At 57.6% G+C, this 57,671-nt stretch carries 42 protein-coding genes, 1 other RNA gene and 1 pseudogene (2 of these 44 only partly in view); 37 read left to right on the forward strand and 7 right to left on the reverse strand.

Annotated elements, in window-relative coordinates:
* The 5 genes and pseudogenes from hisH to PT275_RS00800 all read left to right on the forward strand — a co-directional run.
* Positions 1 to 641 carry the 3' portion of an imidazole glycerol phosphate synthase subunit HisH gene (gene hisH / locus PT275_RS00775; protein WP_277151405.1) on the forward strand. 58 nt of this gene lie to the left of the window's left edge, so only the last 641 of its 699 coding nucleotides appear in the window; its start codon lies off the left edge, out of view; it ends in the stop codon at positions 639 to 641.
* A gap of 112 nt (positions 642 to 753) precedes the next feature.
* Positions 754 to 1,485, forward strand: a complete 732-nt coding sequence (priA, locus tag PT275_RS00780; protein WP_277151407.1) for a bifunctional 1-(5-phosphoribosyl)-5-((5-phosphoribosylamino)methylideneamino)imidazole-4-carboxamide isomerase/phosphoribosylanthranilate isomerase PriA — start codon at positions 754 to 756, stop codon at positions 1,483 to 1,485.
* Between the two features lie 169 nt (positions 1,486 to 1,654).
* A complete protein-coding gene (pgmB, locus tag PT275_RS00785) occupies positions 1,655 to 2,311 on the forward strand; it encodes a beta-phosphoglucomutase (RefSeq protein WP_277151409.1) in 657 nt (218 codons plus the stop codon).
* Positions 2,312 to 2,629: 318 nt separating this feature from the next.
* Positions 2,630 to 3,967: a glutamine synthetase family protein gene (locus tag PT275_RS00790; protein ID WP_277151411.1), complete on the forward strand. Its 1,338-nt coding sequence runs from the start codon at positions 2,630 to 2,632 to the stop codon at positions 3,965 to 3,967.
* 281 nt (positions 3,968 to 4,248) lie between these two features.
* A pseudogene (locus tag PT275_RS00800) lies at positions 4,249 to 5,476 on the forward strand (MFS transporter).
* A gap of 129 nt (positions 5,477 to 5,605) precedes the next feature.
* Here the strand turns inward: PT275_RS00800 and PT275_RS00805 are convergent.
* Both PT275_RS00805 and PT275_RS00810 read right to left on the reverse strand, forming a co-directional pair.
* A complete protein-coding gene (locus tag PT275_RS00805) occupies positions 5,606 to 6,379 on the reverse strand; it encodes a hemagglutinin (protein WP_277153601.1) in 774 nt (257 codons plus the stop codon).
* A gap of 402 nt (positions 6,380 to 6,781) precedes the next feature.
* Positions 6,782 to 6,937 carry a DUF3418 domain-containing protein gene (locus PT275_RS00810; RefSeq protein WP_277151418.1) on the reverse strand — a complete coding sequence of 52 codons (156 nt, stop codon included), beginning with the start codon at positions 6,935 to 6,937 and terminating at the stop codon, positions 6,782 to 6,784.
* A gap of 70 nt (positions 6,938 to 7,007) precedes the next feature.
* Between PT275_RS00810 and PT275_RS00815 the strand changes: the two genes are divergently transcribed.
* Both PT275_RS00815 and PT275_RS00820 read left to right on the forward strand, forming a co-directional pair.
* A complete protein-coding gene (locus PT275_RS00815; protein WP_277151420.1) occupies positions 7,008 to 8,297 on the forward strand; it encodes an ATP-binding protein in 1,290 nt (429 codons plus the stop codon).
* Positions 8,278 to 8,898, forward strand: a complete 621-nt coding sequence (locus tag PT275_RS00820; RefSeq protein WP_277151423.1) for a hypothetical protein — start codon at positions 8,278 to 8,280, stop codon at positions 8,896 to 8,898. Before PT275_RS00815 ends, PT275_RS00820 begins: the two co-directional genes overlap by 20 nt.
* A gap of 134 nt (positions 8,899 to 9,032) precedes the next feature.
* On the opposite strand, the gene PT275_RS00825 is transcribed toward PT275_RS00820, so the two are convergent.
* Both PT275_RS00825 and PT275_RS00830 read right to left on the reverse strand, forming a co-directional pair.
* A complete protein-coding gene (locus tag PT275_RS00825; protein ID WP_277151425.1) occupies positions 9,033 to 13,247 on the reverse strand; it encodes a DUF3418 domain-containing protein in 4,215 nt (1,404 codons plus the stop codon).
* Positions 13,244 to 13,906 (reverse strand): methyltransferase, encoded by a 663-nt coding sequence (locus PT275_RS00830; RefSeq protein WP_277151427.1) that lies wholly within the window; start codon positions 13,904 to 13,906, stop codon positions 13,244 to 13,246. Before PT275_RS00830 ends, PT275_RS00825 begins: the two co-directional genes overlap by 4 nt.
* 209 nt (positions 13,907 to 14,115) lie before the next feature.
* Between PT275_RS00830 and hflX the strand changes: the two genes are divergently transcribed.
* The 9 genes from hflX (at position 14,116) to PT275_RS00875 (ending at position 24,167) form a co-directional block, all read left to right on the forward strand.
* Positions 14,116 to 15,552 (forward strand): GTPase HflX, encoded by a 1,437-nt coding sequence (gene hflX / locus PT275_RS00835; protein WP_277153602.1) that lies wholly within the window; start codon positions 14,116 to 14,118, stop codon positions 15,550 to 15,552.
* Between the two features lie 247 nt (positions 15,553 to 15,799).
* Positions 15,800 to 16,879 (forward strand): hydroxyacid dehydrogenase, encoded by a 1,080-nt coding sequence (locus PT275_RS00840; RefSeq protein ID WP_277151429.1) that lies wholly within the window; start codon positions 15,800 to 15,802, stop codon positions 16,877 to 16,879.
* Entirely contained in the window at positions 16,876 to 17,769 is an 894-nt protein-coding gene (locus PT275_RS00845) for a sugar phosphate isomerase/epimerase family protein (RefSeq protein ID WP_277151431.1), read from the forward strand. The genes PT275_RS00840 and PT275_RS00845 overlap by 4 nt, the downstream gene beginning before the upstream one ends.
* Before the next feature lie 34 nt (positions 17,770 to 17,803).
* The gene (locus PT275_RS00850; protein WP_277151433.1) at positions 17,804 to 18,955 is read left to right on the forward strand and encodes a Gfo/Idh/MocA family oxidoreductase; all 1,152 of its coding nucleotides are present in this window, start codon (positions 17,804 to 17,806) and stop codon (positions 18,953 to 18,955) included.
* A 75-nt stretch (positions 18,956 to 19,030) separates the two neighbouring features.
* The gene (locus PT275_RS00855) at positions 19,031 to 20,281 is read left to right on the forward strand and encodes a DUF993 family protein (RefSeq protein WP_277151435.1); all 1,251 of its coding nucleotides are present in this window, start codon (positions 19,031 to 19,033) and stop codon (positions 20,279 to 20,281) included.
* A gap of 124 nt (positions 20,282 to 20,405) precedes the next feature.
* Positions 20,406 to 21,251, forward strand: coding sequence for a sugar phosphate isomerase/epimerase family protein (locus tag PT275_RS00860; protein WP_277151437.1), 846 nt, complete (start codon positions 20,406 to 20,408; stop codon positions 21,249 to 21,251).
* A 61-nt stretch (positions 21,252 to 21,312) separates the two neighbouring features.
* Positions 21,313 to 21,495, forward strand: coding sequence for a hypothetical protein (locus tag PT275_RS00865; RefSeq protein WP_277151439.1), 183 nt, complete (start codon positions 21,313 to 21,315; stop codon positions 21,493 to 21,495).
* A 271-nt stretch (positions 21,496 to 21,766) separates the two neighbouring features.
* Entirely contained in the window at positions 21,767 to 22,726 is a 960-nt protein-coding gene (locus tag PT275_RS00870) for an L-lactate dehydrogenase (RefSeq protein ID WP_277151442.1), read from the forward strand.
* 499 nt (positions 22,727 to 23,225) lie between these two features.
* Positions 23,226 to 24,167 carry a cation diffusion facilitator family transporter gene (locus PT275_RS00875; RefSeq protein ID WP_277153603.1) on the forward strand — a complete coding sequence of 314 codons (942 nt, stop codon included), beginning with the start codon at positions 23,226 to 23,228 and terminating at the stop codon, positions 24,165 to 24,167.
* A 293-nt stretch (positions 24,168 to 24,460) separates the two neighbouring features.
* Here the strand turns inward: PT275_RS00875 and lexA are convergent, their stop codons facing one another.
* A complete protein-coding gene (gene lexA, locus PT275_RS00880; RefSeq protein ID WP_277153604.1) occupies positions 24,461 to 25,126 on the reverse strand; it encodes a transcriptional repressor LexA in 666 nt (221 codons plus the stop codon).
* Between the two features lie 206 nt (positions 25,127 to 25,332).
* Here lexA and PT275_RS00885 point away from each other — a divergent pair, with 206 nt between their 5' ends.
* Together PT275_RS00885 and nrdR are read left to right on the forward strand one after the other, a co-directional pair.
* On the forward strand, positions 25,333 to 25,665 hold the full coding sequence (locus PT275_RS00885) for a LysM peptidoglycan-binding domain-containing protein (protein WP_277151444.1): 333 nt from the start codon (positions 25,333 to 25,335) through the stop codon (positions 25,663 to 25,665).
* Positions 25,666 to 25,792: 127 nt separating this feature from the next.
* Positions 25,793 to 26,254: a transcriptional regulator NrdR gene (gene nrdR / locus PT275_RS00890; protein ID WP_277151446.1), complete on the forward strand. Its 462-nt coding sequence runs from the start codon at positions 25,793 to 25,795 to the stop codon at positions 26,252 to 26,254.
* A 43-nt stretch (positions 26,255 to 26,297) separates the two neighbouring features.
* On the opposite strand, the gene PT275_RS00895 is transcribed toward nrdR, so the two are convergent.
* Positions 26,298 to 28,631 (reverse strand): AAA family ATPase, encoded by a 2,334-nt coding sequence (locus PT275_RS00895; RefSeq protein WP_277151447.1) that lies wholly within the window; start codon positions 28,629 to 28,631, stop codon positions 26,298 to 26,300.
* A gap of 546 nt (positions 28,632 to 29,177) precedes the next feature.
* Here PT275_RS00895 and mraZ point away from each other — a divergent pair.
* From mraZ to PT275_RS00955, 12 genes are all read left to right on the forward strand, one after another.
* A complete protein-coding gene (mraZ, locus tag PT275_RS00900) occupies positions 29,178 to 29,669 on the forward strand; it encodes a division/cell wall cluster transcriptional repressor MraZ (RefSeq protein ID WP_277153605.1) in 492 nt (163 codons plus the stop codon).
* A complete protein-coding gene (gene rsmH, locus PT275_RS00905; protein ID WP_277151449.1) occupies positions 29,669 to 30,754 on the forward strand; it encodes a 16S rRNA (cytosine(1402)-N(4))-methyltransferase RsmH in 1,086 nt (361 codons plus the stop codon). Before mraZ ends, rsmH begins: the two co-directional genes overlap by 1 nt.
* Positions 30,754 to 31,200: a hypothetical protein gene (locus PT275_RS00910; RefSeq protein WP_277151451.1), complete on the forward strand. Its 447-nt coding sequence runs from the start codon at positions 30,754 to 30,756 to the stop codon at positions 31,198 to 31,200. The genes rsmH and PT275_RS00910 overlap by 1 nt, the downstream gene beginning before the upstream one ends.
* 1 nt (position 31,201) lies before the next feature.
* A complete protein-coding gene (locus PT275_RS00915; RefSeq protein ID WP_277151453.1) occupies positions 31,202 to 33,016 on the forward strand; it encodes a penicillin-binding protein 2 in 1,815 nt (604 codons plus the stop codon).
* Positions 33,017 to 33,078: 62 nt separating this feature from the next.
* A complete protein-coding gene (locus PT275_RS00920) occupies positions 33,079 to 33,966 on the forward strand; it encodes a UDP-N-acetylmuramyl peptide synthase (protein ID WP_277151455.1) in 888 nt (295 codons plus the stop codon).
* Positions 33,967 to 34,111: 145 nt separating this feature from the next.
* A complete protein-coding gene (gene murF, locus PT275_RS00925) occupies positions 34,112 to 35,698 on the forward strand; it encodes a UDP-N-acetylmuramoyl-tripeptide--D-alanyl-D-alanine ligase (RefSeq protein WP_277153606.1) in 1,587 nt (528 codons plus the stop codon).
* Entirely contained in the window at positions 35,695 to 36,798 is a 1,104-nt protein-coding gene (gene mraY / locus PT275_RS00930) for a phospho-N-acetylmuramoyl-pentapeptide-transferase (RefSeq protein WP_277151457.1), read from the forward strand. The genes murF and mraY overlap by 4 nt, the downstream gene beginning before the upstream one ends.
* A 149-nt stretch (positions 36,799 to 36,947) precedes the next feature.
* Positions 36,948 to 38,360, forward strand: a complete 1,413-nt coding sequence (gene murD, locus PT275_RS00935; RefSeq protein ID WP_277153607.1) for a UDP-N-acetylmuramoyl-L-alanine--D-glutamate ligase — start codon at positions 36,948 to 36,950, stop codon at positions 38,358 to 38,360.
* A 169-nt stretch (positions 38,361 to 38,529) separates the two neighbouring features.
* A complete protein-coding gene (locus PT275_RS00940) occupies positions 38,530 to 39,759 on the forward strand; it encodes a putative peptidoglycan glycosyltransferase FtsW (RefSeq protein WP_277153608.1) in 1,230 nt (409 codons plus the stop codon).
* Between the two features lie 42 nt (positions 39,760 to 39,801).
* On the forward strand, positions 39,802 to 40,971 hold the full coding sequence (locus PT275_RS00945) for a UDP-N-acetylglucosamine--N-acetylmuramyl-(pentapeptide) pyrophosphoryl-undecaprenol N-acetylglucosamine transferase (protein WP_277151459.1): 1,170 nt from the start codon (positions 39,802 to 39,804) through the stop codon (positions 40,969 to 40,971).
* Between the two features lie 168 nt (positions 40,972 to 41,139).
* A complete protein-coding gene (locus PT275_RS00950) occupies positions 41,140 to 42,861 on the forward strand; it encodes a Mur ligase domain-containing protein (RefSeq protein ID WP_277151461.1) in 1,722 nt (573 codons plus the stop codon).
* Complete coding sequence (locus PT275_RS00955; protein ID WP_277151464.1) at positions 42,858 to 44,252, forward strand: FtsQ-type POTRA domain-containing protein; 1,395 nt, start codon at positions 42,858 to 42,860, stop codon at positions 44,250 to 44,252. Before PT275_RS00950 ends, PT275_RS00955 begins: the two co-directional genes overlap by 4 nt.
* Positions 44,253 to 44,349: 97 nt before the next feature.
* Here the strand turns inward: PT275_RS00955 and dtd are convergent, their stop codons facing one another.
* Positions 44,350 to 44,835: a D-aminoacyl-tRNA deacylase gene (gene dtd, locus PT275_RS00960; protein WP_277151466.1), complete on the reverse strand. Its 486-nt coding sequence runs from the start codon at positions 44,833 to 44,835 to the stop codon at positions 44,350 to 44,352.
* Positions 44,836 to 45,129: 294 nt separating this feature from the next.
* Here dtd and ssrA point away from each other — a divergent pair.
* The 7 genes from ssrA to PT275_RS00995 form a co-directional block, all read left to right on the forward strand.
* Positions 45,130 to 45,524, forward strand: a transfer-messenger RNA (tmRNA) gene (gene ssrA, locus PT275_RS00965).
* A gap of 610 nt (positions 45,525 to 46,134) precedes the next feature.
* A complete protein-coding gene (locus PT275_RS00970; RefSeq protein ID WP_277151468.1) occupies positions 46,135 to 47,214 on the forward strand; it encodes an aminoglycoside phosphotransferase family protein in 1,080 nt (359 codons plus the stop codon).
* The gene (locus PT275_RS00975) at positions 47,211 to 48,758 is read left to right on the forward strand and encodes a galactose-1-phosphate uridylyltransferase (protein ID WP_277151470.1); all 1,548 of its coding nucleotides are present in this window, start codon (positions 47,211 to 47,213) and stop codon (positions 48,756 to 48,758) included. Before PT275_RS00970 ends, PT275_RS00975 begins: the two co-directional genes overlap by 4 nt.
* 46 nt (positions 48,759 to 48,804) lie before the next feature.
* The gene (locus PT275_RS00980; protein ID WP_277151471.1) at positions 48,805 to 49,593 is read left to right on the forward strand and encodes a copper homeostasis protein CutC; all 789 of its coding nucleotides are present in this window, start codon (positions 48,805 to 48,807) and stop codon (positions 49,591 to 49,593) included.
* 172 nt (positions 49,594 to 49,765) lie between these two features.
* Positions 49,766 to 52,915, forward strand: a complete 3,150-nt coding sequence (locus tag PT275_RS00985) for an alpha-mannosidase (protein ID WP_277151473.1) — start codon at positions 49,766 to 49,768, stop codon at positions 52,913 to 52,915.
* A gap of 117 nt (positions 52,916 to 53,032) precedes the next feature.
* Positions 53,033 to 56,356: an alpha-mannosidase gene (locus PT275_RS00990; RefSeq protein WP_277151475.1), complete on the forward strand. Its 3,324-nt coding sequence runs from the start codon at positions 53,033 to 53,035 to the stop codon at positions 56,354 to 56,356.
* 257 nt (positions 56,357 to 56,613) lie between these two features.
* Positions 56,614 to 57,671 carry the 5' portion of a sugar ABC transporter substrate-binding protein gene (locus PT275_RS00995; protein ID WP_277151477.1) on the forward strand. It continues 217 nt past the right edge of the window, so only the first 1,058 of its 1,275 coding nucleotides appear in the window; it begins with the start codon at positions 56,614 to 56,616; the stop codon falls past the right edge of the window.

A 57,671-nucleotide genomic window follows, 5' to 3' on the forward strand; every position in this document is an offset into this window, starting at 1 on the left:
CGCTCGCCCATATCGGGCTTGAGCCTACGTTGACCAGCAACCGCGGGCAGGCGCTTGAGGCCGATGGCCTGGTGGTACCTGGTGTTGGCGCGTTCGCAGCGTGCATGGACGGGCTCAAAGCAGTGGGTGGTGATCAGGTCATCCTCGGCAGACTTGCCGCAGGACGTCCGGTACTCGGTGTGTGCGTCGGGCTGCAGATCATGTTCACGCAAGGCACGGAAGGCGGAACGGCGTGTGAAGGTCTTGGTGTCATCGATGGCAGCGTGGATTTTCTCGATGCGGACGTAGTGCCGCACATGGGCTGGGACACGATCAGCGTCCCCGATGATTCGGTGATTCTGCATGGGATTGAAAACGAACGTTTCTATTTTGTGCATTCATACGCATCCATGAGTGCGAATATTTCCAAAAACCGTCTCGTCTCCGTTGATCCGAGTGTCTCCGGGTTTGATGGCTGTCGTGGTCATGCACAAGTCCCAATTGATGATGTCAAAAATCAAAAAGTGGGATGGTGTGATTACGGGCGTAGCCATTTCGTGGCTTCCTATGAACGCGGTCCGCTTTCGGCCACCCAGTTTCACCCTGAGAAGTCTGGCGAAGCTGGCGCCCAGTTGCTCAAAAACTGGGCCGCAATGTTGTAACACGAAAAATGTGCAATATGGTTGCGTTGCGTTTCAAAGCGCGTAAGACCTGCAAACCATATCGCCTAATGTATGTTTGTGAACGAATACCATTTGACTCAAAGGAGACAACATGTTGACATTGCTTCCGGCCGTTGATGTCCGAGGTGGCAAGGCCGTGCGGCTTCGCCAAGGCAAGTCCGGTTCCGAGACTGATTATGGCAGTCCCTATCAGGCGGCGCAAACCTGGGCCGATGAAGGGGCGAACTGGATTCATCTGGTTGATCTCGATGCTGCGTTCGGCACCGGCGACAACCGTTCGAAGCTACGCGAAATCGGTGAAAGACTGGGCGACAAAGTCCATATCGAAATGAGCGGCGGCATTCGTGACGATGCAAGCATCGAGGCGGTTTTCGAAGCGGGGGCGTCCCGCGTTAATATCGGCACGGCAGCGCTGGAAAATCCGGAGTGGACCGCAAAAGTCATCAAGACATATGGCGACAAAGTAGCCATCAGCCTTGACGTCAAAGGCCATACGCTGGCCGGTCGTGGTTGGACCAGTAAGGGTGGCGACCTGTTCGAGACGATGAAGATGCTCGATGAAGCTGGCTGCCAACGGTATGTCGTCACTGACGTAGCCCATGACGGCATGATGGACGGGCCGAACCTTGGTCTGTTGCGTGAGGTGGCCGAACGCACGCCGGCCCATGTCACCGCTTCCGGTGGCATTTCGAGTCTTGAGGATATCCGGGCGGTCTCGAAGCTGGAAAGCGTGGGCGTGGACGCGGCCATTCTCGGCAAGTCCCTTTATGCTCATGCCTTCACACTCCGTCAGGCTCTTGAAATGGCACGTGAGAATCGATAATGAGCGTTTCGTAATCGATATTCAATTCTCACAGTATTTTTAAGAGCGTAAATAGCAAATAACACGCCGGTTTTATTTGCACGAGACTAGAATGCGTTGATGCACATAGGCGATGTCACGCTGGATGCGATATCGCATGGATGTGACTTGAGTATAAAGGGGAAAGGGAATGAAGGGCGCACTTTTTGATTTGGACGGCGTGATCGCCGATACCGCTGTTTATCACTTCCAGGCGTGGCGTAAACTGGTCAAGGACCATTTCGACCGCGAACTGCCTGATGAGCTGGAAGAGAAAACCAAAGGCGTCAGCCGTGCTGACTCGCTTAAGGTGATCTTGAATTATCTCGGAATCATGGTGACGCAGGCGCAGTTCGACGCGTTGGCCGCCGAAAAGAACGAGGCCTATCGCGGACTGCTGTCCGGTTTGACGTCGTCCGATATCCTTCCGGGCATCCCCGAACTGATCGAGCAGATGAAACGGCATGGTGTAAAGCTTTCGTTGGCTTCCGCGAGCATGAACGGGCCATTCATCCTTGAGAAGCTGGGGCTTTCCGATACCTTCGACGCCATAGCCGATCCGAGCAAGGTGGCCGCAGGCAAGCCTGCTCCGGACATCTTCCTGGAGGCGGCTTCCGAGATTGGTGAAAAACCCGAAGATTGCGTCGGACTTGAGGATTCGGTCGCCGGAATCACCGCCATCAACGCCGCAGGTTCGTTTTCGGTGGGTGTGGGTAGCCCAAATGAACTTGGGCATGCCAAGTTGCTGGTGCCCGATACCGCCGCGCTTAGCTATGACGATATCGAGAAGGCGTGGGAACACCGATAATTTCGCAATATTAGAGGCAGGATGACCAACGGCAGACTAGGAATGGCGGAATGACGCAGATTCCAAATTGTTGTCCGCCGGCCTTTTTGTTTGTTTCAATGAACTGAAGTAGGGAATATCATATCTGTTTGCACTACAAAAGTGGAGGAGTGTCGTAACTGTTTGCACAACTTTAAATAGAGAATATCGTAACTTTCCCCACGTTCTGAAATGAGAATGTGATGGTTTGTCTGGAACGACAGGCCCAAAACAGCGAAACATTTACTGCGATTCTCAATTTTAACTGGAATGTAATAATGCCGTGAGACCATAGTGACTATGGATAAACAGCAGGAATTCGCCTTGCGCACCGTCGAGGAACGCGATGTGCGATTTATTCGTTTGTGGTTCACCGACGTGCTGGGGACGCTGAAGTCCGTGGCCATTGCACCGGCCGAACTCGAGGACGCCTTCGAGGAAGGCCTCGGCTTCGACGGCTCGGCGATTGAGGGCATGACCCGTGTTTCCGAAGACGATATGATCGTCAAGCCGGATCCGTCCACCTTCCAATTGTTGCCGTGGCGTGACGGCCCGCAAGGCACCGCCCGCATGTTCTGCAACATCCTCACCCCCGACGGCGAGCCCTCGCTCGGCGACCCGCGCCACGTACTGGAGCAGGAGCTTCAAAAGGCCAAGGAGAAGGGCTTCACCTTCTACGTCCATCCAGAAATCGAATTCTATCTCTTCGAGCAGCAGGACGATTGGGGCAAGCCGCCCACGCCCGTCGACTACGGCACCTACTTCGATCACGTGCCGCGCAGCCCGGGGATGGACTTCCGCCGTGCCGCCGTCAATATGTTGGAGCAGATGGGCATCTCCGTCGAATACTCGCACCACGAGGTCGGCCCGGGCCAGAACGAGATCGATCTGCGTTACGCCGACGCGATGGCGACCAGCGACAACATCATGACCTTCCGTACCGTGGTCAAGGAGATTTCGCTGGAACGCGGCATCCATGCCAGCTTCATGCCCAAGCCTCTGACCGACCAGCCCGGCAGCGGTATGCACACCCATCTGAGTCTTTTCGAGGGTGATTCCAACGCCTTCTACGAGGCCGGCCAGGAATTCAATATGTCGCTGATCGCCCGCCAGTTCGCCGCCGGCATCCTTTACCATGCGCGCGAAATCAGCGCAATCACCAACCAGTACGTCAATTCCTACAAGCGTCTGTGGGGCGGCAATGAGGCCCCGAGCTACGTGTGCTGGGGCCACAACAACCGCTCCGCGCTGCTGCGCATCCCGCAGTACAAGCCTGGCAAGGGCAATTCGGCGCGCATGGAATATCGTGCGCTCGACCCGGTGGCCAATCCGTATCTCGCGTTCTCGGTGCTCTTGGCCAGCGGTCTCGACGGCATCGAGCAGAAGATGACGCTTTGCGAACCCACCAGCGACGCGGTTTGGGACCTGACCGACGCCGAACGCAAGGCCATGGGCATCGAGCCGTTGCCGGAAAGCCTTGACGAGGCGCTCAAGGTGATGGAGAAATCCGATTTCGTCGCCGGCGTCCTGGGTGAGCACGTTTTCGAGTACTTCCTGCGCAACAAGCGCCAGGAGTGGGAGGATTACCGCCGCCAGGTCACGCGCTACGAGCTCGAGGAGTTTTTGCCCAAGCTCTAAACCTCTCTTCTCCTAACACGGGGTATAGAGCGGAAACAATAAACTGTCCGAGAGCCTGCATGCCGATACCAGAGTGTGGGCTTTCGGATTTTATATGCGATTGACATTGTTTTTCCACTTTCCGAAGGTGGGAGTTCGGGCGTGTTTGCGCACTTTTTGACATGTCCCGTTCGTACTATTCGATGATGAAGGCGTTGCGACAGTAATGGGAACGTGGCGCATCAAGAGCTGCAAGGTTGGGAAAAATGGCGCAGGCGAGTGTATACGCAGACGGCAAAGGAATGCACGGCAGCGCCCAAACAGGCAGTGAACAAAACACCTCACCATCTGACGGGAAAACCCGTTTTTGGAACCTTCCGGTGTTCACTCTTGTTGCCATGAGCTTCATGCTGGGAATGAGCGAATTCATCGTCGTCGGTATCCTCCCTGATGTGGCGCGCGGGCTTTCCGTTTCCGAAGTCGCTGTGGGCAATCTGGTATCGATATTCGCTTTCGTCTATGCACCGGCTACACCCATCGGCTCGGCCGTTGAGCGGTAGCTTTCCGCGTTTTCCCACGCATCTGACGCTTACCGCCGTGTTTATTTTGGGCAACGTTTTATGTGCCGTGGCGACGAATTTTGCGTTTCTTGTGGTGGCCCGCATGGTCATCGCGTTGGTTTCCGGCACGTTGGTGGCGATGTCAATGACGTATTCCGGCGAGGTCACCGATCCGCAGCATCGCACGAAATTCATTGCGTGGGTGTTCTCCGGATTTTCGCTGGCGTCCGTGGCGGGTGTGCCGGTGGGAACGTGGCTTGCCGTTGTGTGTGGCTGGCGCTGGACGTTTTGGCTGATCGTGGCCCTGAGCGTGGTGCTGATGATCCTCATGATTGCGGTGCTGCCTCGCAGCGGCCAGATGCAGCACATCGGCTTCCTCGCACAATTCAAGCTCTTCTTCGACCCGCGTATTGATCTTGGCGTTGCCGCTGTGCTTTGTGGGGCTGCGGCAAGCTATGTGTTCTATACGTATCTGACGCCCATCATGCGCGATGAAATTCATGTCCCGACTCAATATCTGAGCGCCGGGCTGGTTGTTTTCGGTCTGGCCTGCCTGTGGAGCAACCTTTACGGCGGAAAGTTGGCGGATCGGGGCAGGGGTGTCGAACCGTTGGCGCGGATTCGTCCCATCTACCTTACCCAGATGGTTTGCCTTTGCACATTGCCACTCGTCCATTTACTGCCGTGGCTTGGCGTGCCATTGCTCATTGCCCTTGGCATGTTGATGTACCTGCAGAACTCAGCCTCGCAAGTGCTCTACATGGATGTTGCGGAAGCCTCCCACCCCGGCTGCCTCAACCTGGCCTCATCGCTAAACTCGATGTCGTTCAATATCGGCATTGCGCTGGGTTCGGCCGTCGGTGGCTTGGTCAACAGTGTGTTCGGCCTGACTTGGCTCGGTCTGTTCGGCGCGATTTTCGCCCTGTTGGCCATAGTCGTAACGACATTGTTGCGCCGGTATATCAAATAGGTCGGAGAAATCCTTATCCAATCTTATGAATGCTCAAATAGGTAAAGACAAGAAACAAGCGGATGTCCTGATTGACCGATTGCAACGATAAACAGGAATGAATGGTATTTGGATGATATTCAATTCCGACTATTTGCGCGGGTCGCCGAACCAGTTGTTGTAGATCAGGGCGAAGTTGCGGTTGCCATAACTGGAACACGAATCGCCTTCGTTGAACCCGGCCTTGAGCGAGGCGGTGTTGGGCTGGTAAGGCGTGTAGACGTAGAGCAAGGCCGTGGCCTGGTTGCGGATATAGACTTGGGTGCCGCCGCAGCTTTTGTTCGGATGATATTGCACGTAATTGAGCGTGTTGACGTGGTAGCCGTATTTGTCTTCGTGGGTCTGATAGTACTTGAACCGTTTTGCCGATCCGTAGACCTGGTTGAAGAACCCGGCGTATTGCGGGTCGCAGTCGGCATCATCCGGGCAGCTCAGGCCCATGGCCGCTTTGTACTGAAAATCAGTGGGGTTGGCCGAGCCGATGAGGTGTTGTTCCTTTTGCATTACGGTGAGCAGGACTTTTTCGCTGATGCCGCAGGCTTGCGAGGACTTGTAGATGATGGCGCTTGCAGACTCGGCTTTGGCGCCTTTGTAGGCTTTGCACTGTGCGTTGGCGGACACGTCTTGGGTGTCGAAGGTTTTGAGAGGCAGGCAATTGGCCGAGGTGCAGTTCGGGCCGTGCTTGATGATGAAGGCCTGCACCTCCGCCTGACTCATGGCATCGGCGTTGAAGAATTGCGCGTCGGAGATGATGTTGCCGGGGTCGAAATCGTATTTCTGCACCATCTCTTCCTGCCGTTTTTGTGCGTTGGTGACCTCAATATGCCACTGGACCATGCGAATCAGCCCCATTATCAGGGCCATCACGCAAATCACCGCGACGATGCCGCCAAGTACCGCCCCCACCTTGGCAGGCACGCCGGCCTTGCGCCACTTGCGTTTGCAGGTCGCGACAAACTTGGTGAGGAAGTGGGAACGGTTGCGAGACTTGGAAGAAGAAGATGCCACGTTAGCCATGCTATCGTCTGCCCCTTAAAAGTTTACCGGCAGAAAAGTCGTGGTTACGGGAATCGCTATTCAACAATTCCGATTTGTCGGGTGGCAGTCGTCGAAATCGGGCAAAGTCAATCAAAACAGGTCAGGTCAGGTCAAGCAAGTCAAGTTGAATAAACCAATTGCAAAACAAACGGATTTCCGTCGGCTGCCGCGTGCGGCGAGATCCACCAGTTGATGAAACAGCGGTGTGGCAAACGGAGGGTATGTCGATTAAGACAGTATTTTTCTTATGCGCTTGAGGCTGGCGGGGGGTTTCGTGCCCAGTTCCTGCGCCCACAGGGAAACGTAGAATTCCTCGAGCTTCGAACGGTCTTGTTCCACCTGCTTGCCGAATGCCTCGCGGCGCTGAAAACGAAACTTATCCAAAAGGGGAATGTTATCTCCTTTGGTATGCTATAAACATATAATTTGTTTATAGCATACCAAAGGAGGGCAAATGCGACTGCTTCATGTTGCTCTGACAGGTGTTAAGCCTTTTAAAAATAAAACTTTGGATTTGGATTTTTTTGCCGAAAAACCCGTTAAACCTTATGGTCCTAAGTCTGGTGTTATCCGTCTCGGACCTAAAAATAGCGCTGTCTATTCCCAGAATGTTGTATGTTTCACGGGGGTCAATGCCACAGGAAAGACGACTGCGTTGCAGGCGCTGTTTTTTGTGCTTGATGCTCTGACGGGCACCACTAGTTTGGGTGTGTTGTCTTCGTGCGATGATTCGTTGATGCTACGGGCCATTTTTGAAGCTCAGGATAAGTTTTATCTTCTTGAGTCCGAATTGCAGCGTTCCGTTAATGCCGGGGAAAATGCTGATGGGTCAGACGACGGTGCTTTCGAATTTGTCAGGGAGTCCTTATATCAGTTCCATGGACAGCGTTTCCCGACCAAAGCCCAGCTTAAGGATTTTTTGCTTTTCAAAGGCAAGGCGATTCTTGTTAAACAGCGTGAAACGGGTGGACAGAACGGGGGCAAGCAATCGGATCGGCACACGTACCTGACTGCGGAAGCGATGAGCTATCTTTCGCCTTTTTCGAGCATTGCATTACCTTTTGCGACCCAGAGAAACGGCGCGCAAATGGGGGCAGCTCAAAGAGGGGAAAGACAACTTAATGCTTATATGTCTTATTCTCCAAATCCATTTATGAGAATCAGTTCGATAGCGGGACCGATTTTGCATGTCTTCGACGACAGTGTGGAATATTTTCAAGTCGACGAGGAAAGAAAGACGCATATTCGGTTCGTCAATGAAGAGAGTGAACATGTCTTGGGACAAAACGCTGTTCAAGGCTTGCTTTCGTCGGGTACGCAACGTGGCTCCAGAATGATTTCGATGGCTATACGTGTGCTGAAAACGGGTGGTTATTTTCTCATCGATGAGATTGAAAACAGCATGAACAAGGAACTCGTGCGGGTCATCATCAATCTTTTCGTAGCTCGGAAAACAAACCCGTACGGAGCCACACTGGTATTTACGACGCATTATCCAGAATTGCTCGATTTGGTTAATCGGACTGATAACATCTACATCTTCCGTCGGTCTCAGGACCGCGATGATCAGGTGGAAACCGTCAAATATTCTTCGAAGGTCAAGCGCGGTGAGCTGAAACGCAGCGAGGTCTTCATTTCGAACTATATCGGTGGTACGGCACCTAAGGCAGCTAATCTCAAGGCGGTGCGAGATTATGTTGCTCAACAAGTGAGGGGTGACAGCAATGCCGAACAAGATAAATAAACTACAAAGAATTATCGGTAACGGCTTGGTGTTGTTCTCTTGTGAAGGAGTGGCCGAAGGTGTCATCGTCACCAAGCTAATCGAGCACGATCTGACGTTTCTCGATCGAGCGCAGATTGTACAAGATGACAGTGCAGATGAAGATGAAACTGACGTTCACTGGTTTACCAACGAACGCCATGAAAGACGGATAGAAGACGCTTTCCTCAATGAGGACTATGGAAACGACGTATTTGTGCTGAGTGTCAAAGATCAACAGAAGCATGGCCTGAAATTCAGAGAGACATACACCACGCGTTTACATCCTGTTCATGCAATCAACATCATCACTCATCCTGAAATCGAGATGCTTGTGCTCTACCGGGAAGGCCAAGATCAGCAGTTTCGCAAGTGGTATGAAAGAAACAAGCGCAGCCTTGGCAAAAATGCCAAGCCAAGCAAATTTTGCACCACAGAACTCCGCATGGCGGATGTAAAGGAATATAGTTTCCTTAAACCTTATTGGGACGACGAAACGGAACTGGTTGGCGCGCTGAATGCTTACCGGCAACACACCGTGAATGAGCCCGGAGATTTCATGCTGGCCGATTTGCTGAAATGACGGCTGTCTCGTGTAAGCAGATTCTTGTGTAAGTCCTTTTAGCTGTTCTTGTTGTCTTGTTATTAAAAGTGGTCTTCCGTATTCCGAGAAGTGGGGAGAGATTTTTCGATTTTCTTTCTATCTCGTCCAGCGGCTCACCCCACCAGCTTGCGGATGCGCTTGAGGCTGGCGGGGGACTTCGTGCCCAGTTCCTGCGCCCACAGGGAAACGTAGAATTCCTCGAGCATCCAGCGGGCCTGTTCCACCTGCTTGCCGAATGCTTCGCGGTGTGGGCCGGCGGGTTCGGCCTTGAGCTTTTCCTGGGCTCTGGTGATCAGATTCTTGGCCTCGTCGGCCTCCCAGGCCCAGCGGACGTCGCGGTTCTTGTCGGCTTTGGCTTTTTCCAGACGCATCAGGTCGGCGTGCAGATAGCGTTCGATGTTGGGCAGCGCCTGCGGCGGGGTCTTGCCGATAAAGCCCGGATAGACGAGGGTTGCGATATGCTCGCGCACGGATTGTAATACAGCAAGCATGGTCAGATCGGCCTTGCCGCCCACCGCCGAGTCGACCGCAGCGTAGCGTTTGAGGATGGCGATGACATCGTGGGCCACGGCGTAGACCGTGTCCTCGAAGGTTTCGGACACCCCGCTGACGGCCTCGGCCAGTGCGGTGTCGTCGGCAAGCTTGTCGATATGGGGGAGCAGGCGCTTGACCGCCGCCAGCTCAAGGTCGTCGACCAGAAGTTTCGTGGACTTGTAGGGTGCGCTTGCCAGCATGAGCGCCTCACTGCCGAGCCAACGAGACGAAATGCGGTCTTCGGGAAGTTTCAGCTTCTCGTATGCCGCCTGCCAAAGCATTTCGGCTCGCGAAACCGTGGTGGCGCCGGCTTTGTTCAGAAGGTTCGCCTGCGCGACCACCTTGCCTTGCGATTTGGCCTTGCTGGCCTGACGTTCCACGGTTTTGCGGGCGCTGGCTTGCGCCTGGCGGGCGAACTTGCGCTGGAGCTCGACCAGCGATTTGCCGGTTCCGAGCACCCGGTAACGTCGGGTTTTGCCGTGGCGTTGGGCGCGGAACGTCGCGTCGTCGATGATCGTTGGATTGCCGGCGGTATTGGCCTGTTCTTGCCTGTTTTTATTATGACTTTTGTTGCCGTGACGACTTTTCCCGGGTGCCGGTGGCAGCGGTTCCTCGACGCTGAACGTGACCCGAAGATACGGCGAAAGTTTGTCGAGCTGGTCGCTGTTGAAATCCTCAGGATGGATGGTGGCGTTAACGCTGGTGATGGCGGCGTAAGTGAAAGCGTGCGCGAAATCAGGCCAGCGTGCGGTGCCGGTCGCCTCGTCCACTGGCGGCAGGTTCGGCTTACCTTCTGAGCCGGAGCCAGGCAGGTCGGGGTAGCGCTCGTCAATGGCGGCACGGATGGTGCGGGCCGTGTCTGGTGCTGGGACAAACTGGACACGCAGCGACTTCGGCAGCGACTTGATATAGCCCAGAATAAGCTCGTCCAGAAGTCCCGGCACGTTCCATGTGAACTGCTCGGGAGTCAAACGGGACAAGGCCTTGATGGGGATATGTACCGTCACGCCGTCGGCCGGATCGCTGGGGTTGTAGATATAGCTCAGGCGCAGGTCGATGGGGGTGCCGTCGGTGCCAAGCGTGTGCCACTGGTCGGGATAATCGCGCAAATCCACGGATTCGTGCGATTGCAAACGTTCGACCTTGTCCGGGTCGAAGTCGAGCAGATGTGGCTGCGCTTCGTGGATGGATTTGACCCACTTGCCGAGGTCGGCCACGCTGGTGACATCAGCCGGAATGACGGCGTTGTAGAAGTCGAAGAGGTCCTCGTCGCTGACGGAATCGGAGATCTGGCGGGTGCGGTTGGTATCATCCACTGCGTCCTGCAAAATGTCGCGGTTGGCTTCGACAAAATCGTCGTAGGAGAAACGCTGCTGGATATCACCCTCGACCAAACCTTGACGAATCAGAAAATCGCGGGCCTCTGGAGGGTTGATACGACCCCATTGCACCGGCCGGTCCTGCACGATCGGCAGACCGTAGAGCAGCACTTTCGAGCTGGCGATGGCGCTGCCTCGCGAACCCGACCAATGCGGCTCGGCGTAGGTGACGCGGGTGAGGCTTCCTGCCAACGGTTCGGCCCACGCCGGGTCGATGACGGCGGAATAACGGGCCCACAAGCGCGAGGTTTCGGTCAGATCGGTCGACATCACCCACGGCGGGGTCGACTTGGCCACCGACGAGGCCGGGAAGAGTGCGAAACGGGTGCCGCGCGCGCCCTGATATTCGTTCTTGGACTGTTTGGCCGCCCGTTTCATGGCCCGCGCCTTCGCGGCACCCTTGAGTCCGGAGAAATCCGAGGCCTTGGGCTCGCGCACCACCTGCATGCCCATCATCGAAAGCAGGCCGGCGAGCATGGAGGAGTGGATGCCCTGCGAATCCCACGAACAGCAAAGGGAGTGTGCCGCCTGCTGGTTCAACGGCAGCATGAGAATTTCCGGAGCCGGACGCGAAATCGGGGTGGGCTTACCTACTTTGAAATGCATCTGCCGGCACATCTGCCGTAGCTGCGAGACCAAATCACGCCATTGGCGCAGGCGAATGAAACTGAAGTATTCGGACTTGCAAATCTTGCGCAGTTTGGCGTTGCCAGTGTGGTCCCCGTCACCGCCTTCGTCGGGGCCGAAGATGTGGTCCCACATGTTCAAGGCGGTCAGGAAATCGCTTGTTTCGTCGGCATAACGGTTGTGGACGCGGTCGGCTTCGGCGCGGATTGCATCGGGCCGTTCGCGCGGATCCTGCAAGCTGAGGAAGGCGACGATGACCAGCACCGCAGCGAGCGTGTTGGGTGTTGCCTTCTGCGCCGCCTCGAGAATCATGCGGCCCAGCCTGATGTCGATGGGAATGCGTGAAAGCTGACGGCCGGTGTGGGTCAGGCGAACCTCGCCGTGCTTACGGGCGATGGCCTTGAGCTCGGTCAGTTCGTTGAAACCGTCGGAAACGGAACGCGTATCTGGCGGGTCGATGAAGCCGAAATGGGTCACGTCGTCGGCCGTGCGTGCGACACCCACCGAAAGCATATGTAATACAACAGCGCCTAATGAGGTACGCAGGATTTCCGGTTCGGTGAAGCGCGGGCGGGATTCGTAATCGTCCTTGGAATAGAGACGGATGGCGATGCCGTCGGCGATACGCCCGCAACGGCCGCTTCGCTGGTCGGCGCTGGCCTGGCTGATGGCCTCGATCGGCAAACGCTGCACCTTGGCGGACTTGGAATAGCGTGAGATACGGGCCTCGCCGGGGTCGACCACGTAACGGATGCCGGGTACGGTCAGCGAGGTTTCGGCCACGTTGGTGGCGATGACGATGCGCTGGCGGGAATGATGTTCGAAGACGCGATGCTGCTCTTTGGACGAAAGGCGGGCGTAAAGCGGTACGATTTCCAGTGCGTCCGGGCGGCGCATGTCGTTGGCTCGTGGGCCGAAGTGATGGCGGATGGCGTCTTCATATTCGTGGATGTCGCGCTCGCCGGAAGCAAAGACCAAAATGTCGCGCGGCCCGCGGTCGTGCGAAGAATGAATGACCAGTTCGGCGCAGGCGCGTGCCACAGCACGGGGCATATTCTCGCTGCCGGTATTACTGGAACCATTGCTTCCGTTGCTATCGCCAGCACCCGGAATCTCGCCGTTCTCGTCGGGCAGCGATCCGTCGGCAAATCCCGGCACATGCCGCATCAGCGCTGGCATGCCGCCCAGTGGTTCATAGACGATCTGCACGGGGTAGGTTCGTCCTGAGACTTCGATGACGGGCACTTTGGTATGCAGCGCGTCCTCGAAATGCTCCTTGAATTTCACCGAGTCGATGGTGGCCGAGGTGATGATGAGTTTCAGATCGCGGCGTTTTGGCAGCAACGCCGTCAGGTAGCCGAGCAGAAAGTCGATGTTGAGGCTGCGTTCGTGCGCTTCGTCGATGATAATGGTGTCGTAGCGCGAAAGGCTCGGATCGTGCTGGATCTGGGCCAAGAGAATGCCGTCGGTGACGATGCGCAGGCGGGTCTTGGGCGAGCTTTCGTCGGTGAATCGCACCTGATAGCCGATCTCATCGCCGAGCTTCACGCCCATTTCGTCGCAGATGCGTTCGGCCACGGTGCGTGCGGCCAAGCGGCGTGGCTGGGTGTGAACGATCTGATGACCGTGGGTGCCGCGGCCCATTTCCAAGAGCATTTTCGGTATCTGGGTGGTCTTGCCCGAGCCGGTCTGCCCGGAGACGATGACGACCTGCGAATCCCGCACGGCGCGCTGAATTTCGTCGTGCGCCGCACTGACCGGCAAATCAGAAGGATAATGGTATTTCATGCGTTCCTACGTACTTCGATAACACGGTAGCCTTTGGAGCTTGCATATTTTGTAACGGTGAAGTCGTCACCGAGCTCTGCTGACAGCCACTTGATCAACGAGTCGCTTCCAAGATTTTTCTGCACCACCAAATAGGCGTATCCGTTTGTGTTAAGTCGCGGAATCCAAGCCATCAGTAACGAATGCAGTTCGTCCTTGCCCACGCGAATCGGCGGGTTCGACCAAATGAGGTCAAAGGCCAAATCTGCTGGTATATCCGCGGCTTTCGCCGCATGAATACGTTCGCCAAGCCCGAGTTTTTCGGCATTCGTTTTGGTCAGTTCCAGCGCGCGCTCGTTGACATCCAGCGCCCAAATATCGGCCTTCGGCGACTCCAACCCAAGCGTCAACGCGATGGGCCCCCATCCGCAGCCAATGTCAAGGAACGTCCCGTTTTTCGGTGCTTGCGGTGCGTGCCGCAGCAACACGGAAGTGCCCAGATCCAGCCTATGCCCCGAAAACACCCCGTTGGAAACCTCGACGTCCACATCGTGCCCGCGCAGTGAAACGTGCAGATTCCGTCGCACATCCCGCGAGGCGGGTTCCGCCGAAAAATACTGTTCCGACGTCGGGTTTTGCGAAGTTGCTTTTCCTTGCTGTTTTCTTGGTGTTCCGCTCATTTGTCCTGCTATGTCCTGATTTGTTGTGGCCCCTAGCCATGCCTCGATAATAGATTCTCTATATTAGTTGTATACCGGAACAGTGAAACGCGTTCACCTCACCGAATATGCTTGGATACAGTTGGATTTTCGAAAATCGAAAGGTTGATTTATTGGCAGTAGACGACGGGCGTAAAGGCGTACAGAACGAGCACGACGAGCAGAACGAAGTGTTGGGACAGCAGTCCGACATCTTGCAGGAGAGCAGCGATGGCCGCGCTCCGGGGGCCGAGGAGTGGAGCGAGCGCGAGTCGCGCAACGAGCTCAAGCATGTCACCGGCCTGGGGGAGATGCAGGACGAGACCGACGTCGAATACCGCAAGGTGCGCCTTGAACGCGTTGTGTTGGTGGGGGTATGGTCGAACGTCGACACCACCATCGAGCAGGCTGAGGAATCCCTGCGTGAGCTGGCGGCGCTCGCACACACCGCCGGTGCCGTGGTCTGCGATGGTGTATTGCAGCATCGTCTGAAGCCTGACGCTGCCACCTACGTTGGCCGAGGCAAGGCCAAGGAGATTGCCGGCATCGTGGCGCTTTGCGAGGCTGATACCATCATCGTCGATGGCGATTTGGCTCCCAGCCAGCGCCGTGCGCTCGAGGACGCCACCAAGGTCAAGGTGGTCGACCGCACTGCCGTCATCCTCGACATCTTCGCTCAGCATGCCACCAGTCGTGAAGGCAAGGCGCAGGTGGAACTGGCACAGCTGGAATACATGCTTCCGAGGTTGCGTGGCTGGGGCGGCTCGCTTTCGCGTCAGGCCGGAGGTCAGGCCGCAGGCGTCAACGGCGGCATTGGCTCCCGTGGCCCCGGCGAGACACAGATCGAGATGGATCGCCGCGTCATCCGCACCCGCATCGCCCGCCTCAAAAAGCAGATCCGCGAGATGGCTCCGGCACGTGCCGTCAAGCGCGGCTCCCGCCATCGTTACGGGCTGCCTACGGTCGCCGTGGTCGGCTATACCAATGCCGGCAAGTCCTCGCTCGTCAATCGTCTGACCAACTCCGGCGAGCTGGTCGGCAATGCCCTCTTTGCCACCCTCGACACGGCGGTTCGCCGGGCCAAAGCCGCCGACGGACGCCTTTACGCCTACGTCGACACGGTCGGTTTCGTGCGCCGCCTGCCCACCCAGCTGGTCGAGGCGTTCAAATCCACCCTTGAGGAAATCGGCGAGGCTGATGTCATCCTGCATGTCGTCGACGCCTCCACCACCGATCCGTTCGCGCAGATCGAAGCCGTCAACGACGTCCTCGCCGGCATCGACGGCGCAACCGACATCCCGCATATCCTCGCCTTCAATAAGGCCGACCAGGTCGACCGGGGCACACGCGATCGTCTGCACAACATCCGCCCCGACGCGCTGATCGTCTCTGCGGCCGATCAAAGCGGTTTGGACGACTTGCGTAAATCCGTGGAAAAGGCGCTGCCCGTCCCGCAGGTCCACGTCGAAGCCCTGCTGCCATATACCGACGAGGCGGGTTCCCTGCTTTCCCGCGTCCGTGAATACGGAAAAGTCGAGAAAGAGGATTACCGAGCCGACGGCGTTTCGTTACAGGCTGACGTCGATTCCCGTTTGGCCGCGCAGGTGATGGATCAGGCTGTCGGTTAGGCGCTTCGCGTCTGTGCTGGGTTTGTCGATTCTGTCATCGCTTTTGTTGGCTTGGTGAATCAGGTATTTTCGTACGGGTAATGAGATTTTCGTAATGCATAAATCCTGCATCGGCCGCAACCCTGATGCAAATCAGGCTTAGTTGCATTGATGCCTTTCTTTCCGTGATATTGTGAAAATCACAACGATGTGAGCGCCGAAATCGCCGACGGATACCGGTTCGGTGCAAACCAAGCGAAGGAGCGCTATGGCTGGAAAATTCAAGATCGGCATATCCATGAAACGTGGGTTGCCGGAGATGTTGCTGACCGATGATATGTGGGCTCGGTTGCGCGCGATTGCGGACTTTACACAGCATCAGGAAGTGCTCGACTATGCAAACCCCGTTGAGATGGCGCGACTTCACGACATCGATTATCTCTGGTATGGCTGGGATGCGCCGGAAGTGACCCCCGAAGTGCTTGCCGCCATGCCGCATCTTAAGGGCATCGTCGCCTCGCAAGGCAGCGCCTACGTCAAATTCACCACCGAAGCGCTGCGTGTCGCCAAGCGCAGAGGCATCTTCGCCACCAACGTGCAGGCCGCCAACTCCCTGCCTGTGGCCGAATATTGCCTTGGGGTCACCCTGCTCGAAAGCAAGTATTACACTCTCTCACAACGGCAGTATGAGCGCGAGCGCAAACCGGTGGATCGGGAACAGAGTTTTCCCGATGCCGGTACTTACGGCAAGACGGTCGGCATTATCACCGCCACTTCGCAGATCGCACGCGACTTCATGACGCTGTTGAAGCCCTTCGATTTCAAGGTGATCGCGTGGAGCCGGCACCTGAGCGACGAAATGGCGGCGGCGTATGGGGCCACGAAGGTCAGCTTTGATGACGTATTCCGTTATTCCGACATCGTCTCGGTCCACACTCCCGGAATTGAGCAGGCCAAAGGCATGATCGGCGCGCGCGAACTGGGTCTGATGAAAGATGGAGCCCTGTTGATGAACTCGGCGCGCGGCATCGTCATCGATCCCGATGCGCTCGAGCGGGAGCTCGTTTCTGGGCGCATCCGTGCGGTGCTCGACGTCACCTACCCGACTGAGCCGTTGCCGCCCGATTCACCGTTGTGGAACCGCGACAATGTCATTATCACTCCGCATATCGCCGGTTCGATGGGTGTTGACCTGAACCGCATAGGGGAGTCTGTGGTCCGCGAGTTCGAGCACATCGCCGCGGGCGAGCCGCTTGATCATCCTGAAGAGAACCCGTTGGGCGATGCCAACCATCCTGATGCCACTGCTGCCGATATAACCGGCGGCGTGAAAGGCGGTACGCGATGACTTGGGAACTTGCGGCAAGCACGCTTGGCGCGCCTTATGATTCGATTGACGAACTCGCGCAGACCTTCCGCGCCACCGGGGTCACGACGATCGAAGTCTCCGTGGGCGAGGAGATGCGATTCCGCATGGATTCGACCGACGACGAGCTCAAGGCGATGCGTGACGAGTTGGTTGACAAGGCGGGGGTCGGGATCGTCTCGGTCGACTCGCGCGTGCAAATCTGCAATATGTCTCGTTCGCAGGAAGAACTGGTCGAAAGCCTTGAACACTGCCTGAAAATGGCGAGTGTGCTCGGCGCACGATTCGTGCGCGTCTTCCCGACCGCCCCGCTCGATGCCGGGAGTCTTGCAACCCCCGACCGCTTGCCAGGTCTCGCGTTGCCGGATGGGATGAATCTGGCCGGTGTGTCAAAACGTGGGGCCGAGATTGTGGCGAAGGTTTTGCCTCTGGCGGACCGGCTTGGCGTTCAGCCGCTGATCGAGACCCACGACAGCCACACCAACGGCGCTCGCAACGCGTTGATTCATTATTATCTTGACAAACTGGCTCCAGGCAACCGCGTCGGCTCGATCTGGGACATCGCGCACCCCTGGCGTGTGGGCGAGGATCCGCAGACGACGTTCGACTATATCAGGCAATATCTGGTTGGCGGGCGTGGCTTGGTGCAGATCAAGGACTGCGCCTATCCCGGCGACCAGACGCCGGTGCTGCAGGGCTCCGGGCGCGTGCCATTGGAACAATGCTGTCGCGTGCTGAAGGCAGGTGGCTACACCGGCCCTCTTTCCTTGGAGTGGGAGAGGCGCTGGTATCCAGATGTCCCACCGCTGCGCGAGGCGCTTGTCGCCGCACGTAAAGCCATAGAGGCGCTGCCGGCCGTGGCGCAATCGTGAGCCGGAACGCGTAACGAAACGAAAGGTGGACATTATGGCCGACAAAACCATCGGCGTGATCATGAATGGCGTGACGGGGCGTATGGGCTACCGGCAGCACCTGTGCCGTTCGGTGCTGCCCATTATCGAAGCCGGCGGCGTTGAGCTTCCGGACGGTTCGCGTGTCATGCTCGATCCGATACTCGTCGGACGTCATGAAAGCAAGTTGCGCGAGATTTCAGCGCGGCACGGCGACCTTAACTACACCACCGATCTGGATGCGGTGCTTGCGGATCCGCATTATTCGCTGTATGCCGATTTCCTGACGACCACGGCACGCCCCGCCGCCATCACCAAGGCGATTGCCGCCGGAAAGGACATATATACCGAAAAACCCATCGCCGCGGATTATCAGAGCGCCTGCGAGCTGACACGTCTTGCCGAGGCCAAGGGCGTGAAAACGGGGGTGGTACACGACAAGCTTTTCCTGCCCGGTCTGATCAAGCTGAGGCGGCTTGTCGACTCCGGTTTTTTCGGGCGTATCCTTTCGGTGCGCGGCGACTTCGGCTACTGGGTGTTCGAGGGGGACTGGCGCGCCTCGCAGCGGCCGAGCTGGAACTATCGCAAGGAAGACGGCGGCGGCATCATCTCGGACATGTTCCCGCATTGGAACTATGTGATCGAAGGGCTTTTCGGACCGATCGCCTCGGTGTATGCGCAGGCGAAAATCGAGATACCCGAGCGTGTGGATGAAAACGGCAGACGCTATCCGTCCACTGCCGAAGATGCGGCCTATGCGATTTTCGAGCTTGAAAACGGGGCGACGGTGCAGATGAACTCTTCGTGGAACACGCGCGTGGACCGCGATGAGCTTCTGCAACTTCATGTGGACGGGACGCGAGGTTCGGCCGTGGCCGGGCTTTTCGACGCCAAGATCCAGGTGCGGGACGCCACTCCTTTGGCCGTGTGGAATCCGGATGTGCCCGATGTGCATCGTTACCGTGGCGATTGGCAGCCTGTGGGCGACGACGAGCAATTCGAGAACGGCTTCAAGGCACAGTGGGAGCAGTTCATTCGCGCTTTGGCGACGGATACACCGTACCCTTACGATTTCGCGTCCGGAGCGCGTGGCGTGCGGCTGGCAGAGCTCGGTTATCAGTCCGCCAAGCGTGGTGCAAAGGTGGCGGTTCCCAACGATCGGTACTGACCGGAGGGCGGAGATGCACAAATTGTGTAATGCATTTGAAGATGCTGAATGGCGGAAATCGGGAACGAGGCAACGATGACAACATTGACGTTGATTGATGAATCGGGTGGCCGGCGGTGTGTCGAAGCCAACCCTGCGCCTGCGTTTGCCAAGCCCAAAGCCCCGTTGCGTTCGCGCACGGTGTACGCCGCGGCGCATGTGGTGCCGCTTGCCTGGGCGGACAATACGCCGGGCCGTCCGGCGCAAATCGACTGGGAGTCCACCATCGGCTTCCGGCGCATGATCTGGTCCTGGGGTCTGGGTGTGGCCGACTGCATGGATACCGCGCAACGCAATCTCGGTTTGGACTGGCCCGCCACCGCCGAGCTGATGCGTCGCACCGGGGCCGCCGCCGCGCAATATGCCAAAAACGAAGGCTGGGGCAGGAGTGTGGCTGATCTCGTGTGCGCCGGTGTCAACACCGACCAGCTCGAGCCTGCGGACCTGGGTGATTTCGACCTTTCGCAGATAGTTGAGGCTTATTTGCAGCAGTTGAGTGTCTGCGAGCAATCAGGTTGCGGCCCGGTCATCATGTGCTCGCGGCACCTCTGCCAAGCCGCAAAAAGTGCCGCCGACTATGTCAAAGTGTATGACGAAGTGATATCCGCTGCGAAGTCTCCGGTGATCCTTCACTGGCTGGGAGAGGTGTTCGACAATCAATTACATGGCTATTTCGGCTCCACTGACTGGCGTAAGGCATCGCAAACGCTTTTGCGGATCATCGCCGACAACCCCGGCAAGGTGCGGGGTGTGAAAATGTCGTTGCTTGACGAGGATGCCGAGCGTTACGTACGTGCCATGCTGCCGGAAGGCGTGATGATGCTCACCGGCGACGACATGCACTACGTCGACCTGATCCGAGACGGCGAACAGGACGACCCTCGTGCCAAACGCCAGCCGGACAATAAGATTGTGATGCATTCCGACGCCCTGCTCGGCGCGTTCTCCGTCATCGCCCCGCATGTCTCTGCGGCGGTTCAGGCGCTTGACCGTGGCGACGAGGCGGCTTACCTGCGCATCCTTGAGCCCACCCAGGCATTGGCGCGTCAGGTTTTCGCCGCACCCACCGAATACTACAAGACATCGGTGGCGTTCATGTCGTGGCTCAACGGGCACCAACCTGCATTCGCGATGGTCGGCGGCCTGCAGTCGGCCCGCAGCCTGCCGAGCCTCTCACGGGTGGTTCAGCTGGCGAACGAATGCGGCGCGCTCGAGGTTCCGCAGCTGGCGGCGCAGCGTTGGAACGCGTTGCTTGCCTTGAACGGAATCGGAATGCACGGTGTATAGGCTTCCGGTCTCTCGTTGGCCTGGTGTCGATATCCGGCATGCGGACAAGGCGCTCGGCGCGGGGCATCAGCCCGCAGACGTACGTGTAAAAGCCGAATAAACACAATGGAAAAGGAGAGTCGTGATGGTCAGTCCAATGTTGTCAATGAATCAGGCGACGATCAAGCACGCCGATTTGCGGCAGACGCTTGACACGCTTACCCAAACCGGCTACCACAGCGTCGGGCTGTGGCGTGAGCCGGTGGAGGCGATAGGCGTGCCTGAAGCGGTCCGTATGGTGTCTGATTCGGGTCTGTGCGTCTCTTCGATGTGTCGCGGCGGCTTTTTCACCATGCCTGAAGGGCCGGAGCGCCGCGCCGCGATCGACGACAACCGCAGGCTCATCGAGGAAACCTCCGCGTTCGGGTGCACGGTGCTTGTACTCGTCGTCGGTGGGTTGCCCCAAGGCTCGAAGGACCTTGCGGAAGCCCGCAGTCGTGTGGCCGAAGCGCTCGCAGAACTTGAGGCCGACGCTTTGGCGGCCGGGGTCACGCTCGCCATCGAGCCGTTGCATCCGATGTATTGCACCGATAGAGCCTGCGTGTCGACACTTGACGAGGCGCTTGATATCGCAGCGCCTTTCAACCCGAAGGCGGTGGGTGTTGTCGTCGACACCTTCCATGTCTTCTGGGACCCCAACGTGTTGCGTTCCATCGCCCGTGCCGGCCGTGAGGGCCGCATCGCCGCCTATCAGGTCTGCGACTATCGCACGCCGCTTGAGGCGGATCCTCTCCTGAGCCGCCATTACCCCGGCGAAGGCGTCATCGACTTCAAAGCGCTCACGCAGGCGGTGGCGGCGACCGGTTGGCACGGTGATATCGAATGTGAGATTTTCAATCGGGCGGTATGGGACACGCCGTTCGACGAGGTCTCACGCCATGTCGCCGACGCCTTCGACAAATATGTCGCCCCGTATTGGCCGGCAGAATAGGCATCCGCCACAGCGTGCCATCCGAGCGTGGAAGAAGCATATTTATAACATGCGTGCGTGTGTGGCAGATGGTATCGGATCGAATTCGGACCAGTTTGTCGATAGTGTTGCGTTATGGGCTGACGGGGATTTAGGGGCGGCAGCGTTTGTTGGGGCGCAAAAGCCGTTCAGGCGGCTCGTTTCATGGGTAATTATTGGTCAAATTCAAGAATGTGACCAATATCAAATTATGTATGCCACCTGATAAAATAATGCTAGTCACAAGGTTCCGCTTTGATGTCGATTGGAATTCGACGGGCGGTTGCCAACGGTGCAAAAACGGGTCGTTTTCGTTTTTCAAATTGCGCCGATCAAGATTTGTGACTATCACAATGACGAGATGCACGGCGCTACCGCTATGGCTGCGTTCGGGTATGCTCGCATGGTTGTGCGAAAGAGGGGCGGACGAATGGCGACAATAAACCAATCGGCTATCACTCCTTTTGTCAGCACTCATTTTGAAAGGGTTCAATCATATGTCCAATTCGATTAAACCGACCAAGCTTGCCATCATCGGAGCCGGAGCAGTAGGCTCCACGCTCGCCTTCGCCGCCGCCCAGCGTGGCGTTGCCCGCGACATCGTGCTCGAAGACATCAACAAGGAGCGCGTCGAGGCGGAAGTCCTCGATATGCAGCACGGCTCCAGCTTCTATCCTTCCGTTTCCATCGACGGCAGCGACGACGTGGAGATCTGCCGCGACGCCGATATGGTGGTCATCACCGCAGGCGCTCGTCAGAAGCCGGGTCAGACCAGGCTTGACCTTGCCAACGCGACCGTCAACATGATGAAGTCCATCGTTCCTGGCGTTATCAAGGTCGCCCCGAACGCCATCTATATGCTCATCACCAACCCGGTCGACATCGTCACCTACGTGATGCTGAAGCTCTCCGGCCTGCCGGCCAACCAGATCTTCGGCTCTGGCACCAACCTCGACACCGCCCGCCTGCGTTTCCTTATCGGCCAGCAGACCGGTGTCAATGTCAAGAACGTGCATGCCTACATTGCCGGCGAACACGGCGACTCCGAAGTGCCGCTGTGGGCTTCCGCCACCATCGGCGGCGTCACTATGTGCGATTGGCAGGCACTGCCCGGCCATGAGCCGCTCGATGCCGCCAAGCGCGAGGAGATTCACCAGGAAGTCAAGAACGCCGCCTACCGCATCATCAACGGCAAGGGCGCCACGAACTTCGCGATCGCCATGTCTGGCGTCGACATCATCGACGCGGTCCTGAACGATTCGAACCGCGTGCTGCCGGTGTCCTCGCTTTTGCAGGACTTCCACGGCATCTCCGACATCTGCATGTCTGTGCCGACCCTGGTCAACCGTTCCGGTGTCAACTCGCATATCAACACGCCGCTTTCCGACCACGAGCTCGCCGAGCTGCGTCGTTCGGCCGACACGTTGAAGGAAACCGTCGCCAAGTTCGGTTTCTGATTCTTGCGTTGAGTTCGCCGCCGTCATCCATTTCGGGTGATTGTGGATTTCGTAGGTTGAATCTGTGATCATCGGTTGGTGATAATTGGCGACGCGTCTTGTACATATGCCGCTTTTGTTTCGTTTTGGAACAGGAGCGGCATTCGTCATTTCATTTCGCTTTTTATTGGGCTATCGAACCCGTTGGTGCTTCGGGCCTCCCCGATACTCCGCATTCTCCAACCATCGTTGACAATGAAAAGGATTGTCGGTTTTGGTGTCAAGCACAAGTCAAATGCACAATAATGTGCGACCTGCTTGTTCTTCGGCTCTGAGCCGCAAAACCCAACTCCCGCATGGATTCTCGCGCGTATAGTGTCGTTCGTGAAACGGTGTTCAACGTCTAAAAACGTATGAGCGTCAAAGCAGGAGAATTCGGTCCACCGCCATGCCTGTCAGGTTGCAGCGATGGCACCGCTACAGAGGAGCGAACATGGGTACGCAACGGCAAGATACTCAAATGGCCGAAACAAGGAAAACGGAACACCCGACCGGCGAGCAAAAAGCGAAGGAGCACCAGACCAGACTGATGGTTACATTGGGGCTGACCCTGACGATTTTCGTGGTCGAAGTCGTCGGTGCCGTCATCACCGGTTCGCTGGCGCTGCTGGTCGATTGCGCGCATATGCTTACCGATGTCGCGGTGCTTACCGCGTCGACGGTGACGGCGGTGCTGATGCGAAGAAAACCCGACAAGGAGCGGACCTGGGGCTGGGCCCGGCTTGAGCCGATCACGGCCGGCCTTGGCGCGCTGATTCTGATGGCGGTTGGAATCTATGCCCTGATCGAAGCGGTATTGCGTCTGGCAGGTATCTCCGGCGAGGAAGTCCAGAGCGTCGGTATGCTGCTCGGTTTTGGCATCCTTGGCTTGGTGTTCAACGTCATTTCCGTGTTTGTGCTTTCCGGACAGCATAAAGACAATATGAACATGCGCGCCGCCTTCCTTGAGACCATGAACGATGCGCTGGGCTCATTCACTGTGGTGATATCGGCCATCGTCATCATGACCACTGGCTGGCATGGCTTCGACGCCGTCGCCGGTGCCATTATCGCGTTGCTGATTGTACCGAGGGCATTTGTCCTGATGAGGAACGCGGTTAAGGTATTGCTCGAAGAAACGCCTGAAGGATTGGATCTCGATGAGGTGCGCAAGCATATGAAAAGCGTCGACCATGTTGTCGACGTCCATGATGTGCACGCCTCCACGGTGGCGACCGGCATGCCGATCCTGACCGCCCACGTCGTCGTGGAGCCGGGCCTGACGATGGCCCAGGGCGCCGATATCCTGCATCAGCTGCATACCTGCCTGACCGAGCATTTCTCGGTTTCGATTCCCCACACCACGTTCCAACTGGAACCGCAGGGGTTCAGCCAATCCCAGAGTGAGGAAATCCACCGCTGAATGCGTCTTTTCCAGCATTTCCCGCATATTTATGCTGGAAAAGACGCAAAATGAATGTCTCAATGCGTCTTTTCCAGCATAATAACTGCAGTTAGTGCTCGAAAAGACGCAATTGCAGACGTGCTGTTCCTGCTGCGCATACAAGTCGGATGGGAAAGCGGTGTCCTATTGGCTTTTGGCCTGACAAATTGAAAGACGAGCTATGAAATTGAATGCTTCGTTTTGCATTCTATTCATGTGTCGGCAAGAATCACTGTCGGCTGTCGAGGCTTCCGTATTCCAATCGTACAGGCTCAGATCTTGCGCAGCACGGTGACGACCTTGCCCATCACGGTGGCATAGGTGCCGTCGATGGGGGAATAGGCGGGATTGTGCGGCATCAGCCACACATGGCCGTGATCCTTCTGGAAAGTCTTGACCGTCGCCTCTCCGTCGAGCAGCGCAGCGACGATATCGCCGTTCTCGGCCGTTTCCTGTTCGCGGACCACCACAAAATCCCCGTCGCAGATGGCCGCGTCGATCATCGAATCGCCGTGAACCTCAAGCATGAACAGATTGCCGTTGCCGGTGAGTCGCTCCGGCAGCCTCATCACGTCTTCGACATGTTGTTCGGCGGTGATGGGCGTGCCCGCAGCGATGCGGCCGACCAGAGGAATATCGTGCGATTGGGCGATGGCCTCGTCTTTTTCTTCTCCGGAGTTGAATGGAATGACGTTGGCGGCTTGACTTGATGCAGGGATGTTCGGTTCGTTCTCCACCAGTTCGATTGCGCGGCCCTTGTTCGCGTTCATCCTGATATAGCCCTTGTCCTCGAGCACCTCAAGCTGGTGTTTCACCGAGGAGGGGCTTTTCAGCCCTGCCGCCTCGCCTATTTCGCGGAATGAGGGTGCAAAACCATAACGGGAGACATGCCTGCGAATCGCCTCCAGGACTTTGCGCTGTCGGTCCGTCAGATTCAGCGACGGCGTGGCCTGAACAACGTTGCCATGAGGGTTATGGGTTGGTGGGAGGGTGCTCACGATAGTTCCTTTCGGCGTTTAACTTACAGCATAACCCTTTTTTGCCGCAAAATCAAACAGATGTTCGATTCTCCCTTGCTTTTTTCGAACATGTGTGCCAATATAGAACAAATGTTCGTTAGTACATATGTTCGAAGGAGTGCAAAATGAGTGCAAACACAAGTGAAGCAAAAGTTCGCAATGCCGCCAACCGTCGTCGTATCGTGCATAACAGGGTTATCGCCGCACTCGTCGTTGCCTTTATGATATTGGCCGGCTGGCAGGTTATCGCTCCGCATATGGCGAATTCCGCGACATCGGATGCCAACGTCGCCAGCTACACTGTTCGTCCCGGTGATACGTTGTGGTCGTACGCTCAGCAGATCACCCCGAAAAGCAAAAACGTGGGGGACACGGTCACAAAGATCATGGATCTGAACCAGTTGGATTCCGATCAGTTGCATCCTGGTCAGCAGATTGTGGTGCCCGAACAGCTCTGAGACGTTGAAACAGATCTGGTGTGCACTGGTCCTTGCCGCCGGCAGACTTCTATGACGAATACATCGAGCTTGTAATTGTGGGGAAGTGGGCATTGCCCTTTTCCCGCCCTTTAGTTATGGTGACAGTATGCATTGTCCTTTTTGCCAGCATAATGACACCAAAGTAGTGGATACCCGCATCAGTGAAGACGGTCATTCCATCAGGCGACGGCGCGAATGTCCCGAATGTGGCCGTAGGTTCACCACGGTAGAGACCACAATGCTTTTGGTCACCAAACGGTCTGGCAGTCTTGAGCCGTTTGACCGTCAGAAGGTCATTGATGGTGTGCGAAAGGCGTGCCAAGGGCGTCCGATTGACGAGGACTCGTTGAAGCAGCTGGGTCAGCAGGTTGAAGAGGACCTGCGGAGCCAAGGGCTGGCGCAGGTCAAGTCAGAGGATATCGGCAAAGCAATTCTCAAGCCGCTGCGTGAACTCGACGAGGTAGCCTATCTGCGTTTTGCCAGCGTTTATCAGAATTTCAACGGGTTGGATGATTTTCAGAAGGCCATCGACGATTTGAAGACCGACAAGGAGCTCTCTGCCGAATAGTTACCTTCCTGCCGAATCGTTTTTCGGTTGGCCGTTTACCGGCTTACAGGTCAAGCAGACGTTTGTCTGCCGGTGTTCGAACTATAGCCAGCCGTTGTGTCGGCCTGGTCAACGCCACGTACAGATCGGCCGCTCCTGAAAGACGCGATGGTGCATTCTGAGCGATTTCACCGGGTTGAACCAAGATCACGGCATCGTATTCCAAGCCTTTGATCATCTGTGTATCGCACACGCTCAATGGTGCATCGCTGAGCGAGGACTCGAAAACGCTGCCCGTCTCTTTGTGTTCTTTGCCTTCCGCTATTCCCATTAGTTTTGAGGCGATCGCCTCGCCCTTTTCTCGGGACAAGGCCCGATACAGGCTTCGGCGTATTGCTGTGAGCTGCGAATCGGGAGCAATGACGGCGACGCGACCGGTGCCGTCGCTCGAAATAAACTGGTTCGCCAGATCCAAGGATGCGTGATTGATGGTTGACAATAGGGCATTGGCTGATGTCCGGTCATCGGCGTTGACGCGCCGCACCGAATCGGATACCGTGCGCACGCCTTTTGTGGTGGATACATACAGCCCCTCGTCCTCGGCGAAACGGGTTGCCAGTTGAGAGACCTCTTGGGGGTTGCGATAGTTGATCGTCAGCTCTTTGAGGTCCCATCCATTGGGTCCGAACAGACGATCCATGGTCTTATCCCAACGTCGGGTTCCTCCCAATGCCGACGTCTGTGCCACGTCTCCGACGATGGTGAAGGAACGTGACGGGCAGCGTCGCATCAGCATCCGCCAATCCATCGCCGTGAGTTCCTGCGCTTCATCGATGACGATATGCCCATAGGTCCATTCGCGGTCCGCGCCTGCTTTCTGGGCCACAGCCTCTGCATCGATGCCGTTGATATTGTCAATCAGCATCGAGGAAGTGACGATGCCCGAGCCGATGCCGGCCTGTGCCAAGGTGTCTTTGGCGAATTGCTCCTCTTCATTGCGCTTGGCCTTGGCTGCGGCTTCGCGGGCCGAGATTTTCGGATCGGGGCCGAGCAGTTCCATGGCTTCGTCGAGCAGGGGGATGTCGGAAGCCGTCATCGGCGAGTGCTTTGGCCGTACCAGCGTTTCGATGTCGTTGTCGGAAAGCCAGGGGGCGAATCGGCGCAGCTGTTTGGGCTTGGCGAACAGCTGATCGATCAGCCAAGGTCCATTCATGGGCAGCCATGCGAGGTTCAGTGTCTTTCGAATCTCATCGTGCATTTTCAGCTGCATCGCCACGTCCGAGATTTCCGACTGTTCCGGGGTGTAATCGAGATTGTCCACGTACCGGTTGCGCATCGCGTTCAGGACGCTTTTTACAAAGGTCTCCCTGGCCCTGTTATGCGGCAAGCGGGTACGTTTGGCGTCTTCCAATGCCTGCATGACGTCGGTTTTGCGCATTGCGACGTCCATACCGTTGATGCGCACTGTCGGCAAATGTTTGGGAACACGCTCCCTTGCAGCCACAGCATTGGCGATCGCATGGGCCATTCTGGCTTCGCCCTTCAGCTGGGCTGCTCGGGGCGAATCCGTGCCGTCGGCGTTGAAGCCGGGAACCAGATCGCCGATGGTACGCGAAACCACACCCGTTTCTCCCAACGAAGGCAGCACTTGGTTGATGTAGCGCAGAAAAGCAGAACTGGGGCCAACCACGAGCACGCCGGAACGTTCGAGCCGACGACGATGGGTGTAAAGCAGATAGGCGGCGCGATGCAGGGCTACTGCGGTTTTCCCGGTGCCGGGTCCGCCTTGTACGACGATCGCCCGATCCATCGGCGCGCGGATGATGCGATCCTGTTCACCTTGGATGGTGGCCACAATGTCGGTCATTTTCCCGGTGCGTTTGGAGTTGAGCGAGGCAATCAGGGCCCCTTCTCCGGTCAGTGTTCCATTTTGCTCGGCCTGGCCCACTTGTCCGGAATTGACGTCAAGGACCTCGTCTTCGATGCCGACCACCTTGCGGAAACTCAAGGTGATATGCCGGCGCATGACGATGTCGCCGTGCTCGGTCGGCGTGGCTTCGTAGAACGGACGGGCGGCTTCGGCGCGCCAGTCGGTCAGTATCGGCTCGTGGTTTTCGCTCAACAACCCCATGCGGCCGATATAGCGTTTTTCGCCTTTGTCGCTGTCGATGCGCCCGAACACCAGACGGTCCTCGACGCCGCGCAATTGGGTGAGCCGGTCCTCGTACATCGTGGCGAAAGAGTCCCGTTCGGTGCGCATGGTGGGCGAACCGTGTGCGCCGGCGGCACGAACGGCATCCAGCCTTGAGCGGGTTTGCGCTCGCAGGGAGTCAAGCCGACCGTAGGCGCGGTCGACCGCATGCTGTTCTTCGTCAATCTGCGAGGAGTAGCTCGACATGTATTCGTTCCCCTTTGTCCGTTTGGGTTGTTCAACCGGATGAAGCTTAAAAACTCGAATTAATCAGTCTAGTCTGTGCACTCTATTTCGATTGACGCAATTGTGCTTATGGAAGAGGCCCGGTCGGATTCGAGGATTCCGAGACGAATTCGCGGTGAACAGCGGGCCGTTGCCGAGAATCGCCGTGGCTGAATTATCTTTTGGCGAACACCCCAGGTTTGTAGCTGGATGTTATACATCACTGCTCTGGCTACGCCCCGTTACGTAGTCGGAATCATAAAAACATGGTCGTAAGTGATTTTTTGAAGAAAAAAAGAGTTTTTTCCATTTTTGTGGGGAAGAATGGTGATTAGTGGGGTAAAGTGGTGAACTAGTTGTAAGACTTATCAAAACTGTTGACATTCAATCGAAAAAAAGGAAGGCGAAATGGCAGGACGCGGCAATACCCCGATCGACGGCAACGCGTTTTCTGCCTCACCGCACCCCAATGAAGCGATGGCGGATGCCAACGCGGCTTCTGGTTCGGCGAATCCTGGCGCCGGCGCGATGGCCGCACCTGCGACAAGCAACCCCGCAATGGCGCCGATGGGCCAGCCCGAACCGCTGCTGCTCGGTACGTACACCCCGAAAATCGACAAAAAGGGACGTATGGCATTGCCCGCCAAAATGCGCGCCCAACTCGGTGAAGGCATGGTCATGGCCCGAGGTCAGGAAAAATGCGTCTATTTGCTGCCGCAAACCGAATTCCGTCGTATAGCGTCGCGGATCCAGCGCGCCTCGATGGGTAACAAGGCCACCAGAAGCTATCTGCGTGTTTTCCTTTCAGGTGCCGTCGAAGGCGAACCCGACAAGCAGGGGCGTGTTTTGGTGCCGCAGACGTTGCGCAGTTATGCCGGTTTGGGCGATGACATCGTCGTCATCGGAGTGGGCACCCGTGCGGAGATCTGGAACAAGGAATCGTGGGATGCCTATCTGGCAGCCCAGGAAGAGGGCTATTCCGATATAGCCGATGATGTGTTGCCGGCGGTGGAGTGGTGATGACCGATCTGACGAATATCCATAAGCCGGTCCTTTTGCACGAGTGCGTCCAGTTGGTCACCCCGGCGTTGCGCCATTCAGGTGCCGTTGTGGTCGATTGCACATTGGGGCTTGCCGGGCATGCTGTGGCGTTCCTCAATGCCGCGCCGCAGGCTCGCCTTATTGGCATCGACCGCGACGAGGAAGCACTGTCCATGGCCACCGAGCGTATGCGGCAAGCCGGGCTTGACTCACGGTTCACCCCCGTTCATGCCGCGTTCGACGAGTTCACCGACGTGCTTGACGGATTGAACATCGCAAGGGTCGACGCGGCGTTCATGGATCTGGGACTCTCCAGCCTTCAGATCGACGAGCTCGACCGCGGGTTCTCCTATTCGCACGATTCCCCCCTTGATATGCGTATGGACACGAGCCAAAGCTTCGATGCGGCGCAGATTCTGGCCGAATACCCACAAAGTGAGCTCATTCGCATCTTCCGTGAGTACGGGCAGGAACGGTTCTCGGTGCCGATCGCGCGTGCCATTGTGCGCCAACGCGAAAAGAAACCGCTGAAGACCTCCCGTCAGCTGGACGAATTGGTCGATCGGGTCGTACCGAAGTCGCATCGAGGCAAGGGCAACCCCGCCAAGCGCGTATTCCAGGCGTTGCGCATCGAGGTCAACGGTGAGCTCGACATGCTTAAGCAGACATTGCCGCAAATTGCCAACCACCTGGCCCTGAACGGAAGGCTGGTCGTGGAGTCCTACCACTCGCTGGAGGACCGCACGGTCAAGACGTTCATGGCTCAGGGGTTGCGCGTCGACGCTCCCGCCGATTTGCCGATCGTCCCCGCCGATGCCCAACCATTCTTCAAGGAATTGACGCGAGGGGCCCTGAAAGCCGATCAGGCCGAAATCGAGCACAATCCACGTTCGGCGCCCGTCAGATTGCGCGGCGTCGAACTTTGCCGCGAGCTCCCCGTGCGTTGGCGCAACCGGTTCGCCAACGACGCGCGGGAAGAACACGGTGGACGAGGAGTCCAGGACATCGAATCGTCACATGAGCGCATCCGTAATCACGAAACCGAAAAGAAAAGGAGGGGATGATGAGCGCTGCAACAGCCAGATCCGTGCGTTCCCACGTCGCCCCTGCAGGGCGTGACGACGAGTCCCATGTGGCCTCTTCCCGTCCGAAATTGGAAGTCGTCAGCGGCGGCAAAAGTAAAAAAGACACCGACGATTTCGCTGACGGCCTCTTCGAGCGTATCAAAACCGTCTCGCTGGTCCATGTCGTCATCGCCATCGTCATGCTCATCGCGGCATTGCTGGTTTCCTTGGCGTTGCGCACCATGATGGTACAGAACTCTTTTGAGCAGGCCCAGGTGCAAACCAACATCAGCAAGCTCAATCAGGACATCGAGGACGATCAGGCCCAACTCGACGGCCTGCAGGCGAGCCTTCCTGACCGTGCGCAGAAAATGGGCATGGTTCCCCAATCCGGTCCCTTGTCGATAGATCTTCAGGGCTATCAATCTACGAGCAAAGGTCAGTGATATGCGTTCGATCGCAAGCAAGGCCAAACCCTGGAAATTCGTCTCGCGATGCACTGTCATCGGCACGGTGATCGCGCTCATTTTCGTCGTCTGTTTCGGGCAATTGGCCAACCTGCAGCTGCTCAATGGTCGTGAAATGGCCGAGGCGGCGACGGCAGGCCGCACTTTGAAGGTGCCGGTATACGCCATGCGTGGCAAGATATTGGACACCAACGGGGCGGTGCTGGCGCAGAGTGTGGAGCGCTATACAATCATCGCGGACCCGAAGGACGCTCAGGAATATGCGCCGGTATGCAACAAGCAGGTAACCAACAATTGCGTGATCTATAACGATCCCAGCGACCAATCGAAAGGCTACAAGACCAAGGGGTTGGTCGGTGCGGCGCAAGTGGCCAGGCTGGTCGCGCCGGTGCTGGGTATGGATCCCTTGGAACTTGGCGGCAAACTCGCAGGCTCCGGCCGATACACCGTCCTGAAAAAGGACGTGGAACCGGCCGCAAAACGCAAACTCGACAAGCTTGGCTTGGGAGGCATCGTCTACGGCGAGCTCTCGCAGAACCGCGTCTATTCTGACGGCACGTTGATGGGCGCGTTCCTCGGCGGTGTCGATGACAAGGCCAATGGCGCCTCTGGCATGGAGCAGGTTCAAAACGCCGCGCTTTCCGGCAGCGACGGGTACCGTGTCTACCAGCGGGGCAACAACGGGGTGGAGATTCCTGGCACGATGACCGATTCGAAATCGGCGCGCAACGGCAGCGATGTCAAACTGACCATAGATTCAGATGTCGATTGGTTCGTCAAAAAGGTCCTGACCGATGGCAAGGCACAGTACAATGCGGATTGGGCCATCGCCTGCGTGGTGGACACACGCACGCACAAGATCATCGCGCTTGACGATTCCGACGGGATCCAGGCCGGCAGCGATCAGGCAAAACTCAATGTCTCCCGTGCAGTATCCGAGACCTTCGAGCCCGGCTCTATCGGCAAGACCTTCTCGATGGCGGGTCTGATGCAGCATGGCATCCACCAGATGACCGACCGGTTCCAGGTTCCCGACCATCTGAACAAAGACAACCAGATCTTCAAGGATTCCGAGAACCATCCGCTTTCCAATTGGACTTTGGCCGGCATCCTTCAGGAATCCTCGAACGTCGGCATGGTCATGGCCTCCGACAACTACAAGGACCAGGACCGTTACGACATGCTCACCAAGTTCGGCATAGGGCAGCCCACGGGTCTGAACCTTCCCGGCGAGTCGCGGGGAACGCTGGCCAATCCCAACGCCTGGGATAAACGCACCCGCGACACCATCCTGTTCGGACAGGGCTATGCCACCAACGCCCTGCAGCTGACCAACGCCATAGCGAGTGTGGCCGACGGCGGCATCTACCGCAAGCTTTCCATCGTCGATTCGATCACCAACGCCGACGGCCATGTCACCACCACACCGCAGGACGAAGGTACGCGTATCCTCGATCCCAATGTCGATTCGCAGCTGATGAACGCCATGGAATCGTCGGCCGAGCACTATCAGAAAACGGTTGGTATCAACGGTTATCGTATCGCCGGCAAGTCCGGAACCGCCCAGGTCGCCGGGCCGAGCGGTGCCCTCGACAGCATCGTCGCCGACTGGACAGGCATACTTCCCGCCGACAATCCCCGTTTTGTGGTCACCGTGGCGATGAAGAACCCGCAGGGCATCTACGGCGGCATCACCAGCGGCGCGCTCTTCAAGCAAATCGGTGAATTCCTTATGCAGAAGTACGAAGTCCCCGCCTCAGCTCCGCGCACTGATGCTATCCCTGTTACGTGGTGAACAATCATGAGGCAGCAACAGGCAGCGATGGTTCCTGCGTTTGAATTGAGAAGGGCCGAAACATGAGCGTGGTAAGCGAATCGATTTCACGACGTGTGACGTTGGGCTATATCGCCGGCCATTATGGTCTGAATCTTGAACCCAAGTTCGCCGACGGGGTCACCGTCACCTCAATTGCCGACCGCCCCGATTCGGTGCGTCCCGGAGCCCTTTTCGTCCTTCCTTCCGGAGGCGATTCCTCGCTGCTTTCGCTTGCTGCAAGCCGTGGCGCATACGCGGTGCTGGCACCGCCTGCCTTCGCGTCGGCGGCGCAATCGGCCGGTGTCCCGGCCCTTCTTGCTACGGTGGATAAGGAGACGATGGGCGCGTTGGCCGCCGATATCGCCGGTACGCCCGCCAATACCATGGCGGTATTCGTGGTCTGTGGCCGGGATGACGAGGAAGTACAGGCCGACGTGATCAGGCTCGCCGATTTTCTGCATATGCTCGGCAATCCGGTGGGCATCGTCAGCGCTTCCGGTTCCAGTTCTCTGGAGCGAGAACTTGAAATGACCTATCCTCTGGGAATCCTTGACATCCAGCACACGCTCGCGGTGTGTTCCGAAGACGGCGCGGCCGCGATGGTGATCGCCGCCGACACGCAGACCTTACGTCCCGGGGCTCTTGAAAGCGTCAACGTGGATGTGTTGGGTTCCATCGACATATTGGACAGGAACCAAGCTGCAGGCACGCTTGAAGCGATGCGGCAGCGCTATGGGTTCTCGATCGATGAGCGCAAGCATCTGGTCACGTGCAACGAGGAATCCGGATGGTTGGCGGGCCAGACCTCGATTTCCGAGAGCCTTGAGGGCCAGCGCCGGCTTTCCCTGGCGATCGCCATGGCCATGGATGCCGGCGTTCGCCGCAGCAACATCCGCAACGCCTTGCGTGTTTCCAAGGAATTGCAATGAGATTGTTTACGGTTTGTTCGGTCCGTGGTTTACCGATAAACCAGACGGCGCTTCCCTCAAGGGGCGCATGGAAGAATACGGCAACATCAAAAGGCGGCATACGTTGAGCAACAAGACATCCGAGGCATCACAGCCGGTGAGCACCATGATGCCGATGACGGTCGCGGAAATCGCGGATGCGGTGGATGGCCGCTTGGTGATTGGAGCGGGAGACACGCTGCCGCAAGGGGCGGTGGCAACCTCCACCGTAAGCGATTCCCGGCAGATCAGCGAGGGATCGGTGTTCGTTGCCATCCCCGGCGAGCGCGTGGACGGCCATGATTTCGTGGCCGGTGCCGCAGCTGCCGGCGCTGTGGCCGCCTTGGTCGATCACGTGGTACAGGGAGCGGACGATACAGCGCAGATCGTGGTGGAAAACACCGTCGCAGCCTTGGGACGCTTGGCGCAGCACAATATCGTGCGTCGGCGAGAGCTTGGGACGGACTTTACCGTCATCGGCATCACCGGTTCGGTCGGAAAGACGACGACCAAGGACCTGCTGCATTCGCTGATGGCGCAGCTTGGGCCGACTGTGGCTCCCGTCGGTTCGTTCAACAACGAAATAGGCCTGCCGCTTACCGCGTTGAAGGTCGGCGAGCATACACGCTTCTTCGTCGCCGAAATGGGGGCGAACCACGTCGGCGAAATCGCAGGGCTCACGCGCATCGTGCCTCCTGATCTTGCTGTGGTCCTCAAGGTCGGCGTCGCTCATTTGGGGGAGTTCGGGTCCGTTGAGCGCATCGCCCAGGCCAAAAGCGAGATTGTGCAAGGTCTGGTGACCGGTGGCATTGCTGTGCTGAACGCTGACGACAAGCGCGTGGCAGCGATGACGCGATTCGCGCCCGGTGAGGTGCTGTGGTTCGGGCTGGACGGTGAGGCCAGGCCGGATGTCGGCAGGATGAGCGCCACTGACATCACCGTCGACGCCTTGGACCGTCCCAGTTTCACTCTGCTTGCCCCGAACGGCGAGCGTGCGCGGGTGAATCTGGGTATTGGCGGGTCCCACAATGTCATCAACGCATTGGCTGCGGCCACGGTCGCCAGCCATTTTGGCATGCCGATCGCACAAATCGCCGAAGGGCTGGGCGATGTCAAGCATATCAGCCCGCATCGCATGGCCGTCTCGACGGTTGACCTGGGTAAGGGCGCCGGAACGTTTACGCTTATCGACGATTCGTTCAACGCGAATCCCGATTCCATGCGTGCCGGACTCGACGGGCTTGCCCGCTGGGAATCGGTTGACAGGAACGCAGACGACGGCGTGCGAAGCGAGGCGCAAAATCGCCCGAACCCCTATCGTGTCGCTGTATTGGGCGCGATGCTCGAACTGGGGGACGAGGAGATGGATCTGCATCGGCGCACGGGTGCCTACGCCGCCTCGTTGGGGTTGGATGAAATCATCGCCGTGGGCAACGAAACCGACAAGCACTTCGACGCGCTCGCCTCCGCTTTGGCGCAGGGGGCGCAGCAGGCCCAAGACGAGGTTCCCGGAACGCCGGGGCGTACCCCCGTCGTGGTGCAATGGGTACATAGTGCCGTTGAGGCCGAGAGGCTGGTCGCGGATATCGTCCGCCGGCATCAAGACACCGTCGTGCTGCTCAAAGGTTCGCATTTTTCGGGGCTTTCCGCCCTGGCGGAGCGTTGGGCGCGCATGGAAAAGCAAACGCAACAGGAAGTGGAGCCGGAACATTGATTTCCCTCATCATCGGTATCGTGGTCTCGCTGCTGGTCACGATGATTGGCACGCCGGTCATGATCAGAGTGGTGCACCGGTTGCATTATGGGCAATACATCCGTCAGGATGGACCGCAATCGCATCTCTTGAAACGTGGCACGGCCACCATGGGCGGCGTCGTCATCATTTTCGCGGTCTTGTTCGGCTGGGGCGCCTCCGCTCTCTATCGAGGTCTGACAGGCGGGCAAAGCGTGTCGTGGTCTGCCGTACTGGTGCTTTTCGCCATGGTCTCCATGGGGGCCTTGGGTTTCATCGATGACTTCGCGAAGGTACGCAAAAAGCAGAATACCGGGCTGAGCGTCGGCGGCAAGTTCTTCGGCCAGTTCGTTTTCGCCACGATCTATGCGGTTTTGGCCTTGTTGATTCCCACCAAGTCCGGATTCCCCTCGGCGCAGGCCGGTATGAGCTTCATCGAGCATCCGTTCTTCAGTTTCGAGTTTGCCGGCAAGGTCGTCGCCATCGTCATTTTCGTGATCTGGGTGAATTTCCTGATGATCGCATGGACCAACGCCGTCAATCTGACCGACGGGCTCGACGGGCTCGCCACCGGTTCCTCGATGATCTCCCTGGCCGGTTATACCATCATCGCCTTCTGGGAAAGCTATCACGTCAAGGGAGGCCCCAAGATCGGCTATTCCTACGCGGTCTCCGACCCGTTGGATCTGACGATCATCGCGGCCTGCGCCGCCGTGGCCTGCTTCGGCTTCCTCTGGTACAACTCGAACCCTGCCACTATTTTCATGGGCGACACTGGTTCACTGGCCTTGGGCGGGCTTTTCGCCGCGCTTTCCATCGCCACACACACCGAGTTCCTGGCTGTCATCATCGGCGGGCTCTACGTCATCGAGGCGTTAAGCGATGTCATCCAGGTGGGTTGTTTCAAACTCACCCACAAGCGAGTCTTCAAGATGGCGCCGATCCATCATCATTTTGAGTTGATGGGGTGGAGCGAGCAGAAAGTCGTCGTGCGCTTCTGGATGATCGAATTCATGTTTGTGTTGATCGGGCTCATGATTTTCTATGCGGATTGGGCATCGCGCTCCGGCTTGCTGATCTAGGCGGTGCAACCGCTTTCAGACGTCCGGCGACGTAAAGGACAAGGAAAGGTTGATTTTAAATGCAGGCAACAGGGGATTCTGGTTTTGCATCGGTTCATCGTCCCGGCAACGAGGACGGATTGTCACATTTGGATGTTGCCGGCAAAACCATGCTGGTAGCCGGTCTCGGGGTTTCCGGTCGCGGCGCCGTTCAAGCATTGCAGGGACGTGCCGGTCGCGTTATCGGCGTTGATGAGAAGAAACCCGAAGCCGATCTGCATTCGTTCGACGACATCGACTGGAACGACGTCGATATCGTGGTCGCTTCACCGGTCTTCAATCCGCGCACGCCTTTTCTTCTTGAAGCCCAGCGTCGTAATATTCCCGTTATCAGCGAAGTCGAGCTGGCTTGGAGCCTGCGGGTTCCGGCCGAGCATTCGGCCTTGCACGAACCGGCCCCGTGGATCGGCATCACCGGCACCAATGGCAAGACTTCGACCACCCAAATGGTCTCGGCCATGCTCACCGATTGCGGCATGGACGCCCCCGCCGTCGGCAACATCGGCAAATCCGTGAGTCTGGCTGCGGTTGATCCGAAGCACGACGCGCTGTGCGTGGAACTGAGCAGTTTCCAGATGCATTTCACCGATTCGCTGGCGCTGGATTGCGCGGCCATCACCAATATCGCGGCCGATCATCTCGATTGGCACGGCGGTATGGCCAACTATGCGTCCGACAAATCCAAGGTCTTCCACAACGCCAAGCGGGTATTGGTATTCAACGCCGATGATGCGCGAGTCTCGGCCTTGGCCGGTGAAGCCCAGGTCGGTCCGGAGTGCCGTAAAATCGGTTTTACATTGAACGCTCCCAAACCTGGCCAGATCGGCGTATCCGATGGCTGGATTGTCGATGCCAGTGGCTTGGCGGGGGCTCCGGCCGGCGATATGAACGCATTGGCCAAAGTGACCGAATTCTCGCATCTGTGCGAGCCTGACGGTACGGTCTATCCGCATCTTCTGGCCGATGCCATCACCGCCTTGGCGCTGGCCATGGGACTTGGCGCAGATCCCGGTCGTTGCCTTGACGCCTTGCGCGCCTTCGCCCCCGGCGGCCATCGCATCCAGACCGTCGCCACCGCACATCTGAAGGATGGCGGCACGCTGCGTTTCGTGGACGATTCCAAGGCCACCAACGCCCACGCCGCCCATGCCTCGCTTTCCAGCTACAAGCCCAAGTCCGTGGTCTGGATCGCCGGAGGACTGGCCAAGGGCGGGCATTTCGAGGATCTTGTCGCCGACCAGGCCAAAACCATCAAGGCGGCCGTCATCATCGGCGTCGACCAGACGCCCATGCTTGAGGCGTTCAAAGCCAGTGCCCCCGGCATCCCGCTGACGATCATCGATCCGGAAAACAAGTCGGGTGTGATGGCGCGTGCGGTCGAAGCCGCGGGCAAGTATGCTTCAGGCGGCGACGTGGTGTTGATGGCACCGGCATGTGCTTCGATGGACCAGTTCGTCTCGTATGCCGACCGCGGTTCACAGTTCGCCGACGCCGCCCGTGATTGGGTGGCCAACCATGGCTAGACGTATCTATGATCGAGATCAAGGTAAACAGGCCCGTCGCTCCGGGAAGAAGCCACAAAAGGCCCGGAAGGCCATGTCGTCGGTTTCACGGACCGGAACCTCTGAATCTCGGCTTTCTTACGCCAGTGATGAGAAGCCGAAGTCGCGGATAAGCACCCTGTATCGAAAGATGAAAGGCCTGTCTGCGCCTGTCACGGCCGATCCGCCGGAAACGGATTCATCCGATATCATTCAGGTTGCCGATTATTCGGGCATCAGGTCTTTGCTCAATCCCTTGTGGTGCTATCACGGCTTCCATGGTGCGGTATTCGCCTTGACCGTCTTCGGTGTCATCATGGTTTTCTCGGCCTCCTCGGTCACTATGATCGCCGCCGATCTTTCCCCCTGGAAGCAGGCGCTGAGCCAAGGACTGTATTGCGTGATTGGCGTGGTCGTCTGCCTGCTGGCGATGCGGGTGCATTCCGAACGCTACCGCAACATCTCGTTTTGGTTCGTCGTCTTTTCGATTTTCCTGCAGTTGCTGACCGTGACACCGCTGGGTGTGGAGGTCAATGGCAACAAAGGGTGGATCGGTATCCCCAACAAGTTCACCATGCAGCCCGCAGAGGTGATGAAACTCGCGCTGTGCCTGTGGATGCCGTGGGCCGTGGTATTGGCGGCCAGGCATTATAAGACGGAAGGATTCAAGGCCTATGTGCCGATGATCGTGGTCTTTGTCCTCTGTCTTGGCACTGTCATGCTCGGCGGCGATCTGGGAACGGCGTTGATCCTTGTGGCCATTGGTGTCACCGCGATGTTGATCGGCGGTTTCCCTTTGAAATGGTTGATCGGCGCCGGCCTGGTGCTTCTGGTTTTCGTCGTTCTGGCGGTGGCCACCAGCCCCAACCGCATGCTACGGGTGATGGCGGCCTTCCGTCCCTGCCCGATTGTGCAGCCCCGCGGTGAATGCTACCAGTCGATGCATGCCAAGTTCGCCATGGCATCGGGCGGCTTCCTGGGTGTGGGCATCGGCAATTCCCGCGAAAAATGGAGCTATCTGCCTGAGGCCCACAATGATTTCATCTTTGCCATCATCGGCGAGGAGACGGGGTTTGTCGGTGCCGCCGGGGTCGTCATTCTCTTCGCCATACTAGGCTGGTGCATGTTCGCCATCGCATTGCAGACGCCAAACAAATACGCTTCGCGGGTGCTGATCTGCATTGCTGTGTGGATTGTTGTGCAGGCTCTGGTCAATATCATGGTCGTCATCGGTCTGTTGCCGGTGATGGGCGTGCCGCTGCCGTTTGTTTCGGCCGGCGGGTCAAGCCTGGTGATGTGTCTGTTTGCGGCAGGCGTGGCCACCAGTATGATGAAGATGCAGCCGCAGATTCATGCCAGTGTGGCTTCAAAAAGCGTCTGAAGATATTATCGGTATGGAATAGAGCCAAACGAGGAGCGGAACATGAAGCATATCGTATTGGCCGGAGGCGGCACGGCCGGGCATGTCAACCCGCTGTTGAGCGTCGCCGTAGCCATCAAGCGCGAGGATCCTACGGCCGCCATCAGTGTTGTCGGCACCGATGTCGGGCTGGAGAAGGATCTGGTTCCACAGGCCGGTTTTGAGCTCGACACCATAGCCAAAGTGCCGTTTCCTCGTCGTCCCAATATGCAGGCCCTGCGTTTTCCCGGCCGCTGGAGGCAGGAACAGAAGAAGGTTCGTTCCATTCTCGAACATCGTCACGCCGACGTGGTCGTAGGCTTCGGCGGCTACGTTTCGGCCCCCGTCTATACGGTGGCTCATTCGATGGGAGTCCCCATCATCATTCACGAACAGAACGCGCGCGCCGGCATGGCCAACAAGCTCGGTGTGCGGTGGGCGTCCTTTGTCGGAACCGCGTACGATCAGACTGGTCTGAAACCCCATGATGGCACGCAGATCCGTCGTGTCGGTCTTCCTTTGCGACCGGTTATCGCTGATCTGTGCCGGAAGCTGGATAATGACAGACAATCGACGCGCAGGCTCGCAGCCCAGCAGCTGGGTGTCGATCCGTCAAGGCCGTTGGTGGTCGTCACCGGTGGGTCGTTGGGGGCGGTAAGCCTCAATGAGGCCGTCAGCGGTGCGGCTCGTGAGCTGCTGGGTGTCGCCCAGGTCATCCATCTGACTGGACGAGGAAAAAGCGCTGAGGTCCGTAATCGTGTCGTGCAGGCAGCAGGTCGGCAGGTCCTCACCGATCTTGATCCCACCCACGCCGGTCACGGTGACTACCATGTCGCCGAATATCTGGAGCGCATCGATTTGGCATTTGCCGCGGCCGATCTGGTGGTCTGCCGTTCGGGGGCAGGGACCACCAATGAACTCGCCGCTATCGGTATGCCGGCCGTCTACGTCCCGCTACCCATCGGCAACGGCGAGCAGCGTTTCAACGCCCAGCCGGTGGTTGAGGCCGGGGGTGGGCTTATGGTAGCCGATGCCGATTGTTCGCCCGAATGGGTGCGTGAGCACATACCCGCTTTGGTCGCCGATCGTGAACGGCTACAGACCATGGGACGCAAGGCCTACGACTACGGCATCCGCGACGCCGCGCAGACCATGGCGGGCATCGTGCTCGATATCGCCGGTTCCCACCAGTAGGGAGTGGTAGACCACAGGTTTCCTGCTGTTTTGCTGGTGTGTCATGGCATCGCAATTGCAAGCAGTCTGCGTGGGTTTGCCGCTTGCGTCTTTGTCTGCGTGGTATATCGGGTATAACGGCATCAGTGATGTTTTCATCGAAAGAACCAAGCCTTCAAGGAGCGTATCGTGCAGTCGAATAATGGCGCTGAATCCATCGTGCTCGATCCGACGAAAGCCGCATTCGGGCCTAAGGACACGTTGACCTCCCTCGGACGTACGCATTTCATCGGCATCGGTGGGGCAGGCATGAGCGTGCTTGCCGAAATGCTTCACGAAGAGGGTATCGAGGTGTCGGGTTCCGATCGCGAAGCCAACGCCAAAACCGATCGGCTTATCGCCTTGGGTATCAAGGTGTATTTCGGACAGCGTGCCGGGAACGTCGAGGGGGCGCAGACGGTTGTCTATTCCAGCGCCATCAAGCCGAACAATCCCGAAATCGTCGCCGCCATGCAATCCGGAGCGCATATCGTCCACCGCAGCGACATCCTTGCGCTGCTGATGTCGAGCAAATGCGCGGTCAGCGTTGCCGGTGCGCACGGCAAGACCACGACCAGCTCGCTCATTTCGCATATCCTTGTCAATGCGGGTGCCAAAGCCGATGCCGGTGCGGATGCGCATACCTGTGGCAACATAGGCTCGCAGATTGCTGCGAACCCAGAGGCAGAAACGGTCAGACTGGCCGATCCCAGCTATGCCATCGGCGGTTCCATCCAGGGACCCGAAGGCGTCGCCATCGACGGCGGGCACGCTGGAAGCGGTGATGTGCTGGTGGCCGAGGCCGACGAATCCGACGGCAGCTTCGAGAAATACCGTCCCCAATTCGCGCTGATCACGAACGCCGAGGTCGACCATCTCGACCATTACGGCGATGCCGAGCATTACCAGCGGGCCTTTGTCCAATACGCGAGTCATGCCAAGGGGCATGTCATCATGTCCATCGACGATGGGGGAGCGCAGGCCATTGTGCGTGCATTGCCATCCGAAGTGGCTGCGAAGACGATTTGCTATACGACCAAGGCCAACACTGATATCGCGCCAATCGCAGGGTTGCACGATGGCGTGAATCACGGCAGCGCTGATGACGATGCCACCGGTGATTGCCAAACCACTGGTACCAATTCCCGTCTCCAGCTTGTCCGTATTCTTTCCGAACAAGAAAGCGCAGGGGACGGCGCCGAACGGTTCACCATCCTGCTGCCGACCGGTTTCGCCGGTTGCAACGAGGAGCATCGCATACCGGTTACTCTGCGGATTCCCGGCATCCACAACGCGCGCAACGCGACCGCTGCGATCATTGTGGCCACACTGCTCGGCATGAATCCGGTGCTCGCCGCCCAAACCGCTTCGAGCTTCAGGGGTGCCTCCCGCCGCTTCGAGGTCAACGGGGTTGCGGACGGGGTGACCGTGGTCGACGATTACGCCCACCATCCCACGGAAATCGAGGCGTTGCTCGACGCCGCGCGACGGCGTTATCCGAATTCCGTTATCCGTGTGCTTTTCCAACCGCACCTGTTCAGCCGGACCAAATTCTTCACCGATCGTTTCGCTTCGGCGCTTGCCAAGGCCGACGACGTGGTCATCGCCCCTATTTACCCGGCCCGCGAGCGCCAAGAGGATTTTCCCGACATCACCTCGCAGGTGATTGTGGACGCTGCCGGCAGTCTCGCTCATGACCCGGCCCAAGGCTGGATCACCATCTCAAAAGATCTTCAGGATGGCGCTCGGACTCTGGTCGATCACTCGCGGTCCGGTGACGTTTTGATCACCGTCGGGGCGGGTGACGTCACAACCATGGATGCGTTCATGCTTGATCTGCTCGAAAGCCGCGCCAAAGGGTCGCGCCAATGAGTGGCCGTCGTATAGCAAGTGGCGGCGGGAAAAACGATTCGACTCGCCGTCCGCGAACCAGCAGGTCATCGTCGCATCTGTCATCGTCCACTGACGATGATGGCCGGATCAACGATTTCGGGGTGCCGAAACGCCATCGGGACAAATCTCAAACTTCGGGTGACACCGGGAAAAACGAAGAACGGGACAAGGTTTTCTCGTCATCAAATACCGGGACCTCGGATAGTGAGACGAAGCCGCGCCCAGGCCGTCAGCCTCGTTCCGTAACGTCCAACGCATCGGGAAGTAAAACCCATACGGATGCCACTCATGGCGGTAAATCGGTTCCGGAAGACCGGAAAGTGACATCGGCGAAGGAACGGTCTGCTGATGCCGGAACCACGAAAATCGGGAAGCCCGCTGGTTCCTTTCGTCGCAGGTTATCGGGAAAGCCGAAGTACGGAATAGATGAGCCGCTGACGGACAGCGATAAGGATCCGGGTTCAAGCCGTTCGATACGGTCGGCTTCCTCGGATGGCAGGGTCACCAAAAGCGCTCCGGGCAGTTTCGTCGATGCCAGAAACCTGGAAAACGACAATTTTGTCGAGCAGACATTGAAGCAGACCGCCAGTCCCTTGGGCGTGGCGGCACGGCCGAAGGTCATCGATTTCGATGTGCGCCTCAAAGAACGCAAGAGGATCGGCAGGCGGAAGGTGGCTTTCAAATCGTTGATCGCCCTTGCTGTTCTGGCCGTGCTGGCCGCCGTGGTATGGCTTCTGTTCTTTTCGCCCGTCTTTCTGCTTGACCCTGATCAGATCGAGGTTTCCGGTGAAAACAACTGGGTCGGCAAGGTCCAGGTCGTTTCCATCGCCGACAAGCAGGCCGGCAAATCGCTGCTGATGGTGTCATCCGGGTATGTTGAGGATGAGCTGAAAAAGATACCGGGTGTTTCGATGGCGAAGGTCGAAAAGGTCTATCCTAAGGCAATGAAAATCAGTATTACCGCGCAAGAGCCTGCCGCGATGCTGAAGACGCCTGACGGGGGCGAAACGGCCGTGGACGGCTATGGGCGCGTGCTGAACAAGGTCGGCAATGTCTCCACCAAAGGCATTCCCGTCATCGAAGTGGACAACGTCGAAGTGAGTTTGCGGGACCGCTCTGTCCAACAGGCACTGAAGGTGCTGAACCTGCTTTCGCACGATATGCGCGTGGCCGTTACCAAGGTCAGTGCGAAAACCCAGGATTCCGTGACTACCGAAATCAACGGCGGCCAGCGCGTGATCGTCTGGGGCGACGCTTCCGATATGAAGCTCAAGCAGGCTGTGGTCGACAAGATCATCAACGACCCCACCAAGATCGGCGACAAGCATCAAGTCGATGTCTCCGCCCCGTTGCGGCCGATCATCAAGTAACGGGACGTTTATGCTGCATGTAGATGCGATGAAAATCAGTGTTTTGCCTTGATTCTCCTGATTTTGCTCGCATGTTCAGACACGGTATGGAAGAAAATCAGTGCTTGGTCATCAGCTCATCGGTGTCGAAGAGGATGGTCACCGGCCCGTCGTTGGTCAGCGATACCCGCATGTGCGAGCCGAAACGGCCTTCCTTGACCGTGGTGCCCTGCTTGCGCAACGCATCGTTGAAATCGAGCCAGATGCGTTTGGCGTGTTCGGGCTTACCGGCACTGATGAAGCTCGGGCGGTTGCCGCGATGAACGTCGGCGAACAGCGTGAACTGCGAGACCGACAGGATTTCGCCGTTGACCTGTGCCAATGACAGGTTCATTTTGCCTTTTTCGTCTTCGAACACGCGCAGTTTCGTGATTTTTTGCGCGAGCCAATCGATTTGTTCCTGACCGTCCGCGTCGCTCACCCCGACAAACAGCACATAGCCTATGCCGATATGCTGCGCCTGAAACGATGGGTCGATCTCGCCGCTGACCTCGTCGACCACGTCGATATAGGCGTTGCTGACTTTCTGTAACACGATTCTCATGGCGCCAAGTCTAGTCGTTACATCTATACCATCGGATTACAGGGCATTTGTCCGCTATGACGGACTTGCGCTGTCGTGTTGCGGCGACGTCGACGGTTTTCGGTGAAGCGGGAATCGTCGAAATCTGCCGATAGATAACAGAGAATCAGGTTGTTTCATATCAAGGTTTTACACGGACAATGTTTCATTGCCAACGTCATTTTCTGCTGTCGGCCATCGCCGGTTCCGGCCGTCGAAGAAATACGCTATAATTAAATATTCCGGTGCAAGCCGGGGCTTGATAATTCAAGAAAAGGGGATGATCGGTTTCGACGGTGACCTGTTCGTCGCAGGGAAGCGTGCCGAGAATGTGGAGTCCACTCGAGATGACCTCCACGAAACAACAAGTGCTAAATCTAATCGCACTGAGTTCGCTCTCGCTGCCTGAGCCAAGCGCCAGGATTAACCAGTGAGCAGCTGCTCCGTCCACTCCTTCTCGTCTTCGGAAGGATGTTGGGCGTCATTAGAGGACTTGCTTGAGCCATTGCACCACAGGGTGACTCAGGGACTTTAACTGTAGATATGCTCGCCATCCATTGTCCGCGACACGGATGGGGGCAGAAAAACCGCCAAAAGGCCAGCGGACTACGCACGTAGAAGACTGAGGGTTCGGCCATCGGACCGGGGTTCAATTCCCCGCATCTCCACGAGTTCAACGCCGCCAGGGTTCGCCCCGGCGGCGTTTTTCATTGTATGCCGACGAATGATGGCGAGTCGATGTAGAGAAAGGTAACGGACGATTGGTCGGCGGCAGTGACAGTACGGTAACGGTAACGGCTGCATCTAGCGTCGCAGCCAGTCCTATAAGCGTTTTGCAGTAAGTTTCATCGGTTCATATGGTCGCAGAATGAGGCGGGGCGTCGGACGATGCCCTTCCGCATTATGTCCGTGGCATAGATGCCGATGGGCGAAGGGTGCAGGCCGTGGGTGCTGCGTTCGTATCGACGCGATTTACCGTCAATGGCGATGTCGTCGATACTGTACCTAACCCGATGGCTTGGCAATGAAATATGAACATAAACAGACGTTTGTTCAGAATAGATAATTTTTCCAAAGAAACACTTAAATATTGCGGATATTAAATTATGTATTTACTATTAAAAAACGGTGGATTTGTCTGTTGTCCTGTTTTGCGAATATCAAAGGGATTCCATACTCCGGCACTTGATGTTGAGTGTCCGACAGCTGGGCGATATGCAGGTTTGGAATGATCCCTGACGATGAAGGGCATCGTTGCAGGCAAGGCGAAAGGAATCAACGATGGTGGACAGCGGTGTCGCCCTTGCGCGAGTGGTCGCGTCATTCCCTCTTAAGGGAACGATCATCAGCGTCGAGCCATACGGCGATGGCCATATCAATCGGACCTATCTGGTTCTCACCGACCAGTGCCGTTATATCCTGCAGAAGATGAACACCAATGTGTTTCCGGACGCTGCAGGCCTGATGCGCAACATCGAACTGGTGACTTCCTACTTGCAAGATAAGGGTGAGGAAACCCTCGATATCGTGCCGACCAACGACGGCGCGACCTATTTTAAGGACCCCACTGGCTCCTGGCGTGTATACGCGTTTATCGAGCACACGATTTCCTACAACCTCGTGCCCGACGCCTCCGTCTTATGTGATGCCGGTGCGGCGTTCGGCCACTTCCAGAACGTCCTTGCCGCGTTCGACGCTTCGCAGCTAAGCGAAACCATCGCCCACTTCCATGACGCCCCAAGCCGGTTCCGCGATTTTCAATCCGCAGTCAGCGACGATAGCCGGCATCGGGTCGAATCCTGCCGGTCTGAAATCGATTTCTACATGGCTCACACCGAATGGTACCCATTGATCATGAAGGGTCTTGCCTTAGGGTCGATCCCGCTGAGGGTGACTCACAACGACACCAAACTTAATAACATCCTGATGGATGCCACCACCCACGAAGCCCGTGCCATTATCGATCTGGACACCATCATGCCCGGTTCGTTGCTCTTTGATTTCGGCGATTCCATCAGATCCGGCGCGTCCACAGCGCTCGAAGACGAACAGGATCTCGACAAGGTGCACTTCAGCTCCGAACTTTTCGAGGCGTACGCCCGCGGATATCTGCGCGAACTCAAGCCGAGCATCACCGATAAGGAACTTGCGCTCCTTCCCGAAAGCGCTATCCTGATGACGTTGGAATGCGGCATGCGCTTTTTGGCCGACTATCTTTGCGGTGACACCTATTTCGCCGTTGACTACCCGCAGCACAATCTGGTGCGTTGCCGCACCCAGATCAAGTTGATTCAGGAAATGGAAGACAGGCTCACAGCCAGCCACCGCATCATCGATGAGGTCATGGAGGAGTTGCAATGAGCGATGAGTCCCAATTGGAAGACGAGGGAACGAAAAGCGCGAAACGTGGCAGGAAGGCTTATGAATCGGTGTATGGGGCCCTTGACACGCTGCTCGGCTACGCCCGAGTGCATCTCGGTCTTGACGTGCAGGATATCGATTGGGCGCGCAACCGTGTGCTCTCGGACTTTGACCTGACCTCATATATGCCCAGTCCCGTCATCCGGGGAATCGGGGATCTCGGCGATTTGCCGAATCCCGATCCGTTGCTTCATCGTTTCTATCAGGCGCTGGATCAGCTGGATGTAGACGGTCTTGGCTCCGAGGAAAGTGTCGACGATCTTGTGATGGGTGAGCTCGGAGCGGCGCCTTCCGTTCTGCAGCGGCGCTTTGCCCAGATCGAGGCCGATAGTGGCGGTATGGAGGCCATGCGATGGTTCTATCGATACTGTGTCGCCAATACCTATGTCAAAAAGGCCAGACTTGACAAGAACCCGCGTTTTGAATCCCATGGTCTGATCATCACCATCAATCAGGCCAAACCTGAGTTCAAGAACATGAAGAAGGCCGCGTCCGGCAACAGCATCAGCGGCGGTTATCCACAATGCAGCATCTGCCACGAGAATGAGGGATTTGCGGGTCGCGACAAGCGAACGCTGCGCACCATCCCGGTTTCTTTGGGTGGCAAGCCCTTCTTCTGGCAGTTCTCGCCGTACGGGTATTTCAGTCAGCACGGCATCTGTGTGAACATGGAACACACCCCGATGCATGTCGATCGCGAAACGTTTGGCAACCTCATGGATTTCGTCGATCGGTTCCCCGGTTATTTCCTTGGCTGCAACGCGGCCCTTCCGGGTATCGGCGGATCGGTGCTTGCCCATGATCATTATCAGGGCGGCGGCGAACTGATGCCGATGCACAAGGCCAAGGCGTGGGGTCTGATGCATGTGCCCGGCAACGACAAGGTGCAGATCGAGGTCCTCGATTGGCCCGGCACGGCGGTGCGTGTGGTCTCGCGATCGCGGCAGGACATCATCGAGGTGTCTGAGCACATACGGCTGGGCTGGCAGCACTATACCAACCGCGATCTCGGTATCGTCTGCAGAGGGGAGGAAGGGCGGCGTTCCGCGGTTTCTCCCAGCGTCTGCCGCACTTGTCGCGGATACGAAATGAACATTATCCTGCGCAACAATGGCGTAAGCGCGAAATACCCCGAAGGTATTTTCCACGTGCACCCGCAGTATTGGGCCGTCAAGCAGGAGCCGATAGGGTTGATCGAGGCGCAAGGGCTTTTCGTGCTGCCCGGCCGTCTGATCGGTCAGCTTTCCGCTCTTGAATCGGCGCTGATTCAAGGCAAGGGACTGCCTGAGACGCTAGGCGAGTTCGTCTTTGAGTTCGATGAGATTCAGCGGCTGTTGCAGGGGTCGAGAAACCTTGACGATGTGCATGCCGCAATGCGTGACGAGTTGGGTAGCATCTGCGAACGGATTCTCGGCAACACCGCGGTCTTTAAAGACAAACAGGATACGGTGGCATTCCTTGAGGGTCTCGGATTCAAATACTAGTATGATTTTTCATTGGTCATAGATGACGTTTTACGGAAACCAGGTCATGATGAGTGAACAGCATATCGCGACGGCTAGGGGTGCACGGGTGCATCGGCCTATTTTGGAGATTGCGGTACAGGATGTCACAGGGGCGCGCATCGCCGCACGCCAAGGTGCCGATCGCATGGAGCTGTGCGCGGCTTTGGGAGCAACGGGGGGCATCACGCCGAGCTATGGTGTGATCCGTCTTTGCGCGCAGGCCGGTGTGCCGCTGGGCGGCGAGGTGCTTATCCGTTCGCGCGGCGGCGATTTCGTTTACGACAAGGACGACAAGGCGACGCAACTGGCTGAGATCGGTCCGGCCCTTGAGGCGGGGGCCTCTGGCGTCGTCGTCGGTGGGCTTGATGATAAGGGCGATATCGATGTCACCTTCGCCCGCGACCTTATCGACGAGGCCCATGAGCAGGCCGCAAGGCTGGGGCGCAGGATCGATGTGGTCTTCCACCGTGCCTTCGATGTGGCCAGGGACCAGCATGATTCGCTGGAGACACTGATTGAACTGGGCTATACCCGCGTGCTCACTTCCGGCGGTGCCCCGAACGCCATGGAAGGAACAGACAGTATTGCCCGTCTGGTGTCCCAGGCCGACGGGCGCATCCAGATCATGGCCGGAGGCGGTGTGCAGCCGCAGTTCATGGCACAGCTGATCGATGCGGGCGTCGATGCCCTGCATCTTTCGGCGCGCAAGCAGTTTCATTCGCTCGGCGGCCCTGGAGGCGGCGGCGACAACGCCGTGGTGGAACGCACCGATGAAGCTGTCGTCGAGGCCGCAGTACGCGCCTGCAAAGGCTGATCCCAATAGACCGATTCCGGCTAGACTGAAGTGCAAAAGCGGCGAAGGAAGCATGACACGCCAGGGATAACTAAAACGTTTTAGTCATGTCCATCCTGTAGAACGGAAACACAAAACGGCAGCGCTGCCACAACGTTGTTTGTCCGTCTAAGTGAGCAAAGGATGAGACGGGATGTTTCTGAAACCGCAACAGCAATTGGATCGATGCTCTCGTGTAATGCGCCAGCGAGTAGTGCCTCATATCCACCCCATACTTGAGCCTTGCCGAGTCAGGGCTTTTGATATCCCCGGTGAGCCGATGCCCTCCGAACGGTTCTTCTCTTGTGTTGCTGTCGGTGACATCGATTTCAGGCCCTTTGCCATGGGCTCTTTGTGGGGCACGACGTGGGGCACGGTCTGGTTCGAGCTCAAAGGGCATATTCCGCAACGCGGGCAGGATGGGCACCCCATCGAACTGATGATCGACTTGGGTTGGTATGACCATTCGCCCGGTGGCCACATCGAAGGCATGGTCTACCGGCCTGATGGCACGGTCGTCAAGGCCGTGCATCCCAAGAATTTCTGGGTGCGACTCGTCGAAGCGGACGGCACCACGAACATTCCCGTCGCCGACGATGGTTCGTTTACGCTCTACCTTGAGGCGGCCTGCAACCCGCTGTTGCTCGGGGTTCCGCCATTCGTCGAGACGAATTTGGGGCAGAAGGCCACCGGCAAGCCCGAGGAGCAGTATGTGTTCCGCAGTGCCAACGTGTGTGCCTTCGATAGATCGATGGAGGATTATTGGCTCGACCTTGACGTGGTGAGCATGCTGATGGGGCAGGCCGACAAGGACTCGCCGCGTTACTGGCAGCTGGCCAAGGCGTTGCAACGCTCGCTCAATGTCTACGATGAGCAGGTTCCCGATTCCGTGATTCCGGCACGCGAGGCGTTGCAGGGCGTTTTGGGTAAGCGGGCGAACGCCTCCGCGATGGACGTGAGCGCGGTGGGTCATGCCCATATCGATTCCGCATGGCTTTGGCCGGTACGGGAGACGCGTCGCAAGGTGGCGCGAACCGTCAGCAACACTTTGGCGCTGATGAACGAGGAACCGGAATATATCTATGCGATGAGCTCGGCGCAGCAGTACGCCTGGCTTGAAGAGGACCATCCCGATCTGTTCGAACAGGTCAAGGCGCGTGTGGCGCAGGGCCAGTTCGTGCCGGTCGGCGGCATGTGGGTGGAGGCCGACGGCATGGTGCCGGCAGGTGAATCGCTGATCCGTCAGATTTCCTACGGTCAGCGTTATTTCGGTTCCCGTTTCGGCGTTCATCCCGACGGCGTATGGCTTCCCGATAGCTTCGGCTACAACGGTTCCTGGCCGCAGATCGCTCGTCGTGCCGGTTACAAGTGGTTCCTGACGCAGAAGATCTCGTGGAGCGACACCACCAAGTTCCCGCATCACAGCTTTATGTGGGAGGGCATCGATGGCACCCGCATTTTCACCCATTTCCCGCCCTCGGACACCTATGCTGCCTGGACCACCGTCGAAGAACTCGTCCACGCCGAAAAGAACTTCCGTGACAAGGATTTCGCCGACAAATCGATTCTGCTCTATGGCTGGGGCGATGGCGGTGGCGGCCCGACGCGTGAGATGCTGGGGCACCTGCACCGTTACGAGGATCTGGAAGGGGTTTCGCGCGTCAAACTGGAGGCGCCGGACACCTTCTTCGAGGCCGCGCATGCCCAACTTGAAGAGAATGCCGGCCCGGAGATGCCGGTCTGGCATGGCGAGCTCTACTTGGAACTGCACCGCGCCACACTGACCAGCCAGCAGGATATGAAACGCTATTGCCGACAGGAGGAATCGTTGCTGCGCGTGGCCGAATATCTCTGCGTTGCGGCCGGACTTGAAGCCGCCCCGACCGGTTACGTCTATCCGCAGGAGGAATTTGACTCGATTTGGAAGACGTTGCTGTTGAACCAGTTCCATGACATCCTTCCAGGTTCCGGTATCGCTTGGGTGCATCGCGAGGCACGGGAGCAGTATCGTCGCGATATGCTGCGGCTCAGGGAGTTGATAGCCAAAGCTTCGGAGGCATTGAAGCGCTCCCGACCACAGCTGCCGGTGGTTCCTGAGGCTGTGATCGCCCAATATGGTATGAATGGCGATTCGTGGCAGGTGCGCCCCGCTGCCGGCGACGAGCGTTCCGGCGACGGTGAAACGCCAGCGGTCATCCTTCGGCGTGACGATTTCGGACGTGTCGTGCTGGACAACGGCCGATTGAAGGTGTGCGTCGAGCCGGACGGTTCGGTTTCATCGTTGATCGACCTCGAATCAGATCGCGAATTGGTGCCAAAAGGCGCATGCATGGCCTCCTACGAGCTGTTGAAGGACGAGCCTTCCGTCTATGACGCTTGGGAAATCGAGCGCGATGCGTTGCTGTGTGCGAATCGTATCGACGGCGGGCATATTACGTCGTCCGAAGTGGACGGTGAAGGTGTGGCCAGGGTGCAGGCTCGGCTGGAATTCTCGCACAGTGTCATCGATACGCAGATCGTTTTAAGGCCTGGTGCCATGCGTCTTGATTTCAGCGCCAGCGTGGATTGGCACGAACGTGAACGTTTCCTTAAGGTCGATATGCCGTTGGCGTTGGCCGTGCCGAATGCCCAGTACGAATGCCAATACGGCTGGGTCGAGCGTCCTGTGATCAAGAATGACGCGAGCGAGGAAGCCAAATACGAAAGCTGCACCCATCGTTACGTTCGTGTACGCGAAGGTGATTACGGTGTCGCCGTGGTCAATGCCTCCACATACGGTTGCGATGCCTCACCGATCCATGGAGATCCTGCCCAAGGTATTACGAACGGTACCATGTTGCGTTTGTCGCTGTTGGAATCACCGGTATTTCCCGACCCCCACGAGGATACGGGAAGCCACGATTTCGATTGGGCGGTGGTCGCTGACGCGACCATGAAGCGGACGCTTGACGAAGCGGCGGAAATCAACGCGCCGCAATTGCCTGATATTCCCGTCATCGAGCCTCTGGTGAGTTTACGCGATATCGAGGGTACACCTGTGATCGATTGGATCAAACCGGCCGATGACGGTTCGGGCGACCTGATCGTCCGCCTGTATGAAGCGTCCGGTTGCCGTGCCGGTGCGACGCTTCATGTCGCCGCGCCATTGGCCGATGCCACCGTGCGGGAAACCGATGCCTTGGAAGGCGACAATCTCGCCGACGATCTGCCGGTCTGCCTTTCAGGCACGCATCCGGCACAAGGGGCGAAGATTGGCCTCAGGCCTTTTGAAATGGCCACATTGTGTTTTCATAGGGAGGGATAAGTCCATAGCGCTATCAGGAAACCAGCGTCATCAACCCCGATTGCCTAGCAAATCGAGACCCCGGATACCGGCCTGTGATGGTCGGTAACCTCAAAAATCCTAAGAAAGGCCTTACCTATGTTCCTTATTCCAGACCAGGAGCTTTCACGTTGTGATCGTGTGCTCCAGCAGCGTCTCGACCCCCACATCCATTCCGTACTCAGCCATTGCACGCTCCGAAGTGCCGCCAACCCCGGCGAGCCGGAACCGTATCGGCAATTCCTGAGTCGTGCACGAAGCGGGCAGGTCGATTTTGAGCCTTTCGAGGTTCCGGGAGTGTGGGGCACGACCTGGGGCACGACGTGGTTCGAAGTGAAGGGACACGTCGACCTTGATGCGGTGAAAGGCCGGAAGGTCGAGTTGGTCGCCGATTTGGGGTGGCTCAACAACCGTGGTCCCGGCTTCCAGTCCGAGGCGCTCGCCTACACCGCCGACGGAGAGGCCATCAAGGCGGTGAATCCGCGCAACAGCTGGGTTCCATTGATTGATGCCGACGGCACGCGACACGTCGATATCGACGGGAATGGTGATTTCACGCTCTACCTCGAGGCCGCGGCCAACCCGTTCGTGGAAGGCCCCACGCCATATTCGCCCACACCGCTTGGCGAAGGCCCGACCGGCAAACCCGACGAACCTTATACTTTGCGCCGCATGGATGTTTGCCTATTCGACGAGGATCTCTACAACTACCGCATGGATCTTGATGTCGTCTCCTCGCTTATCCGTGAATTGAAGGACGACGACCCGCGTTACTGGCAGCTTTCCAAGGCGTTGCAGCGTTCGCTCAACGTCTATGACGAACGCGATATCGCAGGCACCGTTGCTCCCGCACGTGCGCAACTGGCCGGTGTGCTTTCCAAACATGCCGTGCCTTCCAGTGTCAAACACACCGCCGTCGCCCACGCCCACATCGATTCCGCCTGGCTATGGCCGGTGCGCGAGACCAAGCGCAAGGTGGCCCGCACCGTCTCCAATGTGCTGGCGATGATGGACGAGGATCCCGATTTCATCTATGCGATGAGTTCGGCCCAGCAATACGCCTGGCTTGAGGACGAGCATCCTGACCTCTTCAGACGCATGAAAGCGCGGATCGCGGAAGGCCGGTTCGTTCCTGTCGGCGGCATGTGGGTCGAATCCGACGGCATGGTGCCGGCCGGCGAATCGCTGATCCGCCAGATCACCTTCGGCCAGCGTTATTTTGAAGACCATCTTGGAGCCAAAGCCGACGGCGTATGGCTGCCCGATAGCTTCGGCTACACCGGTTCCTGGCCCCAGATCGCCCGCCGTGCAGGCTTCCAATGGTTCCTGACCCAGAAGATCTCGTGGAACGACACCACGAAATTCCCGCATCATTCCTTCATCTGGCAAGGCATTGACGGCACCGGCATTCTCACCCACTTCCCGCCCGCGGACACCTACGATTCGCCGGTCGAGGTCAAGGACGTCATCTATTCGCAGAAGAACTATCTCGACAAGGACCTTTCCGACCACGCCATTATGCTCTACGGGTTCGGCGACGGTGGCGGTGGTCCCACGCGCGAGATGAACAGCCGCATCCGCCGTATGCGCGATCTCGAAGGCGTGCCGCAGATTGATTTCGGCACCCCTGACGACCTGTACGGCAAGATTCGCCACGACATCGTCGACAATGCCCAGGGCGAGACGCCGATCTATCGCGGCGAGCTCTATCTGGAGCTGCACCGCGCCACGCTGACCGCCCAGCAGGACATGAAGCGCGGCTGCCGGCAGGAGGAATCGATGCTGCGTGTGGTCGAATACCTGTGCGCCGCGGCAAGCATCAAGAATCCCGGCTATGTCTATCCGCGTGAACAGCTTGATGCCATCTGGAAGTCGTTGCTTTTAAATCAGTTCCACGACATTCTGCCGGGTTCGGCGCTCGCGTGGGCGGAACGACAGGCCCGGCAGGAATACCAGCGGGACATTCGCGCGCTTTACGGCATCGCCGACGAGGCCGCTGCGGCCATCCACAAGGCATGCCCGCAATTGCCGGTGGTACGCGATGCGGTGGTGTTGCCGGTGGCTGCGGGTTCCGATGGCCTCGATGATTCCGCAAAGACCACTGTCGTCGGCAATGGCAACACGGCAGTCAGTGACATCTCTGATACCTCTTGGCAGGTGCAGTCGGCTGGCTTTGTCGCCGTTGCCGATAATGTCTGGCTTGACCGTAAAGAGGGGCTTGCCGTTTCGCGGTTCGATTCAGATGTGCCGCTTACTGTGCCGGACGTAGATCCACACAGCGAGATGAAGGCGGAACGGAGCGACGAGGGGACCGCGACACTCTCCAATGGCTTGCTCAACGTCAAGGTCGAGGCCGACGGCACCGTTTCGTCGCTGTTCGACGAGAAGGCCGGACGCCAGCTGGTGCCAAGCGGCACCCGCTTGGGACGCTACGAACTCCTGCGGGACGAGCCGTATCAGTGGGATGCGTGGGACATCCATCGCGACGCTTTCCTGATGGCCAATGGGCTGGATGAGTCCAAGCTGGTCGATGTCGAGAAACGCAGTGACGGTACGGCGGTGGCAATGGTCAAAGCCCACGCCGCCGGCGTGGATATCGAAACCCGCATCATCCTTCACCCCGGTTCCCGTTGTCTTGATTTCGAAGCCGGCGTCGACTGGCACGTCAAAGAGCGTTTCCTCAAAGTCGACCTGCCGTTGGCCTTGGACGTGCGCAACGCCCAGTACGAGGCACAATACGGCATGGTCGAACGTCCGGTGCAGAAGAACTCGCGCAGCGACGAGGCGAAATTCGAAAGCTGCACCCATCGTTTCGTGCGTCTCGCCGAACCCGGTTATGCCGCCGCCGTGGTCAATGCCACGACCTATGGCTCGGATGTAAGCCCTATCGGCAATGTCACTGGTGGTAATACATCAGAGGATATCACCGATGTCACTGCTCCTGGCAGGGGAACGATGGTTCGTCTTTCCCTGCTTTCGGCCCCGCTTTACCCCGATCCGCACACCGATCAGGGCCATCACGAATTCGCCTGGTCGCTTCTCGCGGATGCCAGTGTCGAACGCACACTTGCGCAAGTCTCTCGTCTCAACGCCCCGGTATTCGCCGCGATTCCCGCTTTTGCGCCATTGGCTACGGTCCAGGCCGATAAGGGAATCATCGTGCTGGATTGGGTAAAGCCGGCGGATGACGGTTCCGGCGACCTGATTCTTCGCCTTTATGAGCCTGCGGGCGGTGAAGCGCAAGGGACATTGCATGTTTGCGACGATCTTTCCGGTGTCCGCGTCCGTGAAGTCTCCGAATTGGAAGATGATGAATCGTTGCCGGCCGATTTGCCGAGGGTTCTCAAAGGCTTTGCGCCTGCGCAAGGAGCGCACTTGGCGTTCAGCCCGTTCGAACAGGCGACGTTGCGCATCAGCAGATGACGCGTCGACGTTGAGATTTGGCGGTTTTAAATTGGGATATGCCGGAATCAAACGGAGCGTCCCAATTTTTTATGCTGATAACAAAAACGCTTTAGATGGAGGAAAGCCGATTTCTAGCGCGACACGAGATAATATCCCTTAAATTGACAAATATTAAGGGTAATAGCTATAATCAGAACTAAAGCGCTTTAGTTGTATAGCTGAAACGCGGAAGCTCTTTTCCGAAGTTGGAGAGAGCGAAAAGAAAGGAAAAGCAGATGTTTTCTTTGAAGAAGACCATCGCCATCACTGCTTCTGCAGCTATGTTGTTCTCCGTTGCGGCTTGCGGTGGACAATCTAACAAAACTTCCAATGGGGACAAAGAAGTTTCATTCCAGACGTGGAATTTGAAAAACGCTACCTATACGCCGTACTTTAATAATATCGTCAAGGCTTTTGAAAAACAGAATCCCGGAGTCAAAGTCAAGTGGATCGATCAGCCTGCAGATGGCTATACCGACAAGCTCAATGCTGATGCCGCCGCAGGTACTTTGCCCGATGTCGTTGATATGAGCCCCAATGTTGCCTATAGCCTGGCGAAGGCCGGTGTGATCGACAATCTCAGCAAAGTCGATAAGAGCGCTGAAAGCCAGTTCACCAAGGCCGCTTGGAATTCCGTGACTTTTAAAGGCGTCAAGGACGGAGACGGCGCTTATGCCTATCCGTGGTATCTCAATTCCGGTGTCCAGTTCTATAACAATGCTGTCCTGCAGAAGTGTGGTGTTCCCAATATGCCGCAGAACATGGATGATTGGTTCAGTGCGGCCAAGACGTTGGGTTCCACGTGTCCTGGAACCAATATGGTTGCTTCCGTGCCTACCATCGAGTCGCTTGGACAGTATGGTTCTCAGCTGATGAATGCGGACCAGAGCAAATTCACCTTCAATGACAAGAAGGGTGTTGATCTGGTGCAGCATTATATTGATATGTACAACCAAAAGGCTTTGTCCGCCGATTCACTCAATAACCAGTGGACGGGCGAGGGCGACGCCTTCAAGCAGGGCAGCGTGGCATCACTTGCGGGTTCGGCTTATTCTGTTTCCGACCTGCAGCAGAACGCCCCCAAGGTTTACGACAACCTTGGCATCATTCCTCGCTTGCTGGGTGAGGGTGGCAAACCCAATGTTGCCGTGGAGTCTCTTGTGGTTTCGAAGAATTCCAAGAACAAGGACCTTGCAACCAAACTGGCTCGATTCATCACGAACAAGGAAAACCAGAAGGTGTTCTGCACCAAGTCGCACACTTTCCCGTCCGTCGCCGGAGAAGCCTCCGATCC

The organism is Bifidobacterium sp. ESL0745, assembly GCF_029433335.1.
In the GTDB taxonomy this organism is placed as follows: Bacteria; Actinomycetota; Actinomycetes; order Actinomycetales; family Bifidobacteriaceae; genus Bifidobacterium.

Excerpts from the sequence above, each read along its gene's own strand:
- PT275_RS00825 (WP_277151425.1), bottom strand. The coding sequence starts at position 13,247 with ATGAAATACCATTATCCTTCTGATTTGCCGGTCAGTGCGGCGCACGAC.
- PT275_RS00980 (WP_277151471.1), top strand. The coding sequence starts at position 48,805 with ATGATGAGTGAACAGCATATCGCGACGGCTAGGGGTGCACGGGTGCAT.
- PT275_RS00915 (WP_277151453.1), top strand. The coding sequence starts at position 31,202 with ATGCGTTCGATCGCAAGCAAGGCCAAACCCTGGAAATTCGTCTCGCGA.
- PT275_RS00955 (WP_277151464.1), top strand. The coding sequence starts at position 42,858 with ATGAGTGGCCGTCGTATAGCAAGTGGCGGCGGGAAAAACGATTCGACT.
- PT275_RS00885 (WP_277151444.1), top strand. The coding sequence starts at position 25,333 with ATGAGTGCAAACACAAGTGAAGCAAAAGTTCGCAATGCCGCCAACCGT.
- PT275_RS00840 (WP_277151429.1), top strand. The coding sequence starts at position 15,800 with ATGGCTGGAAAATTCAAGATCGGCATATCCATGAAACGTGGGTTGCCG.
- PT275_RS00845 (WP_277151431.1), top strand. The coding sequence starts at position 16,876 with ATGACTTGGGAACTTGCGGCAAGCACGCTTGGCGCGCCTTATGATTCG.
- priA (WP_277151407.1), top strand. The coding sequence starts at position 754 with ATGTTGACATTGCTTCCGGCCGTTGATGTCCGAGGTGGCAAGGCCGTG.
- murF (WP_277153606.1), top strand. The coding sequence starts at position 34,112 with ATGATGCCGATGACGGTCGCGGAAATCGCGGATGCGGTGGATGGCCGC.
- PT275_RS00895 (WP_277151447.1), bottom strand. The coding sequence starts at position 28,631 with ATGTCGAGCTACTCCTCGCAGATTGACGAAGAACAGCATGCGGTCGAC.
- PT275_RS00940 (WP_277153608.1), top strand. The coding sequence starts at position 38,530 with ATGAAAGGCCTGTCTGCGCCTGTCACGGCCGATCCGCCGGAAACGGAT.
- PT275_RS00990 (WP_277151475.1), top strand. The coding sequence starts at position 53,033 with ATGTTCCTTATTCCAGACCAGGAGCTTTCACGTTGTGATCGTGTGCTC.
- PT275_RS00945 (WP_277151459.1), top strand. The coding sequence starts at position 39,802 with ATGAAGCATATCGTATTGGCCGGAGGCGGCACGGCCGGGCATGTCAAC.
- pgmB (WP_277151409.1), top strand. The coding sequence starts at position 1,655 with ATGAAGGGCGCACTTTTTGATTTGGACGGCGTGATCGCCGATACCGCT.
- PT275_RS00815 (WP_277151420.1), top strand. The coding sequence starts at position 7,008 with ATGCGACTGCTTCATGTTGCTCTGACAGGTGTTAAGCCTTTTAAAAAT.
- mraZ (WP_277153605.1), top strand. The coding sequence starts at position 29,178 with ATGGCCGCACCTGCGACAAGCAACCCCGCAATGGCGCCGATGGGCCAG.
- PT275_RS00975 (WP_277151470.1), top strand. The coding sequence starts at position 47,211 with ATGAGCGATGAGTCCCAATTGGAAGACGAGGGAACGAAAAGCGCGAAA.
- nrdR (WP_277151446.1), top strand. The coding sequence starts at position 25,793 with ATGCATTGTCCTTTTTGCCAGCATAATGACACCAAAGTAGTGGATACC.
- PT275_RS00855 (WP_277151435.1), top strand. The coding sequence starts at position 19,031 with ATGACAACATTGACGTTGATTGATGAATCGGGTGGCCGGCGGTGTGTC.
- PT275_RS00790 (WP_277151411.1), top strand. The coding sequence starts at position 2,630 with ATGGATAAACAGCAGGAATTCGCCTTGCGCACCGTCGAGGAACGCGAT.
- PT275_RS00850 (WP_277151433.1), top strand. The coding sequence starts at position 17,804 with ATGGCCGACAAAACCATCGGCGTGATCATGAATGGCGTGACGGGGCGT.
- PT275_RS00875 (WP_277153603.1), top strand. The coding sequence starts at position 23,226 with ATGGCCGAAACAAGGAAAACGGAACACCCGACCGGCGAGCAAAAAGCG.
- PT275_RS00910 (WP_277151451.1), top strand. The coding sequence starts at position 30,754 with ATGAGCGCTGCAACAGCCAGATCCGTGCGTTCCCACGTCGCCCCTGCA.
- PT275_RS00920 (WP_277151455.1), top strand. The coding sequence starts at position 33,079 with ATGAGCGTGGTAAGCGAATCGATTTCACGACGTGTGACGTTGGGCTAT.
- PT275_RS00805 (WP_277153601.1), bottom strand. The coding sequence starts at position 6,379 with ATGGCCCTGATAATGGGGCTGATTCGCATGGTCCAGTGGCATATTGAG.
- dtd (WP_277151466.1), bottom strand. The coding sequence starts at position 44,835 with ATGAGAATCGTGTTACAGAAAGTCAGCAACGCCTATATCGACGTGGTC.
- PT275_RS00860 (WP_277151437.1), top strand. The coding sequence starts at position 20,406 with ATGGTCAGTCCAATGTTGTCAATGAATCAGGCGACGATCAAGCACGCC.
- PT275_RS00870 (WP_277151442.1), top strand. The coding sequence starts at position 21,767 with ATGTCCAATTCGATTAAACCGACCAAGCTTGCCATCATCGGAGCCGGA.
- PT275_RS00985 (WP_277151473.1), top strand. The coding sequence starts at position 49,766 with ATGTTTCTGAAACCGCAACAGCAATTGGATCGATGCTCTCGTGTAATG.
- murD (WP_277153607.1), top strand. The coding sequence starts at position 36,948 with ATGCTGGTAGCCGGTCTCGGGGTTTCCGGTCGCGGCGCCGTTCAAGCA.
- PT275_RS00830 (WP_277151427.1), bottom strand. The coding sequence starts at position 13,906 with ATGAGCGGAACACCAAGAAAACAGCAAGGAAAAGCAACTTCGCAAAAC.
- PT275_RS00820 (WP_277151423.1), top strand. The coding sequence starts at position 8,278 with ATGCCGAACAAGATAAATAAACTACAAAGAATTATCGGTAACGGCTTG.
- PT275_RS00970 (WP_277151468.1), top strand. The coding sequence starts at position 46,135 with ATGGTGGACAGCGGTGTCGCCCTTGCGCGAGTGGTCGCGTCATTCCCT.
- rsmH (WP_277151449.1), top strand. The coding sequence starts at position 29,669 with ATGACCGATCTGACGAATATCCATAAGCCGGTCCTTTTGCACGAGTGC.